Consider the following 56041-nt stretch of genomic DNA (forward strand, 5'->3'; position numbering starts at 1 on the left):
GGCTCGGAATCACGCTCGCCGTGCTGATCGCGCTGGGCTCGGTGGTGACCATCCGCGGGCTGCGGATCACCGGTTGGGTGGCGGCGGTGTTCGCGTGGCGGCGCAGGCACCGCGACGTTCCGCAGCGTCCGTCGGAACCCGCGGTGGGCGCGACTGTGATGCCGGGCGATCACGTCGCCGTGCGATGGCAGGACGAGTACTTGACCGCGGCGATCGAACTGGTGCCGCGTCCGTTCACCCCGACGGTGATCGTCAACGGCGCGGCGTTCACCGACGACGTCGTCGACACCCGGCTCGTCGAACAACTCGTGGCCGCGCACTGCCCGGACGTCGAGGCCGACGTGGTGTCGTCGGGGTATCGCGTCGGCAAAACCGCTCCCGCCACGCTGATTTCGCTGTACGAACAGGTCGTCGGTCCGTATCCGGCTCCGGCGAACCGGCGCACCTGGATCGTGCTGCGCGCCGACCCCGAGTTCACGCGCAAGTCGTCGCAGCGCCGCGAGTCCGGGGTTGCCGGGCTTGCGCGGTACCTGGTGTCCTCGGCCACCCGGATCGCGGATCAGTTGGCCGGCAACGGAATCGACGCTCGCCCTGCGCGCAGTTTCGACGATCTCGACCGGGCCACCGAGATCAGTTTCGAGCGTGAGACGTGGTCGGCGATCAAGGGCCGCAGCACGTTCACCGCGGCCTACACCGCGCCGGGCGGACCTGACGTGTGGTGGTCGGCGCGCGCCGACCATACGATCACCCGGGTCCGCATTCGGCCCGGTGAGGCCCCACGCTCGACGGTGCTGCTGACCACGTTGGCCAATCCCGCCACACCACGCGGCTTTTCGTGTCTGTTCGGCGGGCAGCGGGCGGCTCTGCACGGCATCAGCCCGGTCGGCGACCGCCACTACGAGCTGCCGATCGGGTCGGCGGGGGTGCTGGTCGGTGAGACCGCCGACCGCTACCCCGCCTACATACCGTTCGACGACGTTGACGTGAGCATCAACCTCGGCGACTCCCGGCTGTTCACCCAGTTCATCGTGCGGTCGGCGGCGGCAGGTGCCGTGGTCACCCTGACGCCGCAGTTCAACGAGTTCGCCGGATACGTCAACGCCAGGATCGGGGACGAGGCCAAGGTGGCGTGGCCGCATGCGACGACGTACTTGAGCCCGCACCCCGGCCTCGGCCGGGTGATGTTGCGCAACAACTACATCGAGACGCCCCGTCATCGCCAATTGCCGATAAGGCTGATCAATCCGCGCGAGGAAAGCCGCTACCAGATGGTCCTCGAGGGCTGAGCCGACATGCGGGCGCAGGGGTAGCGATGGGCGAGATCCAGCGGGTCGAACCGGCGGAGCTCACCAAGCAGTCCGCAGAGATGCACGGGACGCAGTGGCACAACCCCGTAACCGAAGCGGTGGTGCCGCCGGATGCGCTGCCGTCCTCGGCCGCCGCGGTCGCCAACCTGAACGCGAACGCGCAGTCGCTGATGGAGTTTCAGCGGTGGGCCGAGACGGAGAACCAGCGCATCGCCGAGATGCTGCAGATCGCCGCCGACGCCTACACCGAGGTCGATGAAACCTGCGGGCGAGCCATCGAGAACCCCAACCGACGGGCAGCGGTCGAGGCGATCGCGGTGCCCGCCCCGGCGACGCCGCCGCCCGCGCTTCCCCATCCGGTCGGCACTCCGCAGCCACTCGATGCGGGCGGCTACAGCGACGTGCACGAGACGCAGGCTGACCTGGTCGCCGGGGACAACGGTGCATCGCTGAAAATGGCCATGCTGCAATGGGGTCTGGCCAGTACCCGGGTCAGGGACGCCGCGCCGCGGCCGCCCAGCGGCGACTGGGAGGGCCGGGCCGCCGACGCCGCGTACGCCAGGATGGCCGAATTCAGCGGCTGGCTGGAACAACTCGCCGAGGGCTGGCACGACCTCGCGGAAGCGGCGGCGAAAATCATTGCGGCACATGACGCCGCGAAGGCCGAGCATGCGGGCATCCACACCGAGTACGTGGAGTTGGAGACCCGGCTGCGTGAGCTCGCGGCGCAGACGACGGTGGGCAACTCCGTCGCGACCTCCAACGAGATGGCCACGATCCAGAAGCGGCTGCAGGAGCTGCAGCAGCGGTCCGACGACGTGCGCCAGGACTATGCGAGCGGCGCGACCTTCTCACCCGTGCGGCCCGCGATGCCGTCCAGCTCCGACGCCGACAGCGCCGCAATCGTCGGTGGCCCCGGTGCGCAAACCGGCGGCGGTCGCGCGGCTATGGCGTCGTACGGCCCGCAGCGGTCCGGGACCGCGGACCGGGCCGAGGGTGCGGCGCGCCCGGGTGGCGCTTCTGCCGGAGGTCGCGCGCCAGCCGGCGGTGGTGCGCCGTCGGGTGGCGGTGCGCCCTCGGGCGGTGGTACGCCGTCGGGCGGCGGTGCGCCGGCTGGGGCTGCGGCATCGGGCCCGAAGTCGACCGATCCGCGAGTGCGCCCCGCTGCTGTCGGCGGTGCCGGAGGGGGCGGCGGAAGAGGCGGTGGCTCCGGCGGCGGTGGCATGCCTGCGACGCCGATGTCGGCCCCGGTAACCGCGGAGACGGTCGCGCCCGCCCCGACCATGCCTGCCGCGGCGGGCGGCGCGCCGGGATCATCGACGGACGGCCGCGCGGGTACGCCCATTGCCGGCGGTATGGCCCCGATGGCGCACGGTGCCGGCGCCCAACAGGGCAAGGAAAAGCGGCGCGATCCCCGAGTCACGCCCGACGAGGACCTCTACACCGAGGAACGGCCGTGGACCGAGGCGGTCGTCGGCAATCGCAGGCGCAGGGCGGTCACCGACGGCGAGAGCCGAGACGACGCGTGAGCGACGATATGCACCCCGACGTCGCCGCCGTGTTGCGGCAGGCGCAGCAGTTGCAGTCGCTCATGGACGACCAGCTGGACCGGATGAACTCTCAAACCTTCACCGGCACTGACGAATTCGACACTGTACGAGTGACGTTGGACGGTCACCACCAGCTGACGGGCGTGGTCATCGAGGACGGTCTGCTCGGTCTGGGTGTCGAGGAGGTCCAGAAGCGGCTCAACGAGGCGCTGGACTCCGCGACGGCCGCGGCCACCGCGTCGCTGGAGGCCGACCGGGACCGGATCGACGCCGCCGTCGCCGACATCACCGACGGGAACGGCTAACGTACACCCTCTTTCGCATACACCACGCGTAACACGTGGGCCACCTCCGGCCCCATCACCGTGTCGGCGAGTTCACAGAAGGTGGCCACGAACTGCGGCCCGTGCGGCGGCGCCGCCTCGCACAGGTGGTGTGCGATCTCGTGCAGCACCACCAATTCGCGCAGCGCCCAACGGGTCCGGACTTCGGGCACCGCGATGACGGCGCCATCGTCATCGAGTTCGTAGTGAGCGGCGCTGGCTCCGCGCCTGGGCCGCACGCCGAGCGGGGCCACCCGTGGCCAGCGTCGCCGCACGGCGGGCATCGCCAGTACCTCGTCGACATAACGCTGCACCGACTCCACCGACGCGAACCGTGCCTCGGGCGGCAGGGTCAACGAGGTCCCGAAGAAGTCGATGGCCCGGTTGCCGTGCTCGGCGGCCCGGTCGAACAACGTCCGGACGAACTCCTCCGCGGCGTACACCTTCGCCCTCTGGGTGTCGCGCGGCGTCACGTCTCCCCGGAGGCGCGGCGCCCATTCCCGGGCAGCGCCGAACGCGCATTGGCGATTTCCGGGCTGGGCCCGAGCCTGGCCTTGCGGCCCGCGCGGTCACCGGCACGGCGGGCGGCCGAGGAGTAGCCGGCCGTCGCGCTGGTCGCCCGCCACGTCCCGCGCGCCTCGGAGGTTTCGCGATAGAAGTCGCGCAACTCGAGGTCCTTGTCCCGCAACGCGATCGCGGTGCCCGGCCGGCTGTCGCGGCTGTTCGTGGCCTCCCGGCGTGCTTCCTCCCGCGCCTCGACCAGTCGCTGGCCGATGCGGGCGCCGAACGCCAACTGGAAGTTGATTCGCGCGGTGATGGTCGGCGTGGGACGGTGGGCGCCCGACTCGATGTAGGCCTGCGAGGCCCTGACCATCTGCATGACCAGGCCCGCGTACAGCGCATGGCTGGCGTCGATGTCCTCGGGAAATCCGTAGGCGTAGACGAATGTCGAGTTCGACGCGACATCGCATTTCACGTCGTTGGCGTGCGCGATCACGGTGAACAACTGCACATACGTCCGCAGCCCTCGGGTGCCCGCGTTGCCGATCGTGATCGTGCGCTGCACCGGCATCTGCGCCTTCGTGCGCTGATCGGAGTGCGACCGCGCCACCGCCAGGTCGATGGAGGTGGCCGTCGCCAACCGCTGCGCCGCGGCCATGAACGCCTCCGCCTCGTGCGCGTTGTCGGTGCCCTCGGCCTGCCGCAGCAGTGCGGCGATGCGGGCCAGCATCTTGTCGTCACTCATGGCGCCAGATTAGGGCTGCTCGGCGACAAAGCGGTCCACCGCTTCGACAACCTGTGAAGAAAGCGGATCTTGGGAGGCGTAGTTGGCGACGTTGTCGCTCGGGTCGTCACGCAGCACGTGGTTGACCCCTTTGAGCTCCACGACCGTCAGCGCGGTGTGCCCAAGCGCGTCCGCGAGGGGTCGGATCGAGTCGCACGACGCCTGCGCGTCGGAGTCCGAACAGGTCAACAGCACCGGTGTGCCCGCAGGCACCTTGGCTGCCAGCGTCAGCGGGTCGATCTTGTCGGCTTCGACGACCGCGTTGACGTTGCCCGGGTTCAGCATCGCGCCCAGGCCCTCGGGCAGGTTCGCAGGCGCCGTCCCCGTGGTCCGGACCTGCTCGACGGCCGCCAGCCACGCGGACAGGGTCTCTGCAGCGCCGCCGGCGCGCACCCGGTTGGTGATCATGTCGAGGTAGCGGCCGGGCAGCGGTTGAAAGAGGCCGAGCGCGTGGATCTTTGGAGCACCGGCGTCGGTGTCGCCGGCCAGCGTCATCGCGTGGATGGTGCCTTCGCCCACCGCATAGACCGAGATGCGGGAGTCGTCGGTCCGCGACTGATCGGCCAGGTAGCGCACCGCGGCCTTCGCGCCCGTGGTGTAGACCGAACTGACCACCTCGGTGGGCCGCTGCGCGTACGGGCCGAGGCCGGTCTGGCCGGTGCCGACCTTGTCGTAACGCAGGCTGGCCACGTCGCGGTCCGACAACAGTTCGGCGAGTTGGCGCATGTTCCCGACCGGCCCGGCGACCTGGTTGTCGCCGTTTCGGTCCGTGGCGCCGCTCTCGGAGATCAGCAGCGCGGCGGGCCCCACCGTGTCGCCGGTCTCGTGCCGGTATGTGCCGTGGATGGTCAGGTCGTCGGCGGTGAAGGTGACGTCCTCGTCGACCCACTGCACGTCGCCCGAGGCCGAACATCCCGACAGTACGACGATCAGTGAAAGCGCCCCCGCGACAACTGCTTTCAAAGCTTGGCCTCGATCCACGAGGTGACGTCGTCGAGCACCAGGTCACGCTCGGGCTCGTTGAACACCTCGTGGTAGAGCTCGGGATAGACCTTCAGGTGCGCATCGGTCGATGCGACACACGCCAGCAGGTGGCGGCTGCCCGCGACAGGAATGAGCTTGTCCTGTTCGCCGTGCACCACCAGCAGCGGCGCGGTGAGCGCGGACGCCCGCTGCGGCATCGTCTCGCCGACCTTGATCAGCGCCTTGGCCACCCCGGCGGGGAGCTTCCCGTGGTGCACCATCGGGTCGGCCATGTACGCGGCCACGACATCGGGGTCCCGCGACACCGCTTCGGTGGGCAGTTGCTCGACGGGGAGGCCCGGCAGGATGCTGCCGACGACCTTGGCGACCGTGATCATGGCCGGTGACACCGCGTCGTGGGCGTAGACGGCGGGCCCCGACAGCACCATCGCGGTGTAGTCGTCGGGGTGCTCGACGCCGTAGGTGAAGACGACGCCGCCGCCCATGCTGTGGCCGAGGACGATGCGCGGCAGCCGGGGGTGCTCGTCGGCGACGATCGTCACCAGGGTTCCGAAGTCGCCGGTGTACTCGCCGATGTTGCGGAGGTAAACCCGTTTGCCATCGGAGCGCCCGTGGCCGCGCAGGTCGAGCGCGTAGGTGAGCAGGCCGGCCTGGCCGAACCGCTGCGCGACGTGGTCATACCGGCGGGCATGCTCGGCGTATCCGTGGCACAGCACGACCGCGCCGCGCGGATCCCCCTCGGGAGTCCACACGTCGTAGACGATGCGCACACCGCCGATACCGTCGAAGCTGCGTTCGCTGCGGGTCGTGGTCACGCAGCGAGACTATCCGTTGTCGGACCCACTGATTAAGCTCGGCGGCGTGACGGTCCTGGCCCACGATGTCGACGACAGCAGCGCCGAGGATGCCTTCCTGGCCGATGCCCAACGGTATCGCCGTGAACTACTCGCGCACTGCTACCGAATGACCGGTTCGCTGCACGATGCCGAGGATCTGGTGCAGGAGACCTATCTGCGGGCGTGGAAGTCGTTCAAAGGCTTCGAGGGCAAATCGTCGGTGCGCACGTGGCTGTACCGGATCGCCACCAACACCTGCCTGACGGCGCTGGAGAGCAGGCAGCGCAGGCCGCTGCCGACGGGCCTCGGGGCCCCGAGTTCCGATCCGCTCGACGACATCGTCGCCCGCGAGGAGGTGCCGTGGCTCGAGCCGCTGCCCGATCAGGCGGTTGACCCGGCCGACCCGTCGGTCATCGTGGGCTCTCGCGAATCCGTGCGGCTGGCATTCGTCGCGGCTCTTCAGCACCTCTCACCGCGGCAGCGCGCTGTTCTGGTGATGCGCGACGTGCTGCAGTGGAAGGCGTCCGAGGTCGCCGCGGCGGTCGGCGCGTCGACGGCAGCGGTGAACAGCCTGCTACAGCGGGCGCGTGCGCAGCTGGACGCCGTCGGCCCGAGGGAGGACGACGAGCTGCGCGCGCCGGAGTCGCCGGAGGCCCAAGACCTGCTGACGCGCTATATCGCAGCGTTCGAGAGCTACGACGTCGACAAGCTCGTCGAGTTGTTCACCGCGGATGCCGTGTGGGAGATGCCGCCGTTCGACGGCTGGTACCAGGGCCCGGAGAACATCGTGGCTCTGTCGAAAACGCACTGCCCTGCCGAAGGGCCCGGGGATATGCGGTTCATCCGGACCACGGCCAACGGTCAGCCGGCCGCGGCGTTGTACCTGCTCAACCGGGAGACCGGGGTTCACGAAGCCTTCCAGCTCCATGTGCTCGAAGTGACGGCCGGCGGCATCGCGCATGTCGTGGCGTTCCACGCCACGACCTTCGCCCCCTTCGGGTTCGCCGACACCGCGTGACCTAGGGCTTGCGGCCCAGCGCGTACTCGTCGATGCTCAGGCCCGCCTTTTCCGCTTCGGCACGCTCATAGGCGATGTCGTGCCGGTAGCCGAGCACGACGCTGGTGATCAACGCGATCGAGATTACCCCCTCGGCGATGAAGAACGCCGCGAAGTCGATGAGCGAGCCGATCGGCGGGCCGCCGGGCACGGCGTTGCGCAGAGGGATCAGCGCGAACAGGATCGCCGCCATCATCGAGCAGGCCGGCAGGACAAGACCTCTGCGCCACCGCAGCGCGTAGTAGGACGCCGTGACGGCGGCCGCGGCCAACCCAAGCATGAGCAGCATCACGAACACGGCGAACACCAGCGTCGGGGCGCTGCGGTGCAGGAAAAGATCCGCGTCGACGCTGTCGCCTTCGACGTCCGGGTCGGGGCCCAGCGCGACCCGGAAGAACGAGTCGTTGTTGAACACGGTGAGCGTCGTGGGCAGCGCGGTGCCGTCGTCGGCCGCGATGTTGAGCCCCAGGAAGGCGCTGTAGCGATCGAAGGGGTAGTCGGTCGGGATCCCGACCATCCCGAACTTCTGCTCGATGACGGGCACGGTCTCTCCGCTCGGCAGGTTCACCGAGGGGTTGGTGAAGGAATTGCTCAGCAGCTTGGTGTCCAGGTTCAGATGGCCGTCTTCATCGGCGTACTTCCCGTTGGCCTCGACGTCGGTGATCGTCGCCGCCACCGTCGTCGTCTCGGTGTCCACCCGGTTCACCCACACGGTGAGGTCGATCCGGTCGGGCTTGTCGAAGTCGCCGAGCTGCAGACCGTCCTCGGCCCAGTGCCTGCTGGACGCGTACAGCGCGAGGTTGCCCGCCATCAGCAGCACCAGCGCCACAGCGAAGACCGCAAATGCCCGCACAGCGCGCCATCGCGGCGAAGGTGTGCTCATCGCGGGCAGCGTATTACGAAGGTGCGCCCCAAAGCGGCTCGACGCGCAGCCAGCCGGCCGACAGCGGTGCCTGCGATGGGCCGAAGCCCTCATCTGCGCAGTTCACAGCGGAGTTGACACCTGTTCTGCAACGTGTTCTATAGTCAGCGGCCATGAAGACCAAGGGCGCGCTGCTGTGGGAGCTCAACTCACCGTTTTCCATCGACGAGATCGAGATCGGTGACCCCGTCGCCGACGAGGTACAGATCCGCCTGCACGCCGCCGGCATGTGCCATTCGGACTACCACCTGACCACCGGCGCCACCCCGATCGGGCTGCCTGCGCTCGGCGGGCACGAGGGCGCCGGCGTCATCACCAAGGTCGGCAAGAACGTCACCGGCCTCGAGGAGGGTGACCACGTCATCCTCGCATTCATCCCGGCGTGCGGACAATGCGCGCCCTGCCTCAAGGGCCACCGCTCGCTGTGCGACCGCGGCGCGGTACTGCTCGGCGGCAAGGCGATCGCCGACGGCACCTCCCGGGTGCATGTGGGTAGCATCGAGGTCTCGCCGATGAACCTGCTCGGCACGTTCGCGCCCCACATGACGGTGCACAAGGACTCCGTCGTCAAGATCGACAAGGACATTCCGTTCGAGTCGGCCGCCCTGCTGGGCTGCGCGGTCCCGACGGGCTTCGGGTCGGCCACCAACGTGGCCGAGGTGAACCCGGGTGAGACCGTCGTGATCGTCGGCGTCGGCGGCATCGGCATGAGCGCACTGCAGGGCGCCGTCATCGCCGGGGCCCGCCACGTCGTCGCGATCGACCCCAACGAGTGGAAGCGCGAACAGGCGATCAAGTTCGGCGCCACCCACGTCTACCCGTCGATGGCCGAGGCGATCGCACCGGTCATCGACCTCACCCATGGCGTGATGGCCGACAAGACGATCATCGCCGTCGGGGACATGAAGGGCGAGTACATCGAAGAGGCACTGACGCTGACCACCAAGACGGGCACCTGCGTCGTGACGGGCATGGGCTCGATGATGGACGTCGACGTCAAGCTCAACCTGTTCCTGTTCACGATGTTGCAGAAGACGTTGAAGGGCAACATCTTCGGCGGCGGCAGCTCGCACATCGAGACCCCGAAGCTGGTCGGCCTGTACAAGTCGGGCTTGCTGAACATCGACGACATGGTCACCAGGACCTACCGCCTCGAGGACATCAACTCCGGCTATGCGGACATGCTCGACGGTAAGAACATCCGCGGCGTCGTCACCTACGACGAGGCGGACTGGTAGCCAGCCGGTCCAGCACCGCGTTCAAAACGTCCTCGAACGCCTGAAGCTGTTGTGGTGTCAACCCCTCGAACACCGTGCTGCGCACGAGTTCTGCGTGCCCCGGAGCAGCCCTCTGCAGCGCTCCGAGCCCACCGTCGGTGATCGATACGCTGGCGCCCCGCCGGTCGTCGTCGCTGCCGTGCCGCTCGAGCAGTGCGCGCCCGCGCATCCTCCGCAGCTGGTGTGACAACCTGCTCTGCTCCCACCCGAGCGCCTCGGCCAGGTCGTTGATGCGCTGCGGACCGCGCTCGGTTAGCGCGACGAGGACCTCGTAGTCCGCCAGCGACAGCTCGCAGTCACGTTGCAGTTGCCGGTGCATGGCCGTCTGCAGACGGCTCGTGACCGTCAGGTACTTCCGCCAGACCTCTTGTTCGCGCCTCGTCAGCCACACGGAATAGATGACACATCATCTATGTTGTCGCGTCCAGTAGCCCCCTTTAGGCTGGGCGCCGAGCGAGAGGTAAGCCATGACCGCCCCCACCGTCGACATCCGCCGGGCAGACAACCGCGCGAAGACCGCGATCTCCTGGCTGGACTCCAAACACTCGTTCTCCTTCGGCAGCCACTACGAGCCGGACAACACCCATCACGGCCTGCTGCTGGTCAACAACGACGACCGGGTAGCACCGGGTACCGGATTTGATACCCATCCGCACCGCGACATGGAGATCGTCACCTGGGTGTTGTGCGGATCGCTGGTGCACCAGGATTCCACCGGCCACTCCGGCGTGATCTATCCCGGTCTGGCACAACGGATGTCGGCCGGTCGCGGCATCCTGCACTCCGAGAAGAACGACTCATGGACCTTGACGGGCACCGAATCCCACAGTGAGCCTGTGCATTTCGTCCAGATGTGGGTGATCCCCGACGAGTCGGGAATCGAGCCCGGCTATCAGCAACTCGAGATCGATGACGAACTGCTGCGCGGCGGTCTGATCACGATCGCCAGCGGTATGCCTGAACACCGGGACCACACCGCAATCTTCATCCACAACAAGTACGCCGCCCTACACGGAGCGCGGATGCGGGCCGGCGACAGCGTCGAGTTGCCGCACGCCCCGTATCTCCACCTGTTCGTGCCTTGCGGCGAGGTCACGCTCGAGGGCGCGGGCCCCTTGGGTGAGGGCGACGCCGTTCGTTTCACGGGTACGGGTGGCCAGCGCGTCACCGCCACGACGTCGGCCGAAATTCTGGTCTGGGAGATGCATGCGAGTTTGGCTGCGGCATAACGCGATCGCCTGCATGGCAGGTGTGCTGCTGGCGACGGGCTGTTCGTCGGATTCCGGGCGAGCGCCGGCGCCGGACCCGCCCCCGAGTGAACCCTCGGCCACCGCGGAAGCGACCTCGGAGCTGTCCGAGGTGACCGTCGCCGTCGACCCTTCCCTGGCGCAGGCGCCGTTCGATGAGCCGCGTCAGGCGCTCGTTCCCGCCGGTTGGTCGATGGCGGTGTGGGCGCGCGTCCCGAAGGCGAGGCTGGCCGCGTGGGCACCTGACGGCGCGCTTCTGGTGTCGCAGCCCAGCACGGGCGAGGTGTTGCGGCTGCAGCCCACCGATGCGCAACCCCGCCAGTCGACCCTGCTCTCAGGACTCGACCAACCGCACGGGCTCGCGTTCGCAGGTGACACGCTCTACGTCGCCGAAAGCGACCAGGTCGACGCCTACACCTACGCCGAAGGCGCGGCCACCGATCGGCGCACCCTGGCGGGGGATCTACCGGACGCGGGAAGTCCGGACCTGCGCGGCGCGTATGCCCACGCCCTCAAATCAGTCGCGATCGGCCCCGACGGCAGCGTTTACTTCTCGATTGGCTCGACGGGCAACATCACTGCCGCCGATCGCGACGCCGATCCGCCGCGCGCCACGATCATGCGGGTCCCGCCGGGCGGTGGCCCCGCCGAGCCGTTCGCGACCGGGGTCCGCAATGGGACCGGCCTGGCGATCGCGCCGGACGGAGCGGTGTGGACCGCCGTCAACAACCGCGACAACATCGCCGACCCGCAGACCGGCGAGGTCCGCCAGGATTACGTAAGCCTGCATCCGCCGGAATCGGTGGCGCGACTGACGCCAGGGCGCGAACTGGGCTGGCCCTTCTGCAATCCCGACGGTGGCCCGGCGCGGCTGCCGTTGATCCGCGACGTACAGACGAACGCCGACGGCAGCCGCCTCGACTGTGCGGCCCTGCCGCCGATCGAACAGAGCCTCGGCGCGCATGCCGCCCCGCTCGGAATGAGCTTCACCGACGGCGTGCTACCGGCCCCGTACTCCAGCGGCACCCTCGTCGGCGTGCACGGGTCGTGGAACCGGGAGCCGCCGTATGCCCCCGAGGTGGCGTTCTTCGGCTGGCGCAACGGCGAACTCGCCGACAAGCAGACGCTGGTCGGCGGGTTCCAGTCCGAAGACGGCTCGCGGTGGGGCCGACCGGTCGCCGCGGTGGTCGGGCCCGACGGCGCCGTCTACATCACCGACGACTACGCCGACGCGGTCTACCGGTTGGCCCCGCCGGGGCGTTAGCGGACCGCCGTGCCGCGCGTGGTCCCCGACCGCCGGCCGGTAATTCCGACGTAGATCGCGATCAGCACGATCGCCACGATGATGCCGACAAGGAACGGGATGACCTCCCAGCCGCCGTTCGCGTTTGTGTAGCCGAGCGAGTAGGTCAGCCAGGACCCGAGGAATGAGCCGAGGGCACCCAGAACGATCGTCATGATCACACCGATGTTCTGCTTGCCCGGCATGATGAGCCGCGCGAGCGCACCCACGATCAGACCGACGATGAGCGCGCTGAGGATGGTTCCGATCATTTCTGCTCCCTGTTCGTTGTCTGCCGCAGGCCGATTACCCGTTAACCCCGGTTTCAACGCGCAGGCACGATGAGACCGGATCGTGATGCCGCTGTGACGCAAGTTGACGGTGTTCACGGTGAGATTGATGATGTCACCGTTCCATCGTCGTATTTGGGAGCCTCACGTGTCGGCGCGAACAGCAAACATCAGACGCTTCGCGACAGCGGCCGCGGCGCTGTTGCTGTGCGCGGTGCTGTCTGCGGTCTTGTCCATGGCCCCCGCCGCCAATGCCGCCGGCGCACGCGAGAAACTCGCCACCGCGATCGCCAACACCCGAGGGTCCTATCTCGTTTACAACTTCGGCGGTGGCCATCCCGCCCCGATGCTCAACGCGGGCGGCGGCTGGTACGAGACCACCAGCGGCGGGCGCCTGATGATCATCAAGGCGGCCTCCACCCGGCTTGCGCCGCGTCTGCTGGTCGACTCGCACCGGGGTTATCAAGCGCGTTGCGAACGCGATCCCCGCGCCCGCACCGGGGAGGGGCTGTTGCAGGCGTCGGAGATCTTCACTCCGTTGCAGGCCTGGCAGGCGCTCGGACAGCCGACGATCGCGATCAACGCCAACTTCTTCGACGTGCGCGGCCAACGAGGCGGCTCGTGGAAGTCCACCGGATGCAGTTCACCGCTGGGCGCCTACGTCGACAACACCCGCGGCCAGGGTAAGGCGAACGTGGCGGTGACCGGCACCGTCGCCTATGCGGGTAAACAGGGGCTGTCCGGCGGCAACGAGCACTGGAAAGCGCTGTCCACCATGATCCTTCCGGTGGGCGGTGCGCCGTATGTGGTGCCGCCCGCCAGCCCTGACGACTACGACGCGGCTTCGCCGGTGGTACAGCGGCTGGTGGACGACGGCGTGCGGTTCGTCGCGGTCGCCGGTATCGGCCTGCTCGCGCCGGGCGACACCGGTCAGCTCAACGACGGCGGACCGAGCGCGGCGCGCACCGCGCTCGCATACTCCAAGGACAAGGACGAGATGTACGTCTTCCAGGGCGGGAGCTACACCCCCGACCAGATCCAGGATCTGTTCCGCGGGTTGGGCAGTGACACGGCGATCCTGCTCGACGGTGGCGGTTCGTCGTCGATCGTGCTGCGTCGAGACACCGGCGGCATGTGGACCGGCGCGGGCGTGCCCCGCGGATCCTGTGACACCCGGCAGGTGCTGTGCGATTCACGCGAACGCGGACTACCGAGCTGGCTCGCGTTCAACTAAACCGTCCACATCAAGCCGCGGCGCTGCTGGACCCCTCACCGGATGTGCCGGAGGTGGTGCCGGACGTGCTGCTGCCGGCGTCTCCGGTGGTCGCGCTCGGAGAGTCGTTGTCCGGCTTGGCATGTCGCGGTGACGATCCCGGTACCGCCTTGACCGGCTCACCGTTGTCGGGCTTGGCGTGCTTCGGCCCGGACTTGGCGCCGGTGTTCGGACTGAACTTGTTGCCCGGCTTGTAGCCCTTCTTCGTGTCATCGTCCTTGTCGCCGGTCGTGGTCTCCCCGGCCTTCGTTTCTCCGGTCTTGGTTTCTCCGGCCTTCGTTTCTCCGGCCTTCGTTTCTCCGACCTTGGTGTCATCGGCGGTGGTCTTATCGGCAGGGGTCTCGGAGGTCTTGGAGTCCTGGATCTTGGTGCCCGTCTCGCTCACCGTGGTTTCGCCGTCGCCCTCGGCGGCCTTCACGTCCTTGGTCGCGGTCTCTTCAATGCCGACCGCTTCCTCTACGGGCTTCTGAACGACCGCCTCGGCTTTGAGCTTGTCTGCGACCTTGTCTTCGGCCTCGTTTGCGACGACGTCGTCGACTGCCTCCTCGCCCGCCGGTTCGTCGGTCACGAGGGTGAGCATCCGCGCGCCGGAATCGGGCAGGTCGGTCGGCGAGGGTAGTTCGCCCTCCTCCTGCGCGGTGTCCGGGAGAAGTTCCTCGGTGGCCTCCTCCAGCGCCTCATCGACGATGTCGGTCAGCACACTGGTTGGCGTTGTACCCCAGAGGGATCCGCCCGTGAGGAACCTGAGCAGACTGGTCAGGACGTTCGGCGTGCCTACGGTCGGGTTGCCGCTGAAGAACTCCTTGAAGATGCCCTGAACCAACTGGTTGAAGATGACGCCCGGCACCTGGGCCCAGTCAACGTTGGGGAACGACATGAACGGCGTCGGGTCGCCGGCCTCGTCCAGTGACCGCTCGTAACCGCCCGTCTGCGGGTTGTAATAGACGTCGGTGTAGCCGAGGTTCACCAGGCTGGTCAACGCCGGCGCAAGCGCGTTGGCCACCATGCTGAACGGGTTGTAGCGCGCGACCCCTCCGAGCGTGACGAGGTTGAGCACGTCGGCGGCAAGATATAGCGGTTCGAGCAGCGGCAGGGTTGCCGAGCGCAGCGTGAGATAGAGGTTGACCGCGAGCGGATCGCCGTTCCGGATGCGCTCCGCGAGATCGTCGAGCTCCAGCAGCTGCTGGGGGTCGAGCGTGACGCCGCGAAGCATGTAGGTCGGAAGCAGGCCCGCAAAGAGGTTGTTGGCCAACGAGAAAGGGTTCGGCCACGCGGCGAAGTCGCTCAGCATGTCGTACTGAACCGTCGCGTCGAGCTTGATCGGGATCAGGTTCGCACCGCCGACGGAGAGGCCGGTGCCGGGCAGCGGGGTGCCCCCGCTGTAGGAGGCTTCGGTCTCTGGGGTCACCGTCTTGATGCCCGCCAGGCCGAACAGAGGATAGAAGCGGGCGAACATTCCGCCGTTGGCGCGCCCGGGATTGCGCAGCAGGATCATCGGGAGGATGGTGATGCTACCCAGGAGCGGATGCTCGGCGGCGTTGTCCCCGCCCGGTTGATTCACCAGGTCGGCGACGATTCGCTCGTATGCCGCCCCGGCGGAGAAGGCGCCGAGCCCCATGCTCAGGACCACCGGCACCCGGACCTCGACGGCGTCGATGTCGGGGATGGGGATGTCGAGCAGGTCCAACACCGGATTCAGGATCTCCAGCTCGCGCAGCACTGACTCGAGGCTGACTTCCACGTCGAGGTACGGGGTCTTGTTGACCTCCTCGGCGATGGCGCGCGGCAGGCCAGGCACCCAACCGAGGTCGACTCCCAACAGCTTGAGCACGGTGAACACCGGGCCCGCGGTGATCACGTTGACCGGTCCGGGCAGGTTGGAGAGGTTGAACGGATCGCTGAGGTCGAGGCCGAGCAGACCGAACAGGCCGCCGATGGTTTCCGGCAGCGAGCCTGCCAGCAGGTTGCTGAGCTGCTGTTCCACGTCGGGGGTGAGTATCCCAAGGGGATCGATGAGTGCGCCCACGACTCCCGGTACGTCGATCGGTATCGCGCCGACAACGTCAGCGAGCAAACCTGGCGGTATCTCACCCAGCACCCCGCCGAGCAGGTTGTTCAGCACCGACTCCGGGTCGGCGCCGGCCGCCTGTGCCAGCACGGCGAGGTTGAAGTTCTCGACTACCAGCCGGATGAGCACCTCTGCGGCGACCTGGCCGAGGTCGTAGACCGCCGGACCGAGGCCGAACGTGAGGTCGGGGATCTCATCGGGTCCGGGCCACTGATTCACCGCCGCGGCCAGGTTGACGTGGGTATCTACGAGAGTCTTCGCGTCGTCGCTCGGCTCGGGCAGGGGTGCGACGCCGACCGTGAGCGCCGTCGCCGTCGCAGTGGCCGCGCCGATCGCCGCGATCTTCTTGGAGGTGCGGCTGCGTTTGCCATGCCTGCCGTGTCTGCCAGCCACTGATCCGGTCCTTTCGAACGAAACAGCAATTTACGTGACCGTAACAGGCAGGCTCTCACGAGACTACAATTTGAGCAAATTTGTTGCCTTGGACAGTAAGCTAACTTATCGAAATTGATAGCCCAGCCAGCGCATTTACTGAATCACCCGGCAAGGGCGCTGCGTGCCGCCGCCGACGTTTGCCGTGCGTAACCGCCTCCGAATAGGACGACGTGGGCTAACAGCGGATAAAGCTGATGCAATCCGACTCGGCCGCGCCATCCCGCCCGCAACTCCCGCACGGATTGGTAGCCGCCGATCACCTCGTCGAAGTGGGGACAGCCGAACAGCGCGAGCATCGCCAGATCGGTCTCACGGTGACCGCCGTGGGCGGCGGGGTCGATCAGCACCACGCCGTCCGGTGTCCACATCACGTTGCCGCTCCACAGGTCGCCGTGCAGGCGGGCCGGTGGATCGTCGTCGTCGAAGGCGCCGTCTTCGCACTTGGCCATCACCGTGTCGATGACCGCGCGGCACTCCGCGTCCAGTCGATCGCCCGCGGCGCGGGCCATCGGCGCCAACCTCTCGCGTGCATAGAAGGCGCCCCATCGCTCATGTCCCGTCAACGACATGGGTAGCGGTGCATGCATCGGCCCGAAGAACCCTGGTCCCTCCCATCCGTCCGGCGCCGCGCCGAACTCCGCGGCGCCTGCGTCGTGCGTGCGCGCGAGTCGGCATCCGAACTCCCGCGCCGCGGATTGGGTCGGGGCTACGGTCTGCAGCTCTTCCAGGGTGAGGCTGGTGTCGTCGTAATCGAGCACGGTCGCACACGGGACACCGTCGTGGGCGGCTGAAAGCCATTGCAGCCCAGCGGCTTCACACGCGAAGAAGCCTGCGGGCGCGGAGGCGTTGCGCTTGACGAACTCCCTCATCGGTCAGGGCTGGCCGGACACCCGGCGCAACACTGCGTCGCGCACCCGGGTCGGCAACCTCGGAACCACGGCAACCTGCAGCTTGGGCCCCAGCCCCACCACATAACGAGGTCGCGGGCGGCGCGCGGTGAGCGCCTCCTCGACCACGGCGGAGACCTTCTCGGTAGGAACGGCCATCCGTTGGGCAACCGGCACCATCTTCTTCATCCCCGCGATGTGTTTGGCGTACAGCGCGCGGTGCTCCGGGGAAAGGGCGGCCTCGGCTTCGAGCACCATGGTGTCGGCGGTACGCCACATGTCGGTGTCGGTCTGCGCCGGTTCGACGACGACGACGGGTATCCGCCACGGCTGCAACTCCATCCGCAGGGCGTCGGCCGCGGCCTCGAGCGCGAACTTGCTCGCGGCATACGCTCCGAGCAACGGCATCGACAGCCTGCCGTTGACGCTGGAGATGAACACGATCCGGCCGCGCGATTCCCGCATCCGCGGCAGTACCGCCCGGGTGACCGCGAGCTGGCCGATCACGTTGATCTCCAACTGCTTTCGCCATTCATCGGACGTCACCGTCTCCATGGGCCCGCTGACGACCACCCCGGCGTTGTTGACCACAGCGTCCAGTCGCGCAGGCAAGACGTCGGCCAAGGCGGCGATCTGGCCGGCGTCGGTGACATCGAGGAGCACCGCCGAGATCCGGTGCGGATCCAGCGCGGTGACCGCCTCGGCATCGCGCTCGGTGCGGACACCGGCGATCACCTGCCATCCGCGGGCAGCCAGGTGCTCGGCGAGGGCCCTGCCGATTCCCCGTGACGCGCCGGTGACAAGTACCGAAGGCATGCGGCAAGACTAGCGGCCGCGCCGGTCCCCGACCCAGAACAAGATCCCGCTGAGCGCCACCAGTGCCGCGGCGAGCCCGATGATCGGCGCGACGGTGAAGCGGGTCATCGTCGCCCCCACGACCGCCCCACCGCACATCGTCAGAACCACGCTGTAGCGCAACTTCTCCCGTTCACCGGTGCCACCGGCCAACCGGCTGTCGAAGCCGATCCGCACGATGGTCGTCGTCAAGACCGTCGTCGACAACTCCTGGATGCCGAACTGCTGGGCGCTGGAATTCTGAACGCCGAACGCCACGGCGAGACCGGCGATGAGAAGCAGTTTCGTGTTGTCCTGATAGTCGAGCACTCCGGTCCCGGCGAGCACCGAAAGGGTCGCGAGCAGGACGACCTCGAAGGTCATCGTGATCGACAGCCAGCGGCGGACATCGGTGCCCAGGTGGCGGGTGAACCGGCCACTGGCCACCGCGCCAGCGACGAAGCCGACGAACGCGACCAGCGCGGCGGTCACGTCCACCCCCGAGTGCGGCACCAGCCAGAAACCCAGGAAGATCACGTTGCCGGTCATGTTCGCCACGAACACGTGGCCGAGTTTGAGCACGCTGACCGCATCCACCAGGCCGGTCGCGAAGGTCAACAGCAGCAGACAGGTGATCGTCAATCGTTGAGAGACAGGGGATTCGACAACCACGCGTCAACGTCCCGACTACAGCTGCGGTGTCAGGTCCAGCGACGTGATGGTCGACATATTCGTGATCAGCCACTTCGCATCGCGGCGTTCCATCGTCAACCGGTAGGACAGGTAGCGCAGCGAAGGGATGTTCTTGCTCATCGGGCTGGTCGCCACCGAGTTGGTGTAGACGATCGCGGTGGCCTCGTCGGGGGTCAGCGTCTCCACCGCCGCGCCCATCACCTGCGTGGTGTTGGTGACCTGCGCCTGTTTGTTCGTCGCGACGATCGCGTCAATGTACTTGCGGTACTCGTAGGCGAAGTCGCCACCGAGGAACGCCGCCGACCGCTCCGGCAACGTCTCCATATTGTCCGGCGTGTAGGTCCACAGCGTGGAGATCGCGCTGGCCGCGGTGCGAGCGACGTCGAGTTTGGTGTTGATCTCGGCTCGCTCCGACAAGTAGGGCTGCAGGGTCGACGCGGCGAACGCGGCAGCACCGACGAACAGGGCCGCGGCAGCGACGATCGCGGCGATGAGCCGCTTGCCCGCGGGCCGGTGCGGAGCGAACCGCACATCCTGCGGCGTGACCTCGGATTCGTCTGGGGCGCCCGGTTCCTCGGCGACGTCATCGGCCGCCGGCGATTCCGGCTCGGTGACTTGCGGTTTCGCCTCCTCGGTCGCGATCTCGGTGCCCCCGTCGTCGACACGCGCCCGGCCGCGGCGTTTCGCCTTGCCGACCGGCCGCGGCGCCGACGGCTCCGCTTCTTGCGCTTCCTCTGTTGCTTCCGTATCCGCCGCGGCGGCAGGGCCTTCCGTCTTGCGACGCCCGAAGAACCACCGACGCCGACGCGGTGCCGGGGTGGATTCCGCTGAGGAGTCGGTGGTCAGATCACCTGAATCAGCTGGCTGATCTTCCACTGCTGTCCTTCCTTGATAGTCGTTGCCACCCAACGACTTCCACTCTCGACCGTCGACTTGCCGTCTGGCGCCTTCTGGGAAACCTTGGTCGCGACCAGGATGTCGGCGCTGCCGTTGTCGTTCCACCGCTGCACGCCTGCGGCCAGCACGGTGCCGCTGGTCGGCTCCGCCTGCGCGACCTGGATCAGGATCTCGTTCTGCTTCTCCTTGAACATCTTCGCGAAATCGCCCGTGCCATTCGTGAGGATCCGTTCCACATAGGCGTTGGCGTTGAAGGGATCCAACGTCGTGTATTCGGTCATGAACTCACTGACGTACACCAGCGCGGCGTGGTCGTCGGCCACCGTGCGGCGGTCGTTCTCGTGGCTGACCAACATCAGCGAACCCGCCGTGATTGCGGCTGCCATGAGAAGCGAGGCGACGGCCGAGATGATCGGCAGCCCCCAGCGGCGGGGCGGCTTGGGCTCCACCTCGAAGAAGTCGCGCTCGTCGGCGTCGACCCTGCGCCGCGGACTCATTGGCCCTGCGCGTTCATCTGCGGCCGCTTCAACACGGTGAGCTTGGCGACGCGCCACTGCCCGTCACGGGACTTCTCGAACTCGACCTGGACGGTCGCCGTGATGAACTTCAACTCCTGGGGATTGTCGCCGCGCTGCCCCTGCATGGCCAGCAGCATCTCGGCCGCGTCCGGCGTCGCCTTCAGCACGGCGCTGCTCACCGCCCAGTATTCGTTCGAGCTGACACCGGCGTCCTGGCCGGCCTTCTGCTGGGCGATCAACTGCTCGCGGTAGCCGTCGGTGGTCAGCGACTGTGCACGCGCGAAATCCTCTGCCATGGTGTCGCGCTTGAAGCTGAGCATCTGTTCCACGATCCGAGGACCCTGTTCGGCGATCTGCTGCTTGGTCTCGTCCACCGCGCGTTCGTGCCGGTACACCACCCAATAGCTCACCCCGACCGCGGCTGCACAAGCCAGCGTCGCGACGGTCAGCACGATCGCGGTCAACTTCCGGATGTTGCGCTCCGGCGGTTGGACCGGACGCACCTCGGTGCGCACCAACAGGTCGGCGAAGGTCCGGCGGCGCCTATCCCACAACGGCCACAACCATCCGACGCACAGGGCGGCGGTGTCCAGGAGGTGAGCGACCTCGCGCAGCAGCAGCCGCCACACTCCCACCGGCGAACCGTCCCGTTTGCGGACCGCGAGCCCGAACAGCGCCCGCCCCAGCGAGAATCCCACCACCGCCGGCAGCACCAGGCGGTTCACCGCCATCGCCAGCACCACCACGCCCATCGCGATCAGGTAGCCCCACCACAACGAGCTACGCTGCGGTGCGGTCAACGACACCACCGCCAGCGTCACCAGCACCGCGAGCCCGGTCAGGATGTCGACGGCGAATGCGCCGGCCCTGGCCGACCACGCGGCCACCGTTTCGTCGACGGCCTCGCCAGCGGCCACCGGATCTACGGGTGCTTCATGCACAGCGGTCAACGACGTCACGAGGTGACCTGGTCCAGTTTGGCGATCTTGTAGGTGCCTTCGTCGTCGGGCGCCATCTTCACGCGAAGCCGATAGCCCTGCTCCTGATCGGCGACATCGGAATTGGTGACCTTCACCCGGACCGCGACGAGGACGTCGAATGTCCCGTCGCCGTTGTGTTTCTCCACCGCGGCTCGCATATCCGACACCTGCACCTGTACGTTCGCGGCCTGGTACGCATCGACCAGCACGCCGGCGTAAAGCGAGGATTGGACGGCGAAGTCGCCGGTCGAGCACTCGATGATCTTGGACTGAGCCGCGGTCATGGCGGCGGTGTCCGGGGCATGCGTCGCCGCCACACAATCCTTGGCCGCCTGCAGTGCGGCGGCCTCCGCACGGTCACCGGCCACCACCTTCTGGTCGTTCTTGAGCAACAGGAATCCCGCGACGCCGCCGGCGGTGGCCAGCACCAGCAGCGCCGCGGAGATGCCGACGGCCAGACCGCGGCCGATCCGCGACGGGCGGCGGGGCTTGGCCGGGGTCCCGTCCTCGGGGCTGTCCGGGTTCTCGGTAGCTTCGCTGTCTGGGGATACTGCTAACGACTCGTCGGGCGTCTCATCAGCATCGGTGGGGTTCAGCTGGCGGGTGCCAGCATCTCCTTCCATCCGTCGTCTCCTGTGCTATTCGAGTTGCTGACGTTGTACCTCACGCCGTCGGGTCCGACCACCTGGCCGCTGGTCGGGCTGTACACCGCTGTGGAGCCGGGTGGCCCTGGAGCGGGAGTGTAGACGCAGGGGTTGGGCTGCTGTCCACTGCAGACAACGTTGCCCTGTCCGGGAGGGCTCAGCGGGTCGCTGACCGGCGCCGACGAATTCGGCGGCGGCAGGTCACTAGCCGGTGCGGGGTTCATGCCACTGTTGACCGACGGCGCCTGGATGACACCACGGCCGGGGTTGACACCTTGGTCGCAGCGGGCGCCCGGAGCCGGGCAGGACAGGATCTGGTTGGGGTCGCCGTACCACGGGTTCGTGCCCAACGGAACATACGGTTCGTTGTTGCGGCATTCCATCGGCGTCGCTGCACGCTTGCCAGGGATGTCAGCGCACGGATAGTTACGCGCACCGCGAACCACGTTACCCTGGTACTCCTGAGGAATCTTGCAGTATGTGCCGCGCGGCAACGGCGCCATGCTGGTGTCGGCGGGCGAGCGCCACTCGGACGCCGGCAGGAAACCCGTGAAGCACGGCGGCGTGTGGTTAATCCCTCCGAGAGTCAAGGGCAGGAGGCCGTAACCCTCGAATATCGTGCCGGCCTGCGCCACCGCAGTGCCCTGAGGTAAGAGAACCAACGACTGTTCGACGCCCTTGTGATAGCGCTTAAGCATGTCGATCACGATCGTGAGGTTCGCCAACGTCTGAGGCAACGCCTCCTGAACACCACCGAATACCGCATTCGCCTGATCCAGCGTCGGGGCGGCCTGCTGCAGTCCGCTGCGCAGCGCAGCATCCTGCTCGGCAGACTGCGCTGCCAGGATGTTGAGGTTACGCGACCACTGCTCGATGTTGTCGCCCGACTGGACCTGGCTGTCCAGGATCGGTGCTGCGTTCTCGATGATGTCGTTGACCTGCGGCAAATTCTGCTGGAACCCCTGCGCGATATTGGTCGTCGAGTCGACCAACCGCTGGAGCGCCGGGCCTAAACCCCCGACGGCCTGCGAGGTCTCGGTCAGCAGCGTGTCGATCTTCTCTTTCGGTAATACCGCCAGGCCCCGGTTGGCCGCATCGAGTGCCGGACCCACTTCACTGGGCACGGTGCTGTCGGTGATGGTCGAACCAGGCGACAGGTACTGACCCGGGTTGCCGGTTGACACCAGGTCCAGGTATTGCTCTCCAATTGCTGACACGGAGTGGACGTTGGCGGTCGCATCAGCCGGGATCTTGAATCGGTTGTCGATGCTCATCACGGCTATCGCACCGGTCTGGGTGGGCTCGACCGACGTCACCTTGCCGATCTGGGTTCCGCGGTACGTGACGTTGGCGGTCGCGTAGAGCCCGCCCGAGCGCGGGAGTTCGGCTTTCAACTCGTACTGCGAGATACCCATAATGCTTGGAACCCGCAGGTAATACCAACCCAGTACCACGATGGCGACAATCGTCAGGATGGAGAACAGCGTCAGCTGGAATTTGATGAACCGGGTCAGCACCGCTTACTCACCCCTTTCGACCAGCGGGCCGTTCGGCGCATTGTGCGGATTCGGCACGAACCTCACATCTGGGATCATCGTCGCCGGATCGCGACCCCAGGACTGTTCAAGTGCACGCAGCATGCCCGATATGCCGGTGCCCGACAGGACAGCGTTATCGAGCGCTGAGAGTGTCAAGTCGACCGTGAGTGACGCGTTGACGTAATCACCGCGAATTGCCTTCGGGACGTTCTCGATCGAGAAGGGTGCAGTGAGCAGGAGCTTGAGCGCACCGATGACATACGGCGCAGCACGGCCCAGTTGCTTGAGCGGCCGCTGAAGGTTGACGAGGTTGGTATTCAGATCTTCGCTGGCCGGCGCCACCGCGTTGTCGGCCGCGACGCTGATCCGGCCGATCGCCTCGACCGCGTCGGCGAACAGATCGCGGGTATCCGCGAAATGTTTGATCAGTGGCGGGAACTCGGTGAGCACCCGGTCCAGCGTGTTGTTGCGCTGGGCAACGATCGACAGCAGTCGGTCTGTCGACTCGATCGCGCGGGTGATGTCCTGACGCTGCTGATTCAGCTCGTCGGTGAACGTATCCAGCTTGCTGAGGAAATCGCGGATCTGATCGGCTCGGCCGTTGAGCACATTGTAGATCTCGGTTTGGATGACCTCGAGGTTCTGCACCCCGCCGCCCTGCAGGATGGAGGCGATGCTCGCCAGCACCCGCTCGGTGGTCGGAAAAGCCGACGCGTTCTGCAGTGGGATCGTGTCACCGTCACGCAGCGGTTGGGGTGATGGATCCGGCGGTAATTCGAGCTCTACATGCTGCGAGCCGAGAAGGCTCGTCTGCCCGATTCGTGCCAGCGCATTCTTCGGCAACTCCACTGTGGGCTCGACATCGAGGGTCAAGGTCGCGACCCAGTTCTTGAGTTCGATGGCACGTACTCGACCGACGTAGACGTCGGCCACTCGCACGCGGCTGTTGACATTGAGTGCCAGAGTGTCCGGCATCTGCACGTAAATCGTCGTCGCATTCGAACCGGTACCCGGGCCCCCGGGCAGCGGCACGTTGGCAATGCCCTTCCAGGAACCGCAGGAACTCAGCACCAGAGCGACCGCCCCGAGCGCGAGAGCGCGTTGCGCGAGCCTTCTCCATTTGAGCGCGATCATCATCGACCTGCCTCTGCTGGAAGCGGGGGGCCCGCGGGTGCGGGGGCGCCGGCGGCGGGAGCCGGTACCGGGCCGGCCATCGCCGCTCCACCCGGGTCGCCTGGAATAACGCCCGGCGCCGGCGGCGGTGGTGGTCCGGGCTGCGGGTACCACGGCGGCGGCAGCGGGTTGTTCTGGTCGAACGCGTTCGGCGGACCGGGCAGGTTGCCGTCGCGCGTCGTCCCGAACGCAGGCGGCGCGGCGGGGATCGGGCAGTCGGGTCCGCCCAACAATTCCGCTAGGCATTCCGGGGTCATCATGCTCGCCGTGAACGGCTGCACGTCGATGCCCTGCATGCCCGGTGCGGCGACCCAGCCCGGCTCATGGTTGCCGTGAGAGAACAGCGTGTCCCGCGACCAGATGCCCGGCACCGTCGTGTCCTTGTAACCGGCCGGCGGCTTTAGCCGTGGCTCGGAGTACGCAACCTGCTTCGGCAGCGTCATCGCGGAGCTGAACTGGTTGACACCGAACGGCAGGTAGTTGAATTTGATCGCGTCCAGGATCGGCGCCAGGTACTGCGCGCACATCTCTGCCGACTCCTGGTATCCGAGCCGGCTACCGGCCTGAACGGCACTACAGATGAACTGCAGCGGATTAGCGAAGTTGTTGATCACGGCATAACTGTTAATGCCGCCGGTGACCGGTGAGACGATGTTGACCAAGTTCGCGCCGAGGTTGGGGAACACGTGCAACGCGGTTTCCAGTCCGTCGCGCGGCTCCTGCTGAAGAATCGCAGTTGTCACCTCGGCGAGATTGTTCACGTCGTGGGTCAACACCTCCGCGTTCTGGTCGAAGAACTGACGGGTCGTCGTCAGCAGCTCGTTCAGATCCTGAAGGGCGTTGGCCAACTCGCGGTCGGTGTTGGTGAATGCGTTGGTGAATGTAGCTAGGTCGTCGTTGAGCGCCACGAATTGCTGATCGCTGCGATACAGGGCGTTGACGAACAGTGCCAGGCTCTTGACCACGCTGAAGAAGTCGTCGCGCCCCTCGTTGAGCGCGAAGAGCGCCTCTGACAGGTTGTTGAGCGTCCTGTTGAGCTGCTCACCCTTGCCCGCGAATCCATCGGCGGCCGAATCGATGATGTCGCCGAACGGGCCTCGAGGCTGTTCGGGAGTTGGGCCCAGGTCCGTCAAGATCCGATTGATGGAGTCCCGCAGCTCGTCGTACTCGACAGGTACCTGGGTGCGGTCGATCGGGATGACGGCACCATCTTCCATCACCGGGCCGCCCGTGTAGGCCGGCGCTAACTGGATGTTGCGCGACGCCACCAGGCTCGGGTTGAGGATGGACGCAGTGGCGTTGGCCGGCACCTTGTAGGAGTTCGCGTAATTGAAGGTGACCTTCATCCGGTCGCCGGCCGGTTCGATCGTTTCGATCTCGCCGACCCGCACGCCCATTATCGTCACCTTATCGCCCGGATACAGCGCCAGAGTGTCGCTGAAGTAGGCCACCACCGTGTTCGTCGTCAGCTTCTTGTACAGGCTGTACCCGACGAAGGCGGCCACCAACGCGAGAACCACGATCAGCGCACCGATGACGATCGTCGCCCGGGACAGCGCGGGCAACTTCATGTTTCGGACGTTGAAAATTGTCGACATCTGCTATCCCCTAACCCTGCTGCGAACCCGGCGGGAGGAACGGCGGGTTTCCCGGTAAGGGCGGTTGTCCGGCGGGCGCCAGTTGCTGACCAGGTCCCGGGACCGCGGGCGCTGGCAGCGCGGGTGGCAGCGGGGCGATGCCGGGCGTGAAGTCCGCGGGCAATGGGGGCTGCGAAGGGTCCTGCCCGACGGGCACGGTGCGGGCCCCCGGCGGTGCGGGCGGAAGCTGGCCGTGCGCCCCAGGCACACTCGGCGGAATCTGACCGGGGATCGCGGCGGCGGGCACGCCCGGCGACGGTTGCGGGCCGTGCATGTTCGGGTCGGAGGTGGCCACATTGGGCGGCCCATATGCGGGACCGCCGAACGGTCCCACCGAAAGGTCGGCGCACGGCAGCGGGTCGCCGGGCCGCGGCAGCCCGTCGGCCGGTGGCGTGTACGAGCACGGCGAACCCTTCAGCACACCGGGTCCGGGGTTCTCCGGGGTGCCCTCGATCACTGCGGGGCTCGGCGGCGGCGCGCCGTTTTCGAAACCCTGGGCGTTCGGGTCCGGGAAACGCCAGGCGGGCAGGCCAGCGTCGCGCCAGAACTTCTCTGGATCGATACCGCGCTTCTTGAAGGCGGCGTCAATGAACGGTTGTAGGATCTGGCCCGGTAGCAGGTTCACCAGCATGACCTTGAAGTAGGGACCGGAGGCCAACGCTTCGCCTAACGACGCCGCGAAACTCGCCACCGTGATCAGCGTTTCCTGTAAGTCGAACTGGCGCTCGCGCAGCACGTCGCTGACTACCCGTAGCTGTTCGAGGACGCGGTTCAGGTTGGGGTTGTCGTCGATCAGACCCTTGACCTGTTCGGAGAACGAACCGACCCGCTCCAACAGCATGCTGACCGCGTAGTTGCGCTCGTTGATGGCGCCGAGCAGCGTTTGCGCGTTTACCAATAGGTTCTTGATCTGCTCGCTGCGGCTGCCAAGGATGCCGGCGATCTTATTGGCGTTGGCCAGCAGTTGCTTGATGTCCTCGTCGCGCTTACCGATGGTGTCAGAGAAGCGGGCAACCCCGTCGAGCGCGGCGCTCAGATGGGGTGAGGTCTGATCAATCGTTTCCGACAACACATTGAGCGAGCGTTTGACGGTCTGAGTGTCCCAATCCGAGGCCGCCTTCGTCACGTCGAAGAATGCGTCATAGATCTGGTACGGCGTGGTGGTCTGCCCGAGCGGCAGCACCTGGTTTGCGCGCAGAGGTTCGGTGCCGCGCGGTTCGATCTCGATGTTGCGACGGCCCAGAATCGTGTCAGTGCGAATGGCGGCCCGGCTGTCCTTCCCGATTTGGGTGCCGCCCAGCGAATAACCGATGACAACCTTATCGCCGTCGATCCGCATGCTTTTGACGAGGCCCACGTCGACACCGGCGATGCGCACCTTATCGCCCTCGCCGATACCACCGGTGTCGGAGAACTGCGCATAGTAGGTGGGTTGCGCGAACAACATCGGTACGCTGGCAAAGCTCTGTCCCACGCCGATCACCAAAATCACGATGATGATCCCCATCAGTCCGTTCCGGACCCGATCCGACCCTTCGAGCGTCCTCATTGTGGCGTGCACCTACCCGATGGCTGGCTGAACAGCTTGACCGTGCGGACCGGCCCGCCGGGCTGCAACCCGTTGATTCTCAACGAGATGTCGCAAGAGTAGAAGTTGAAGAAGTCGCCGTAGATACCGCCACTGCGTCCGATGATCTTGAATGCGGTTGGCAGTCTGACGAGGATGTTGTTGAGTTCGTCACGCTGCTCTACCAGGGGCTGCTGAACCGCCTCCAGATAGCTGATCGTGCTCTGCAACAGCGGGCGATTGTCGGCGAGCAAATCGGCGACCGTCCCGGCCGCGTCGCTGATTCCGGCCACCGAAGTGGCAATCGGATCGGCGCGGTTCTTCAGCCCGGTGATCAATGTTTCGAAGTTCTGCACGGTCTCGTCGAACTGCCGTTGATGGCGCACGGTCGTGTCAAGCACGGTGTTGAGATTGCGGATCACCTCTCCGATAGCTTGGTCCCGGTCGGCCAACGCGGATGTCAGCGACGCGGTCTGGTCGAGGATGTCGTTGAGCGTGCCGCCCTGCCCCTGGAAGACGGTGATGATCGACTGGGCGATGCTGTTGACCTTTTCGGGATCGAGGGCTCGGAACACCGGCCGGAATCCGCCGATCAACGCGTCGAGATCGAGCGCGGGTTCGGTGCGCTCGATCGGTATGGTGGCACCGCCGGGCATCCGCCTGTCGCTGTCTCCCCGCTTGAGCTCCAGGTAGCGGTCGCCGATCAGGTTGAGATACCGCACCGACGCGGTCGTCCCCTCGAAAAGCGGCAGCGAGCGGTCGACGGCGAAGTCCACCTTCGCTTTCGATCCCCCGTCGATCAGCTCGACCCCGGAAACCTTGCCAACCTCGACGCCCGAGGCACGGACGAACTGCCCGGCACGCAGGCCACTCGCGTTGGAGAATATCGCCGTGTACCCGGTGGTGCGGTCGAAGCGCATCTGACCGAACACCACGACGATCATCGCCGTGAAGAGCAGCAGCACCAGAGAGAAGGCCCCGAGCTTGATGGCAGTACCGGTGATTTTCATGGGTTGATCGTGTACTCCCCCACCTGACGTCCCCAGACGTATTCGATCAGCAGCGGCTGGCCCAGTTCGAAATGGTTGTACGGCGCGTTCGACGCACCGGTATCCGCGACGAGGAGCGGCGCAGGGAACAGCTCGGGCGTGATGGGTTGCCAGCAGCCCGGCCGGCCCTCCGGGCCGCCCCGGGCGTTCACCCGCGGGAGGTTGTCCGGATAAACATATGGGTTACCGGCGCCCGCGATTGTGGACAGCGTTCTCAGGGAGTACCCGTTCCCGCCCAGTGAGGCTGCGAACCTGGGTTCGACGTCGTGGAAGTTTCGAATTGTGCAGAACAGCGCGGGACTGTACTCGTCGAGCAACTCCGATGTGATGACGAGATCCTCGGCGCCGCGGATCAGATACGGCCCGCTGCGCTCGAAGATATCGGCCCCAGTGTTGCCGAAACCGATCGACGCCATCAGCGCCTGGTCGATGTTGGCTTGCTGCTCGTTGAGCGTCTGGGCTGTGGTCACCGCGTTCTCCAACCCGTCGAATAGGTCGGGTGCCGCGTCGGCATAGACCTCGCCGAGGTCGGCGAGCAGCCGGGTGTCGCGGCGGAGCTCGGGCATCCGGGCGTTCACGTCGGTGAGGATCTCGTTGCCGTTGATGATCGACTGCCCGAACCGGTCGCCCAGCCCGTCGAGGGCCTCGGCTGTCGCGGCCAGCGTCTGGTTCAGCTTGATCGGGTCGACCTGCTCCGAGACAGAGACGACGGTTTCGAACAACGTGTTGAACTCGGTGGTGACTGACGTCACATCGATCACGTCCGACGACGTGATGCGTTGCTCGGTGGGGTTTTTCGGGCTCGAGAAGTTGACATATTTGTTGCCGAACACCGTCGTGGCGTCGATGCTGGCATCGACGTTCTTCGGAATCAGCTCGAGGTACCTGGGGTCGACTTCGAGGAGAATCTTCGCTCTCGGCTCACCACCGACGTCGACCACGTCGACAGCGCCGACTCTGCCGATCTCCACGCCGTTGTAGGTCACCTTCGCGCCGGGGTCCATCGACAGGCCGGCACGCCCCGACAACAGCGTGAGTTTCTCGCGCGGCAGCCACGGAACCTCCCCGCGGAACTGGAAATACACGAAGATCAACGCGCCGATCGCGAAGATGGTCAGGACGATCCCGGCCAGCTTGTAGGGCGGTGTGCGCGGATTGTTCAGGGGTGCGGTCATGGCGCTATACCGTCAGGTTGAAGTTGGGGTCGACGCCGTAAAGCGCCAACGAGGCGAACAGGACCACACAAACGATGGCCACCAGCGAAGCACGCATCGAGCGACCGACGGCCTCACCCACACCGACCGGACCGCCGCTGGCGAAGTAGCCGTAGTAGCAGTGGTTTAGCATCACGATGATCGAGATGATGACCGCCTGGATGAACGACCAGAACACGTCATCCGGACGCAGGAACGTGCGGAAGTAGTGGTCGTAGGTGCCGGTCGACTGGCCGTAGAACAACGTAGTAGTGACCTGCGCTGACAAGAAGCTCATGATGATCGCCATCGCGTACAGCGGGATGATGACGATGAACCCGGCCATGATTCGGGTCGAGACAAGATAAGAGATGGACTTGATTCCCATCACCTCGAGAGCGTCAATCTCCTCGCTGATGCGCATGGCGCCCAGCTCCGCGGTGGCACCGGCGCCGACCGTGGCGGCCAGCGCCTGACCCGCGACGACCGGTGCCGCGATACGCACGTTGATCAACGCGGCGAAGAAGCCGGTGAAGGCCTCGACACCGATGTTGCCGAGCGAGGCGAAGCCCTGGATCGCGACCAGCGACGAACCGGACAAGGTCACGAAGCCGACGATCGCGACCGTCCCGCCGATCACGGCCATCGCGCCCGTGCCCATGCCGATCTCGGCGATCAGACGCAGCGTCTCCCTGCGGTAGTAGCGCAGTGCGTGGCCGATCGACCCGACAGAGGTGATGACGAACCACGCGACGTGCCCGACGCTGTCGAGGAACCGCGCGGGTGCACTCGCGACGCTTTGGGCACGGCTGAACCCCCGCGGAAACCGAGAACGCAGGACCGTTGTCGTAGACACCTCAACTGCTCCCTGTTCCGAACCGGACGCCGATCGTGGTCAGGACCACGTTCACCGCGAACAGCGCAATGACGCAGAGCACCAGGGTCTCGTTCACCGCGGTGCCGACGCCCTTCGCGCCGCCGGCGACGGTCAGACCGCGATAACAGCCGACCAGACCGGCGATCAGGCCGAACGTCATGGCCTTGATGATCGAGATGAGGACCTCGGGCAGCCCGGTGATCAGCGTCAGAGTCGAGACGTAGGCACCGGCCGAGACGTTCTGAAGGTACACGCCGAAGATGAAGCCACCGACCAGGCCGACGGTGATCACCGCGCCGTTGAGCAGCAGGGCGACGAAGGTGGAGGCGACGACGCGGGGCACCACCAGGCGGTGGATCGGGTCGATGCCGAGGACCTCGAGCGCGTCGATCTCCTCGCGGATGGTTCGAGCCCCGAGGTCGGCGCAGATGGCGGTCGAGCCCGCCCCGGCGACGACGAGCACTGTCACCAGGGGACCGAGCTGGGTAACCGCGCCGATGGCCGCGCCGGCGCCGGACACGTCGGCGGCGCCGAACTCGGCCAGCAGGATGTTCAGCGTGAAGATCAGGAGCACGGTCAGCGGGATGGAGACCGCGAGCGTCGGCAGGAACGCGACGCGCATCAGAAACCAGCTCTGCAGGATGAACTCGCGCCATTGGAACGGCGGCTTGAACAGGGCTTTGCCGACGAGCACGCACATGCGCACGAATCCGCCGACCGCTTCCAGACCCGGTCGGACCTGGTCACGTACGTAACCGACGACCCCGGTCGACGCCGTCACCAGTGTGCTCCCGCGGCGCAACGGCGACTGTCGTGGTGCCCCGGCAGCCCCTGTCGCACGACCCCTCCTTGCCCCGACCTGATTGTTGTTATCCCCGTCTCGCTACCAGTCGGTAGTAAGACAGACCACAGGAATGTACCCGATGCGATTCCTGCCGTGCAGGGCATCGGGCGGATTGTGCCCGTAACCGTTAGCAAACCCGATTCCGTTCTCTAATTCGGCTGTGGTGCAGCAGAAACCGCTCCCTCGGAGCTACTTTCAGCGGCGTCAACCGGCTTGTCGGCTCCAAACCGTGCACGCAGTTCGGTTTTCAGGACTTTGCCGGCGGGGTTGCGCGGCAACGCATCAACGACCTCGACGGCCTTCGGATGCTTGTACCGGGCGAGCCGTTCGTCGAGGAACGCGTCGAGCTCGCGCAGGTCAAGATCGGTCTGATCGGGCGCGCCGAGGGCGACGACAGCGACGGGAACCTCGCCCCATTTATCGTCGGGACGTCCGATGACGGCGACCTCCGCGATGGCCGGGTGGGCGGCGAGTGCGTTCTCGACCTCGGCGCAGTAGATGTTCTCTCCGCCGGAGATGATCATGTCCTTCTTGCGGTCGACCACCCAGACGTAGCCCTCCTCGTCCTGGCGGACGAGATCACCGGAGTGGAACCAGCCGCCGGCAAACGCTTCCGCGGTGGCCTGGGGGTTGTTCCAGTAACCGGCCATGAGAGTCGGTGCGCGGTAGACGATCTCGCCGACCTGCCCGATCGGGACGTCGTTCATGTCCTCGTCGACCACCCGCGCCGCGACGGTGGGGATCACCTTGCCGACCGATCCCAGTTTGCGGATCGCGTCCTCGCCCAACAGCATGCAGGTCACCGGCGACATCTCCGTCTGGCCGAAGGCGGCCAGGATCTGGGTGCCGGGGAAGGTCTCGGCCATCTGGCGCAGCAGGGTGTCCGACGCCGGCGCGGCGCCCCAGGACAGCACCCGCAGCCGCAGCTGACGCGGCCGTGCCTTCTGCGCGGCGCACACCGCCTGCCACTGTGCGGGCACGAGGAAGATCCCGGTCACCTGCTCGGCTTCGAGGACGTCGAGCAGCTCATCGGGATTGAAGGCGCCCAGCGGATAGATGACCGTCGGCCGGCCCAGCAGCAGGCCGGGGATCATGTTGCCGATGCCGGCGATGTGGAACATGGGCACGCCGATGAACCCGACGTCGTTGTTGATGTCGGCGCCGTTGGTGAACAGGAACGTCAGCGCCTGGCCGGCGATGTTGGTGTGGGTGAGCACCGCGCCTTTGGGCCGGCCCGTGGTGCCGGAGGTGTACATGATCAGCGCAGGGGAGTCGTTGGGGATGTCGACGACCGTCGCCGGCTCACCGGGCTCGGCGATCAGGTCGTCGTAGCCGATCACGTCGTTTTCGGTGGCGCCGCCGGCCACGATGACGGTGGTCAGCGTCGAGTCGATGTCGCGGACCGCGGTGGCGACGGTGGCCAGTACCGCCTCGGTGATGACGACCGTGGCTTGGCAGTCACTGACCAGGTACGCGATCTCGGGCGGGGTCATGCGGAAGTTGACCGGTACCGCAACCGCTCCGAGCTTGTTGACCGCGAGGAACGCCTCGACGTACTCGGTGCGGTTGAGCATCAGGATCAGCACCCGGTCGCCGAAGCTCACCCCGCGGCGGCTCAATGCGCCGGCCAGGGCGTTCACCCGCTCGTCTAGCTCACGCCAGGTCGTGGTCTTGCCGAGGTGGCGCAAAGCGGTGGCGTCGGGCTGCATCAGCGCATGGCGGGCCAGCTGGTTCGTCCAGTTCTGCCTGCGGGCGAGGTACGGCTGTGCAGTGGGGTCGGGGTCCGGCGGGGGAAGGGAACTCACCTGCTGCTGCTCCATCGGATCTCGGGGTTGCGCGCGTTTGACATTTGATCAAACATGGTGTTGCCCCGGTCACACTATGGCCTCGGCCGCTCGGGTACAAGCCCCCGTCATTTCCTCGTCGTTGATGGCCAGAACGCACCGGAGAACACAGTGAACGCACCGACCGCCCGGCTTCCCAGGCCGCCGCGGGGAGTGCGGCGTGAACAACTGTCCGACGAGGTCGCGGCGCGTCTGCGCGCCGACATCATGACCGGTGTGCTGCGGCCGGGCACCTTCATCAGGCTCGACGAGACCGCCGCCACGCTCGGGGTGAGCATCACCCCGGTGCGCGAGGCGCTGCGCACGCTGCGCGGTGAGGGCATGGTGCAGCTCGAGCCGCACCGCGGCCACGTGGTGGTGCCGCTGTCCCGCGCCGACGTCGAGGACATCTTCTGGCTGCAGGCGACGATCGCGCGGGAGCTCGCGGCCACCGCCACCGAACGCATCACCACCGACGAGATCGACGAGTTGGACCGGCTCAACGACGAGCTCGAAGCCACGGTCACCCGCCACGACATCGCCGAGATCGCCGCCGCGGAGTTCGCGTTCCACCGCGCGTTCAACCGGTCGACCGGCCGGATCAAGCTGGCCTGGTTCCTTCTGCACGTCGCGCGCTATCTGCCCGGGCAGATCTACGCGGGCGACCCGCAGTGGGGGGGTTCGGCGGTGGCGACCCACCGCGAGCTCATCGCGGCGCTGCGTCGACGCGACGTCGACACCGCCATCGCGCTGACTGCCGGCGAGTTCACCGACGGGGCCCAGCGGCTGATCGCGCGCCTCGACGAGACGGGGTTGTGGAGCTGAGGCTGGCGGCGCTTCGCGCCGGCACCCGTTTGAAACCGACCCGCTGCCCGACCACCTGGACCGGTGCCCGGCTATCAGCGAATAATTCGCTGCCAGCGACTTTTTCGCTGCAAGGTGGGCACCTTCACGAATGGTCGGCAGCGACGCCTGGGGCCGCCTGGGGATCGCGTGGGGCCGCCTGTGGACGATGTGACGCGGTGGACGGGAACTGTCGGATGCCCGCGGCACATTCGTCGCCATGACCAGGAAGCGACACATCTACGGCGTCGAACTGCGGTACGTGCTGACGTTCCATCTGTCCCAGCACGGCCCCACGACGATTCCCGACTTGATCGACGCACTCGACTACTACAACTTCGCTCTCCCCGGACCGGCCCCCAAGTGGGTCTCCGACGCCTTGCGCTGGGAGATCGCACACGGCCGGGTGCGGCGGCTGCGGCGCGGACTTTACGGCCCGGGTGACACCCCGCGCTCAACCGCAGACCGGATTCGCAAGCGGGCGCTCGACCTGCGTGCCGAAGCCGACATGCTCGCGGGCCGCGACTTCGAGAAGTGGCTGGATGCGCTGCCCGATTGACGAACCGGCCCTACTTGGAGGCCAGCTGTTCGGCGCGAGCCTTGAGGTTGTCGGCCAGGTAGTCCAGCGTTTCCCCGATCGCCTTCTTCACCATCTGCTTCGGGATGGGCAGCTTGGTCTCGACGTCGAGGTCGACGGTCAGCAGCGAGGTGGGGCCCATCGGAACCACCGAGAACTTCTGCTCCTGCTTGTCGAAATGATCGCCCTGCTGCAGCACCGTGAAGATCTGGTTCTCGCCCGGGTAGTAGACCGCGGTGATGAACGTGCCCGCCTGCCCCTGCACGACGACGTCGAGACGTAACTGGCTGGGCCGCCCGTCGTCGTACCGGGCCAGCACCCAGCACCCTTTGATTTCTTCGTTCCACAGGGGGTAGGCCTCGAAGTCGGCGACGATCCCCATGATCGCCTCGGCGGAGGCCGCCACCTCGACGGTTTTGCTCACGAGCGGCATCCGACGAGCATATCGACTACTCCTGATGGTCGAAGCGCGCCTTTTCCAGCAGCTCGCGGATCGACGCCGGGATCGGCACCGGCCGCCGGCCGTCCCGGTCCACATAGACGTGCACCCAGTGCCCGACCGCCGCGGTCGGGCCGTCGTGTTGCCAGAGCCCCAACCGGTAGGTGACGCTGCTGGTGCCCAGCCGGGTGACCGCCAGGCCGACCGTGAGCGGATCGGGGAACCGCAGCTCGGCCAGGTACCGGCATCCCGACTCGGCCACCACACCCAACCAGGGCACGGTCAGCGGGTCGATCCCGAGGCTGGTGTTGATCCAGCCGTTGATCGCCGAGTCGAACAGCTCGTAGTACACCGCGTTGTTGAGGTGTCCGAACATGTCGTTGTCGGCCCACCTGGTGGTCACCGGCCAGTGCACGGGGAAGTCTGCTGCGGTCGGCACCTGCGCGCGGTCGGTCATGACGGGAGTGTCTCAGTCAAGCTGGAGCCCGGCCTCGGCTGCGCACCCCAGCAGCGTAGTTCCAACCGGCTCATCGGATTGTCGGCTCAGCAGAGGTGACGGCAAGCTGTAGAGATGAGAATCCGCGGCGCCGTACTCGAACAGATCGGCCTGCCGAGGCCGTACGCGGAGTCGAAACCCTTGGCGGTCGGCGAACTCGACCTCGCCACGCCCGGCCCTGGGGAACTGCTGGTGCGGGTGGAGGCCGCGGGTCTGTGTCACTCCGACCTGTCGGTGGTCGACGGCAACCGTGTGCGGCCGGTGCCCATGCTTCTCGGCCATGAGGCGGCCGGGGTCGTCGAGGAGATCGGCGCAGGCGGCTCCGACCTGGAGGTCGGCGCCCGCGTGGTGATGACGTTCCTGCCTCGGTGCGGCCAGTGTCCGGCGTGCGCGACGGACGGTCTCACGCCCTGTGAGCCGGGTTCGGCGGCCAACGGGGCGGGCACGCTGATGACCGGTGGGCGCCGGTTGTCGCAAGACGGCGCACCGGTCCATCACCATCTCGGCGTCTCCGGTTTCGCAACCCACGCAGTCGTCGACCGCCGTTCGGTCGTGCCGGTGCCCGACGACGTGCCCGCGGCGGTGGCGTCGCTACTGGGCTGCGCGGTGCTGACCGGGGGCGGTGCGGTGATCAACGCCGGCCGACCGCGAGCTGGCGACACCGTGGCCGTCGTCGGCCTCGGCGGTGTCGGGATGGCCGCGGTGCTCACCGCACTGGCTGCCGACGACGTCCGCGTGGTGGGAATCGACCAGCTACCCGACAAACTCGAACGGGCCCGCGGCCTCGGAGCCCACGACGCCTACACCCCGGAGGAAGCTCGTGAGAGCGGGTTCAAAGCCGCCGTCGTGATCGAGGCGGTCGGTCATCCGAGCGCCCTGGAAACCGCGGTGGACCTCACCGCGGCAGGGGGTCGCACGGTGACGGTCGGCCTGCCTCCACCCGATGCGCGTATATCCTTGTCGCCGTTGGGTTTTGTCGCCCAGGGGCGCTCGCTGATCGGCAGCTACCTCGGTTCGGCGGTGCCTTCGCGCGAGATCCCCCACTTCGTCGGCCTGTGGCGTGCGGGACGGTTGCCGGTCGAGTCGCTGGTGTCGTCGACGATCACGCTCGACGAAATCAATTCCGGCATGGACGAACTGGCCGATGGCCGGGCCGTACGCCAGGTCATCCGGTTCGACTAGGCGTCAGAACCAGCCGTCGCGCATCTCCAGCGTCGTGCGGTCGAGGCTGGCGAGCAGGTCGAGCTGCGGTGCGGTCTTGGGCAGTTCGTACCGGAAGAAGTAGCGGGCGGCTTGGCGCTTGCCGTCATAGAACTCCCCGCTGCGGCCGTGCGCGGCGATCTCCTGCTGCAGCCACATCCAGGCCACGACGATGTGCCCGAACGCCTCGAGGTAGATCACGCTGTTGGCCATCGCAGCCTCGACGTCACCGGAGCCGAACATGTCGGCAGTGACCGCGGTGAGTCGCTGCCATGCGGCGTCCAACAGGCTTGCGTGTTCGGCGATCTGGCCGCCGAGTTGACCGGCCTCGGTCACCGTCACCCCGATGGCCGCACCCAGCGCCGCCAGCCCGGCACCCCCGCGCGCAGGGACCTTGCGGCCAAGCAGGTCCAGGCTCTGAATGCCGTGTGTCCCCTCGTGGATCGGGTTGAGCCGGTTGTCGCGGTAGTGCTGCTCGACGTCGTATTCGCGGGTGTAGCCGTAGCCGCCGTGCACCTGGATCGCCAGGCTGTTGGCCTCCAGACACCATTGCGAGGGCCAGCTCTTGCCGACCGGCGTCAGCATCTCGAGAAGCAACGTGGTGCTGTCGCGCTCCTCATCGGAGGCCGCGCTGTGCTGCAGGTCCACGAGCTTGGCGCAGTACAGCAGCAACGCCAGCCCACCTTCGGCATAGGCCTTCTGGGCCAACAGCATTCGCTTGACATCGGCGTGCTCGATGATCGGCACCTGGGGCGTCGACGGGTCCTTGTCGCTGACCGGTCGCCCCTGTGGGCGCTCGCGGGCGTACTGCACCGACTTGAGATAGCCGGTGTAACCGAGCGCGACCGCACCCATCCCGACGCCGAGGCGCGCCTCGTTCATCATCGTGAACATGTAGGCGATCCCGCGGTGCGGCTCACCGACGAGGTATCCGACCGCACCCGGCTTCCCGTCGGGTGTGTACGCGCCCTCGCCGAGGTTGAGCACCGTGTTCGTGATGCCACGTTGACCCATCTTGTGGTTCAGCCCGGCCAGGACGACGTCGTTGCGCTCGCCGATCGCGCCGTCGCCGTCGGTCAGGTACTTGGGCACGATGAACAGCGAGATGCCCTTGGTTCCCGGTGGGCCGCCGGGGATCTTGGCGAGCACCAGGTTGACGATGTTGTCGGTGAGTTCGTGTTCGGCGCCCGAGATCCACATCTTCGATCCGAACAGCCGGTAGGTGCCGTCGTCGGCCGGTTCGGCGCGGGTGACGATGTCGGCCAGCGACGAACCCGCCTGGGTCTCCGACAACGCCATGGTGCCCGAGAACCGCCCGGCCAGCATCGGTTTGACGAACTCCTCGACCTGCTCGTCGGTGCCGAAGCGGGCCAGCAGGTTGGCGTTGGCCATCGTCAGCATCAGATAGCCCGTCGTGCTCAGGTTGGCCGCCGAAAACCAGGCGAAGGCGGCCTGCGCCACGGTCGCGGGCAGCTGCGCGCCGCCGAGACGGTGTTCCATCGACATCGCGATGAGGTCGGCCTCGGCGAACGCATCCCAGGCCTCCTTGACCTCGGGGATGACGGTCACCTTCTCACCGTCGAAGGTCGGCTCGTTGGCATCGCTCTTCTTGTTGTGCGGCGCGAAGTACCGCGTCGCCAATTGCTCGCAGAGCTCCAGCACCGCGTCGAAGGTCTCGCGCGAGTGTTCGCCGAACCGCTCGCGCTCGGTCAACTCCTCGACCGTCAACCACTCATACAGCAGGAAGCCGAGGTCGCGGCGCGACAGCAGCAGCGACTTCACGGTGCGGTCGCGGTGTCGGGTTCCCCGGGCAGGGCGTCGACAGGCACGCCCAGCGGCGACTCGGTGCGCACGGTCTCGTCACGGATCAGACCGCGCAGCAGCGCCGTGCTGAACTCGACCGCGATCTCCTGTGCGGTGCGTCGGCCGTGCGGCCGCAGCCAGCGGTAGGCGCCCAGTGTCATGCCGATGTAGCCGAGCGCGAGGACATGCGAATCGCAGTCGTAGAACTCGCCGCTGGCGATGCCGCGATCGATGACGTCGCGCACGTGTTCGTAGACCTGCGTTTCCTTCTCCCGGATGTAGGCCACCTGGTCTTCGGTGAACCACTCGCCGATGTAGGGGCCCTCCTGGAAGTAGACGGCGGCGCGTTCGATGTCGCTGGCGATGCCGACGAGCAGCCGGCGGGTGAAGTGGTAGATCGTTTCGCGCGCGGACGCCGACGGATCGTCGTGCAGCGCGTCGACGGTGAAGTCGGCGGCACCCTTGTAGATGTCGTAGAGGATCAGCGACTTGCTGGCGTAGTAGTGGTAGACGGTCGCCTTGTTCAGGCCGACCGCGTCGGCGACGTCGTCCATCCGGGTGCCGTGGTAGCCGCGGGCGGCGAAGAGCTTGGTCGCGACGGCCAACAACTCGTCGCGCCGGGTCCTCCCGTTCGGGGTGGCGGCGTCCGCAGAGGGCATGGCGACTCACTATATGCAGGCCGGAACCTCGTCCGGGTGTCAATCAACTGGTTGGAAGTGTAGGTGTTGGGGGTGTCGCCGGCCGCACGGCGGGTCTAGACTTCCCTCATAACCGGCCCGTACTCGAGAGGTGACCCCATGGATCCGAATCCGGACTATGACGCGAGCGACGAGCTGGAGTACGGCGTGAATTGGTTCGCGTGGATTCTTCGCGGGGTTTACCCGCCGCCGGCTTATCCGCCGGTTTAACCCGTCAACTGCCAGCGGTGCACACCCGCGCCCTGAGCGTAGGACAGATGCCCGCCGAGCGCGCCGCCCACTGAGACCGCGGTCAACCCGAGCACGCTGAACGTGCGCGCCGCACCCACCTTGCCGCGCTTGTACTTCCGATAAGCCACCCAGAACGACACTGCCGCGACCGTGTTGCCCGCCGCGTGCAGCAGGCCGACCCGCCTCTGCCGCGTCCCCAGCGTGGGGAACTCCGCCAGCCCGGCCAGCACGGCGGGCGGTGTCGCGGCCAACCCGATCGCGATCAGCTGCCGCGCGGCATCGCGGTCCTTGAACACCAGATCCAGCACCATCGACGACATCCACGCGCCGATCGGCAGGGTGATCATCAGCGGATGGGTGGGGTGACCCAGCCACGAGCCGCGCAGTCCCCGTGCCAACGCGCCGTCACCGAGCACCCGGTCGACGGCGTCGGCTGTCGCGTCCGCGACGACATCGAGAGAGTCGGCAGATTCGGGCATCTGAAGGAGGGCGTGCATGTCCATGCCGTCCGGTTACCCGACCGGCGCCGGATGAATCGCCCGGCGTCAGGCGGCGCGCGGCAGCGTGCGCAGCGCCGTGCGGATCGCGAGGTAGATCACCGACGAGGTGATCACGAATATCGGCCACCCCATCGCGACACGGGCCACCGCGAGCAGTCCCTCCCGGTCGGTGTCGTAGAGGTGGTACTGCACCAGAAAGCGCGACCACGACGACGTGGCCATCACTGCGGTGGCGATGTCGAAAGCCAGGCGCACCCGTGGGACCTGCCGCCAGGCACTGTCGCGTCCGGTGATCCACGCCCACACGACTCCGACCAGCGGACGCCGCACCACCAACGACGTGGTGAACGCGATCGCCAGACCGAGGTACATCCAGATCCCCGGCAGATAGAAGTCCTTGGTGCGGCCGGTGATCAAGGCCACGACCGCGCAGGCCGCCACCCCGGCGAAGCCGAACAGGGCCGGCCGAATCGAACCGCGTTGCAGCAGTTGCGCAATCGCCACGAGGGCCGCGGCGCCCACGGCGGCTCCGGTGGCCACCAGCAGGCCCAGCGTCGGCGACGATACCGCGAACACCGCGACCGGCAGCGCGGAGTAGACCAGTCCGCGCACGCCGCCCGCACGGGCCAGCAGCACCTCGACCGGCGAACGTCGCTCCGTCACCCGCTTGAGCTTACGGCTCGCAGGTAGCGCTAGAGCGCCTTAAGTTCCTCGATCACCGAGGTGACCGACTTCTTGGCGTCGCCGAACAGCATCGAGGTCTGGTCGAGGAAGAACAGCGGGTTCTCGATACCCGCGTAGCCCGCGTTCATCGACCGCTTGAGCACGATCACCGACCGCGACTCGTCGACGTTGAGGATCGGCATACCGTGAATCGGGCTCGACGGGTCGTTACGCGCGGCCGGATTGGTGACGTCGTTGGCGCCGATGACCAAAGTGACGTCGGTGCGGCCGAATTCGCCGTTGACGTCGTCCATCTCCTTCATCGAGTCGTACTCGACATCGGCCTCGGCCAGCAGCACGTTCATGTGCCCGGGCATACGGCCCGCGACGGGATGGATGGCGTACTTCACCTCGACGCCTTTGCTTTCCAACAGGTCGGCCATCTCTTTGACGGTGTGCTGGGCCTGCGCGACGGCCAGGCCGTAACCCGGGACGACGATCACCTGGTTGGCGTAGGCCATCTGGATCGCGGCGTCCGCGGCCGAGGTGGCCTTGACCGTGCCTTGGTCGCCGCCCGGCCCGGCCACCGCCTCGGCGCCGCCGCCGAAGGAGCCGAACACGATCGCCGGGATCGACCGGTTCATCGCCACGGCCATCAGGTTGGTCAGGATCGAACCCGATGCGCCGACGATCATGCCCGCGACGATCATCGCGGTGTTGTCCAGCGCCAGACCCGCTGCGGCCGCGGACAATCCAGTCAGCGCGTTGAGCAACGAGATGACGACCGGCATGTCCGCACCGCCGATCGGGAACACCACGAACAGGCCCATCAGGCCGGCGAACACCAGGACCAACGCGATTGCCCACCCGGGGCTACCCGTGCCGGCGTTGAGCCCGATGTAGATCGCGGCGGCGGTCGCACCGAGCAGCAGCACCACATTGGCGGCCTGGAACACCTTCGCGGAAGCGACAAGTCGCTTCTCGACGTTTTTGGGGATCGACTCCTGCAGTTTGAGGAACGCCACCAGCGAACCCCAGAACGACACCGATCCGATGATCGCGGCCAGCAGCGACCCCGCCACCAACGCCACCGTCGGATGCTGGTCGGGCGTGAAATGCGCAAAGCCGTCGGTCTCGATGAACTCCGCCCACGCGATCAACGCGACCGTGCCGCCGCCGACGCCGTTGAACAGCGCCACCAACTGCGGCATCGCGGTCATCTTGGTCTTCTTGGCCGGTGGCACACCGAGAATCACACCGAGCGCCAATCCGGCCGCGATCAGCACCCAGTTGATCGGCGCGGTGTCGCGCACCTTGATCAGCGTGGCGATCACGGCGATCGCCATACCGGTCGCGGCGATCCAGTTGCCCCGCACCGCGGTCTTGGGCCCGGTCAGCCCGGACAGGCCGAGGATGAACAGCGAGAACGCGACGATATAGAGGACGGTGACGAGATAGTTCACTTGTCAGCCGCCTCAACAGCTTTGGGCTCGGTGTTCTGGGCGGGCCTCCGCCCTTTGAACATCCCCAGCATCCGGTCGGTGACCAGGAAGCCGCCGATCACGTTGAGGGTGCCGAAGATCAGCGCCACGAACGCGATCGTCCGCACACCCCATGGCGCGTCTGCGGGCAGATCACCCAGCACGATCAGCGCACCGAGCACCACGATGCCGTGGATGGCGTTGGTGCCCGACATCAGCGGTGTGTGCAAGGTGTTGGGCACCTTGGAGATCACGGCGAACCCGACGAACCCGGCGAGCACCAGGATCGCGAGATTGGCCAGCAGGTTGTCGTACATCAGTTTTCTCCCCGGGTGACGCAGGAGGCCGCCACCACCTCGTCATCGAAATCGGGCATGAGCTTGCCGTCGCTGATCAGGAGCTCCAGCAGCGAGGTCAGGTTCTTCGAGTACAGCTCGCTGGCGTGTTCGGGCATGGTGGCCGGAAGGTTCAGCGGTGAGGCGATCGTGACGCCGTGGCGGACCACGGTCTGCCCCGGCTCGGTGAGCTCGCAGTTGCCGCCCGTCTCGCCGGCGAGGTCGACGACCACGCTGCCCGGCTTCATCCCCTCGACCGCAGTGGCGGTCACCAGTCGGGGCGCCGGCCTGCCGGGCACCAGCGCGGTGGTGATCACGACGTCGAAGCCGGTGATCGCCTGCTCCAGTTCCTTCTGCTGTTGCGCGCGTTCCTCGTCGGACAGCTCGCGGGCGTAGCCGCCCTCCCCGGCCGCCTCGATGCCGAGCTCGAGCCACTGCGCGCCGACCGAGCGGACCTGATCGGCCACCTCGGGACGCACGTCGTAGCCGGTGGTGCGCGCGCCGAGCCGCTTGGCGGTGGCCAGCGCCTGCAGACCCGCCACGCCGACGCCGAGCACCAGCACCGAGGCCGGTTTCACGGTGCCTGCGGCCGTGGTGAGCATCGGGAAGAACCGGGTCGACTCCGAAGCCGCCAGCAGCACGGCCTTGTACCCCGCGACGTTGGCCTGTGACGACAGCGCGTCCATCACCTGGGCGCGCGAGATGCGCGGGATCGCCTCGACGGCGAAGGCCTGCACACCTGCGGCCTTCAGGGCGGCGATCTGGTTGTCGTCGTTGCGTGGGGCGAGGAAACCGATCAGCGTCTGCCCGCTCGTGAGCTTGGCGACCTCTTCGGCGGTCGGCGGCGCAACTTTGACCACGACGTCGGTGCTCCATGCGTCACCGATCGTCGCGCCCGCTGCGATGTAGAGGTCGTCGGGCAGAAGGGCCCGCTCGCCCGCGCCGGATTCCACGACGACGGCCACACCACTCTTCACCAGCGACGCGACGGCCTTCGGCACCAGTGCGACGCGGCGCTCGTCGGCTTCTGATTCGCGTACCACCCCGACCGTCGGGGCTGCCCCGCCGGCGACATCAGCATGCGTCTGCTCTGTCATGACGGAACACCTTAACCGCTACCGCTGGTCACATCTAAATCGGTACGGCCAGTCGCGGATTTCCACCGGCACGGCGCACCGGAAACGGTGCCCGCGCGAACTAGCATCCCGAAGGTGCCGGAAGACTCGTCGCCGAAGTCCCGCAATCGCCGACGCGCACGGCTGGCCGACATCGCCACGGTGCTGATCATCCTGGTCGTCTACATCGCGTCGCTCGTGGGTTATCACTATCTCTCCGGCGAGCCGGTCTCCTTGGGTCCTCCCGACCTCGGCGACAGCGGCGACAACATCGTCCAGGTCACCCTGTCGGAACTGCACACGGTCGCCAACCAGATCGACGTCAAGGTCGTGGTCTTCCCGTCGGACAACCACATGAACGACGACCTCAACGTGGTCAACACCGATATCGCGGTGCGGCTGTTCATCAACGAGATCAACATCGACATCGAAGACCTGCAGACGCCGAAGGGGCAGTTGCCTGCCCAGATCAACGCCACGCTGTCCGCGAAGGGCGACCCGGACAAGTGGCCCTTCGACTCGTACACGGTCGGCGCTCTGGGGGCCGACATCATCGTCGGAAGCGGTGACGACCGCACGTTCGAGCCCGCCCGGGTGGTGGTGACCGGCGGACTCGACGGGTGGGACATCACCAGCACGCGAAGCGGGCCGGCCACCCAGTCGGCTGACGACGGCGACTACGAGACGCTGACGTTGAAGCGGGCGAAGGGACCGCTCGCCTTCGATGTGGGCCTGTGCCTGGTGTTGATCACCCTGCCCGCGCTGGCTCTCTTCGTATCGATCGAGATGCTGCGTGGGCGGCGCAACTTCCTCCCGCCCTTCGGCACGTGGTACGCCGCATCGCTGTTCGCGATCATCCCCATCCGCAACTTCATGCCCGGCGCGCCGCCGCCGGGCGCGTGGATCGACCAGATCCTCGTGCTGTGGGTGCTGCTCGCGTTGACCGGGGCGATGGTGCTGTACTTCGCCGCCTGGTGGCGACGCAGCGACTGACGGCGCGGTGGCCGCCGGCCGGGCCCGCCTATGGTGGTCTCGACCAGTACAACCACGGGAGGCCATCGGATGGCTGTCGACCGGCTGCTGCCAACCCCGGACGCCGATGATCTGATCGCGCTGACGCGCGACATCGCCGACAAGGTGCTCGACCCGATCGTCGACGACCACGAGAAGGCCGAACGCTATCCCGAAGGCGTGATGGCGCAACTGGGTGCGGCCGGACTGCTGAGCCTGCCCCAGCCCGAAGAGTGGGGCGGTGGTGGGGTTCCTTACGAGGTCTACCTGCAGGTCCTCGAGGAGCTGGCGGCCCGGTGGGCGGCTGTCGCGGTGGCGGTCAGCGTGCACAGCCTGTCGTCACATCCGCTGTTGATGTTCGGCTCCCACGAGCAGAAGCGGCGGTGGCTGCCCGGCATGCTGTCCGGTGGGCAGATCGGCGCCTACAGCCTGTCGGAGCCACAGGCCGGTTCGGATGCCGCGGCGCTGCGCTGCGCGGCGGCCAAAGCCGAAGACGGCTATGTCATCAACGGCTCCAAGTCCTGGATCACCCACGGCGGGCGTGCCGATTTCTACACGTTGTTCGCGCGCACGGGCGAAGGCTCGAAGGGCATTTCGTGCTTCCTGGTACCCGGCGACCTGCCCGGGCTGAGCTTCGGAAAGCCCGAGGAGAAGATGGGCCTGCACGCGATCCCGACCACGTCGGCGTTCTACTCCGACGCCCACATCGACGCCGACCGGCTGATCGGAGCCGAGGGCCAAGGCCTGCAGATCGCTTTCTCCGCACTGGATTCCGGGCGGTTGGGCATCGCCGCGGTCGCCACCGGGCTGGCCCAGGCCGCGCTCGACGAGGCCGTCGCCTACGCCAACGAGCGAACGACGTTCGGGCGCAAGATCATCGACCATCAGGGGCTCGGCTTCCTGGTGGCCGACATGGCCGCCGCGGTCGCCAGTGCGCGGGCTACGTACCTGGACGCGGCGCGTCGACGCGATCAGGGCCGGCAGTACTCACAGCAAGCCAGCGTCGCCAAGCTGATCGCCACCGACGCCGCGATGAAGGTGACCACCGACGCGGTGCAGGTGTTCGGCGGCGCCGGCTACACGCGCGACTACCGCGTAGAGCGCTACATGCGCGAGGCCAAGATCACCCAGATCTTCGAGGGCACCAACCAGATTCAGCGTCTCGTCATCGCCCGCGGCCTCACGTCCTGATCTCGGCGGGTTCACCGAGCGACGGTTCGGGCGGCGAGGTGACCGTGACCTGTGTGCCGTGCCCTTCCTCCGAAATCACCTCCAGCGACCCGCCCATCGCGTCGAACCGGGCCAGCAGTGAGCCCAGGCCGATATGGCCGTCGGCGACGTACTGCTCGATGATCGCCGGGTCGAATCCCTTGCCGTCGTCGGAGACCGTCAAAACGACCCGGTCGTCTCGGCGCGTCAGCCCCACCCGCACCGTCGTCGCGTCGGCGTGCTTGTGGATGTTGGCCAGCAGTTCGCGGGCCGCCCGGTGGAGCAACTGCTGCGATTCGGGCTTGCCGACGTCGTCGAGGTCCGCCTCGATCTCATAGTGAGTCCGAGATTCAAACTGGCGCAACAGCTCTCGTAGCGCCGGGGTGAGGCCCAGTTGAGCCAGCACCTGTGGATGCAGTTGGGTCACCGTCGAACGCAGCGCCGCGGCGGTCTGCTGCAACGCGTCGCGAAGCGCCTCCAGCGCGGGATCGTCGTTGTTCTCCTGAAGTTCGTCGAGGTCCAGGCGCGCCGCGAGCAGTGTCTGCAGCGGTCCGTCGTGCAGATTCTCGGCGACCTCTCGGTTGTGCCGCTCGTCGGCCTGCATCGCCTCGGAAACCAGTTGGCGCCGCACCGCCTGCAGCTTCGCCACCCGCGCCTGGCGACGGACCAGCACGACGCACAGTGCGGTCATCGCCACCGCACCCCACAGCAGGAAGCCGAAGTGGGTGTAGACGACATTCGGCAACCCGACCGAGTCGTCGCGTTTCGAGTACACCACCCACGCCCCGAGATAGGCCGTCGCCGTGCCGGTTCCGAGCAGCGCGGTCAGCATGGGCCGGTCCTGGAACGCGACCGCGATGGGCAGCAGGAAAAAGACGGGGAGCAGCGCGGCGGTGGCGCCACCGGAGACCAGGCACAGCACCAGGATCATCAGGACGTCCACGCCGGTGGACGCCCAGCCTGCCCACCAGGGCACCGGGCCGCGCAACACCGCGACGAGCCACAGCACGGCCGCGACCGCCCATATCCCGAGCACCACCGCGTACAGCCCGGGAAGCCAGTGGTCGACCTCCCAGATCACCACCAGCACCCCGATCAGCGCGAGCAGCGGTAGCCGCAGGACCGCGGAAACGCGCACGGGCTCCGCGGCGAAGAAGCTCGCGATCCGGTTCAGCACGACGGTGTCAGTCCAGCAGCTTGCGGCGCATCGCCTCGGCGACCGCCGCGCCGCGGTCGTTGACGCCGAGCTTCTCATAGAGCCGCTGCACGTGGGTCTTCACCGTCGATGGCGCCAGGAACAGCTGCTTTGCCATCGCCGGGATGCTGGTCCCGGACGCGATCAGTCGGAGCACCTCGCGTTCCCTCGGGCTCAGCGTCGGACCGTTGGATTCAGAGCGCTTGCGGATCTCACCAGCCAGGCCGGCGGCCAGGCTCGGTGCGACGACATCTCGGCCCTTGGCGCAATCGAGCACCGCATTGACAAGCTCCGCCCGAGTGGACTCCTTGGGCAGGAATCCCGCTGCACCGTTCTGCAGTGCCTGATAGACGATCGCGGACTCGTCGTGCGCGGAGATGAGCAACACCCGCGTGGGCAGTTCGTCCCGTATGACAGCGGCCGCCACCTCGGACCCGTCCATGCCGGGCATCCGGTAGTCCAGCAGGGCCACCTGCGGGGAATGTGAGCGGATCGCTTCGAGAGCGGTCGCGCCGTCGTCGGCCTCCGCCACCACCTCGATCTGGCCGCTGGACACCAGCGCTCGGACCACTCCGTCGCGAAACATCGGATGGTCGTCTCCCACCACCACCCGGACCTTGTCACCGGTCGTACCGCTCGCCACGGGTGTCAGCTTGGCATAGCGGGGCGTCCGCTTCCCCTATTTGGGGGACACGAGATTCATCCCGATCGCCCACCGGTTTCCCGACATACAGCGCGATTGTGTTGCAGCACTCTTGAGTCATCGCCGGAACAAGCCGGTGGTCAGAACAAGAACAGCAAGGATCAAAGGAGATTCGAAATGACCACCAACACCAATCGCCGCCTCGCCCGCTTCGTCGCGCTGCCGGTCCTCGGGGCCGGAATCCTCGCCGGGGCACTCGGTTTCGCCGGAGCCGCCAGCGCGGGTACCTACTCCCCCGACAACACGCCGCGGCCGGGCATCGTCGCGACGCCCAGCGTCCACGCTCCGTCGGTTCAGAACGGAACGCACGGCCACCGGATCGACCACATCCAGGTCGAGGAGCCGGGCTACTACCGTTGAGGCGAGACACCAGAGCGGGGGCACCGAGATTCGGTGCCCCCGCTTTAATGTGTTCGATCAGACCGAGGTCAGCACCTCGGCGGTCTGCAGCGCCTGGCCCACGCCGGAGACGATCGAGGCCAACCGGATCGCCTCGAAGATGACCGTGCGGGAGACGTCAGCGTCGCGCAGGGTCTTCTCGTGCGCTGCGACGCAATGGCCGCATCCGTTCATCGCCGACACCGCCAGCGACCACAGCTCGAAGTCCTCCTTGGCCACACCGGGATTGCCGATGATGTTCATCCGCAGCCCGGCCCGCAGGTCGTCATAGGCGCCGTCGAGCTGGCCCTTGGTGCGGTAGAAGACGTTGTTCATCCCCATGATCGCGGCCGCACCGAGGGCGGCGTTGTAGGCCTCCTGGCTCAGGATGTCCAGCGCGTCCTCGGCGATCTCACGCAGCAGTCGCTCGTTCTTGGTCGCCGCGGCGGTCGCCACCAGGGCGCCCCACAACTGCTCCTCGGACAGCTCGGTCGTCTTGACGATGCTGCCGAAGTTGAGCTTCAGGTCCTTGGCGTACTCCGGAAGCGCTTCCTTGATGTTGTCGATGCTCATGGTTACACCGCCTCTGCCAGCAGCTCAGCCGGCTTGATCGTGGGATCACCCTTCTTCCAGTTGCAGGCGCACAGCTCGTCGGACTGCAGCGCATCGAGCACGCGCAGCACCTCGTCGACGTTGCGGCCCACGGACCCGGCCGTCACCGACACGAACTGGATCTCGTTGTTCGGGTCGATGATGAACGTCGCCCGGTCGGCCACGCCGTCGGCGTTGAGCACACCGGTCGCCAGCGACAACTCGCGCTTGAGGTCCGAAGCCATCGGGAACGGCAGCTTCTTGAGGTCCTCGTGCTGGGCGCGCCACTGGAAGTGGACGAACTCGTTGTCGACGGACACGCCGATGACCTTCGCGTCGCGGTCCTCGAAGTCGTCGTTGAGCTTGCCGAACGTGGCGATCTCCGTCGGGCACACGAAGGTGAAGTCCTTCGGCCAGAAGAAGACGATCCGCCACTTGCCCTCGTGGTCCTCGCTGGTCACGCGGGTGAAATAGTCGTCGGGCTGCTTGGCATCGACCTCGGAGAGGTCACCGCCGACCACCGCCGCCATGTCGTACCTGGGGAACTGGTCACCGATTGTCAACAATGCCATTCGCGAGCACCATCCTTATCGCTTAGTTTGGATTCAGTCCAGATTACGTATTCGATCCTCGGCCTTTCTCAGTGCGAAGGCAAGCTAAACGAACGTGATTGTGGCCACACCGGCGCCGTGAAATAGGTTCGCTGTCAGCATATTTCGGGGTCCAACCAGACGGAGGCATCGGAGAGTGCGCGAACCGTCGCGCCCGCGGCGTTGCTACGGTCGTCAGATGTCGAACATCTCCGAGAACGACCGCATCGAGGACGTCACGCCCGGCGACATCGTCCTCGTCGACCGCGGCGCTGAACCCGTCCCATCCAAGGTGGTGCACAAGGACGTCAACGACGGCACGGCCGTCATCACCTACGAGCTCGACGACGGTACGACCTTCCAGGTCGAATACGCCGCGGGCGCCCGGGTGACCCGCAGCCTGCAGGCCAAGTGGGAGTCCGGGCAAAGCCCGACACAGCACAAACCCGTCTGAGGAGGTGACATATCGTGGCGGGCATGGACTTCGCGATGTCGGCCAAGGCCCAGGACTATCACCAGCGCCTGGGCGACTTCATGACGGAATTCGTCTTCCCCGCCGAAGCCGAGTACGACCGCTGCCGCGAAGAGGCGGGACCCAAGGACCACACCGTCCCGCCGATCGTCGAGGACCTCAAAAAGCTCGCGAAGGAACGCGGGCTGTGGAACCTGTTTCTGCCCGCCGAGTCGGGTCTGAGCAACCTCGAGTACGCGCAGCTGGCCGAGCTGACCGGTTGGAGCATGGAGATCGCGCCCGAGGTCACCAACTGCGCGGCCCCCGACACCGGCAACATGGAGACGCTGCACCTGTTCGCCAATGAGCAGCAGCGCAAGCAATGGCTCGAACCGCTGCTGGCCGGCGAGATCCGCAGCGCCTTCGCGATGACCGAACCCGCCGTCGCCTCCAGCGACGCCCGCAACATCGAGACCACGATGCTGCGCGACGGGGACGACTACGTCATCAACGGTCGCAAGTGGTGGATCACCGGCGCGGCCGACCCGCGCTGCAAGATCATGATCGTGATGGGCCGCACGAATCCGGATGCGGCCAGCCACCAGCAGCAGTCGATGATCCTCGTGCCGACCGACACTCCGGGCGTCGACATCCAGCGTTCGCTTCCGGTGTTCGGCTACCAAGACCAGCACGGGCATTGCGAGATCGTCTTCGACAACGCGCGGGTGCCGGCCGGGAACCTGCTCCACGAAGAGGGCAGCGGGTTCGCGATCGCCCAGGCCCGCCTTGGTCCCGGCCGTATCCACCACTGCATGCGCGCGATCGGCGCCGCCGAGCGGGCGCTGGCGTTGATGATCGACCGCGTGCAGAAGCGCGTGGCGTTCGGCAAGCCGCTGTCCGAGCAGGGTGTGGTGCGCGAGTCGATCGCCAAGTCGCGCAACCAGATCGACCAGGCCCGCCTGCTGTGCCACAAGGCGGCGTGGACCATCGACGAGCAGGGCAACAAGAGCAAGGACGCTCAGGTCCTGGTCGCTCAGATCAAGGCGGTCGCCCCGCAGATGGCGTGCGACGTCATCGACCGCGCCATCCAGGTGCACGGCGGCATGGGCGTATCCGACGACGTGCCGCTGGCGCGCCTGTACGCCTGGCACCGGGCGATGCGGCTGTTCGACGGGCCGGATGAGGTGCACATGCGGACCATCGCCCGCGCCGAACTCGGCAGGGAGAAAAGCCCTTTCGCCACCGCGGCGACCCAAGGCGCGGCTGTGGCCGGAGGGGCCGGATAGGTGGCGGGCAACCCCGACGCCCTGTCAGGCGCGTGGAACTTCCGCGACATCGCCGAGGAGACCGGCATCAGACCTGGGCAGTTCTTCCGGTCCAGCGAGCTGAGCGGTCTGGACGAGGCCGGCCGGGAGCTGTTGCGCCGCTTGAATATCACCGACGTCGCCGATCTGCGCTCGGATCGTGAGGTCGAGCGGCGCGGACCGGGGCGGGTGCCCGACGGCATCGCGATACACCGGCTGCCGTTTCACGAGTTGGCCAAGCCCGGCGCGGAGGCCCCGCATGAGCAGAGTTTCCAGCGCATGATGACCGAGAAACCCGAGGACGAGGACGTCGCGGTGGCCGCGGGTCGCTTCATGACCGAGGAGTACCAGAAGTTCCCCACGCTGCCCGGTGCACATCTGGCCGTGCGCCAGGTGATTTCGATGCTCGCCGGCCAGCGCCCGGTCATCGCCCACTGCTTCGCGGGTAAGGACCGCACGGGGTTCACGGTCGCGACGGTGCTCGAGGCGGTCGGTGTGCAGCGCGACGCCATCGTGGCCGACTTCCTGCGCAGCAATGAGGCGGTGTCACAGCTGCGCGAAAGCATCCTCGAGTCGATCCGCAACCGGTCGGAGGACACCACCGACGAGATCGTCACCTTCGCCGAGGCGCGGCTCACCGAGGAGGTGCTCGGCGTGCGCGAGGACTACCTCGAGACCGCGCGACGTTCGATTGTCGAGAATTATGGCTCGCTTCGGGGCTACCTCGATGCCGCCGGCGTCACCGACGATCAGGTTGCGCAGTTGCGCGCCGTCCTGCTCGGCTGAAACCCCGTCAGGCCCCGCCTTTTTCGGCCTCATACTTCTGCGTCATGTGCTCGATCGCGGACAGCTGCGTCTGGGCCAGGTTGTCGCGCACATCGCGGGCCCGTGCCGCGGCGTCGAGCGTCGGCTGGGCCTGACCCTGGAAGTGCGGGATGACCTCGGCGGCGAACAGTTCCGCCGAGCGCTTGGTGGCGGCGGGATTGGCCCATTCGTGGCCCATCTGCAGCATGCAGCCGAAGCCGCCGGATTGGTCCCACAGCCGCTGCACCTGCGCGCGTGCCTGGTCGGGTGTGCCGATCACTCCGGCGCCGGCGCCGTTGATGATGTCGACGACCTCATCGAGGTTCTCGCCGGGCACCTCCATTTGCGGGAACGCCGCGACCTTCTGGAAGTAGCGGTACCAGTGCTCGAGGCCGAAGCGCACGTCCGCGCGGGCCTGCTCCTCGGTTTCGGCGATGTGCATGGGGCACACCAGCGACCAGTTGCGGCGGTCGACTGTGGTGCCGAACGCGGCCGCGCGTTCCTCGGCGATCCCCCAGTGGTGGGCGAGCGCGTCGAATCCCTCGACGACGAGCGTCGCACCGATCGACAGCAGGCCGATCCCGTGCTTGCCTGCCAGCCGCGCTCCGGTCGGCGAGGCCACCGCGGCGACGGCCAGCGGGATCCCGTCTTCCGCATAAGGCGCCAGTTGCAGTCTGGCGTCGTGGAGTTCGTGGGTGGCGGTCTTGGCCGAGACCGTCTCACCCTTGAGCAACCGCACGACGATGTCGAGGTTGGTCTCGAGCAGTTCGCGGGTGTCGGTGGGCGTCAAGCCGATCATCGCCGAGTCGGTGGGAAGCGACCCGGGCCCCATGCCGCCAATGATCCGCCCATGGGTGAGGTGGTCGAGCAGCATCAGCCGGTCGGCCGCCCACAGCGGGTTGTGATACGCCAGCGAGATGACGCCGGTGCCGAACCGGATCCGCTTGGCGCGCTGCGCGGCCGCCGCGATGAACACCTCGGGTGAGCTGATGATCTCGCTTCCCGCCGAATGGTGTTCGCCGATCCACGCCTCGTCGTAGCCGACCGCGTCGAGGTGCTCGATGAGCTCCAGATCGCGCTGCAGCGCGAGCGTCGGGTTGGTGCCGGCGCGGTGGAACGGTGCGATGAAGTATCCGAAACGCAGCTTGGCCATGCCTGCAAGCTACTGCGTCAGGTACACCCCGATGACCCAAACGACGGTGGCGAGCAACGCGCCGGCCATTTCGACCCCGACGGACAAGGCGACGCCCTTGAGCGCATGCTTCGTCGATACCCACGCCAGGCGACGGTCGTGCCGGTTGGTCAGTTCAGCGAGATAGATGCCGAGCACGAAGCCGATCGGGAGTCCGAGCACGGGGATCGCGAAGAAGCCGACCACGCCGAGCACTCCGCCCGCGACCAGGCTCAGGGTGCGCACATCGGCCTCCCGCATCCGTCGCACCGGCCACGTGTACTTGATCAGCGCCGCAGCACCGAGCAGCACGGTCGCCACGGCCAACGTCACCCATGCGGCTGGTTCCTGCTCGACGACGGCCCACACCGCGATCGCCCCGAAGACCAGCAGGGTGCCGGGAAGCACCGGCACCACGATGCCGACGATGCCGACCGCGATGGCCAACGCGACAAGCACGATCCCGCCGGTGGTCATGTGTTGAATCTACGGGCGCTGCGCCCGCACCCACTGGATGTTGCCGATGGACTTGGTGCGCACGCTGACGAATCCGCGTTGCTCGAACATGTCGCCCAGTTCGTCTTCGGTGAAGAAGCGCGCCCCTCCGCTCGACAACCATCGCAGCGGCGGGGGGACGTGACCGACCGTGGGCACCATGATCGCGATCCGGCCGCCCGGCTTCAGCACGCGGTACATCTCGGCCACCGCCGACGACGGTTCGGGGATCAGCTGCACCACCGCCAGCGACGTCACCGCGTCGAAGGTCTCGTCCTGGAACGGCAACCGCTGCGCGTCGGCCCGCAGGAATCCGACGTTGGGCCCGGCCTGCGCGCTGACCGCCCGCGCCAGCATCGGTCTCGAGATGTCGATGCCCAGCGCCAACCCGCCCGGTCCCGCCGCGCGGGCCAGCGAGGCGGTGACGTTGCCCGGCCCGCTTCCGATGTCGAGCGCGACACCGCCCTTCGGAATGGTGAGCCAGTCGATCGGCAGCTGCCATGCGCCCACGAATCTGCGGGCGAAGCCCTGCGCGTAGTCGTAGAACATCGACCCCGGACCCGATGCCCACACGGCCTGGATCAGACCGCGGTTCTCCGGCGGTGCCTGCTGCGGTGATGCCGCGTCGTCGAGCAGGTCCAGGTAGCCGTCGCGGACCTCGAGACGCGCCGGTGGATCGGAGAACAGCTCGACCGCCCTGCGCAGCGCGGCCGGAAACGAAGACGTATCGGTCACGCTCCCACGCTACCCCCGCGATTTGTGAGTGGTTTCGATCGCTTCAGCGATCGTTTTCACGCACAAGTCGCTGCGGTTCAGGCCCCGAGCTGGTCGGCCAGGTCGGCGAAATCGGTTGCCATGACGTTGAACTCGCCGACTTCGATCTTCGACGGACGGCGTCTGCCGGTCCCGTACTCCAGCGGTCGGTCGACGTAGGCGGTCATCAGACCTGCGCGTTTGGCGCCGCGCAGGTCGCTGGCGTGCGCGGCCACCAGCATCAGCTCACCGGGCGCGACGTCGAGCAGCTCGGCGCACCCGAGATAGGCCTCGGGATCGGGTTTGTAGTGGCGGAAAAGCTCGGCCGAGATCACACAGTCCCACGGCAGGCCCGCACGCTTGGCCATATTCGTCAGCAGCGAGACGTTCCCGTTGGACAGCGTCGTGATGAGGTAGCGCGCCTTCAACCGGGTGAGGCCGTCCACGGCGTCCGGCCACGGGTCGAGGCGGTGCCAGGCCCGGTTGAGATGGTCGACGGCCGCGGCATCGACGCCCGTGACCCCCGCCGTGTCGATCAGCTCGACGAGGATCATGCGGTGCAGGTCGTCGATCTTGGTCCACGGCAGCTCACCGCGGCGCACCCGGTCCATCGCGGGCGGGTAGCCGGCCCGCCAGTCGTCGGCGAAGGCCGCCCAATCCCGTTGCACGCCAAAGGCGCGGCCGAATTCCTCGAGCTCGCGGATGATGCTGGAGCGCCAGTCGACGACGGTGCCGAACGTGTCGAACGCCAGCGCCTTCGGCATCTACGGCTCCAGTACGACCTTGCCGAGCACGCCGCCGTCGGCGAGTGCCTGCAACGCGTCGGCGCCCTTCGACAGTGGGTAGCGCATGGGCGGCGGCGGGCGAAGACCGGCCTCGATGAGCTGGGCGACGCCGAACTCGAACACCGACTGCGATCCCGGCGTGCGGTTCACGTATTCGCCGTAGCCCACACCGATCACCGCCACATTGCGCAGCAGTAGCCGGTTCACCTTCACCGTCGGAATCCCGCCCGCCGCAAAGCCGATCACCAGCAGCCGGCCCTCCACGGCAAGCGCGCGGATCGCATCGTCGAACGCCTCGCCGCCGATCGGGTCGACCACCAGATCGACGCCGCGGCCGTCGGTCGCGTCCTTGACCGCTCGCAGCCACCCGTCGGTCAACGGCAGCACGACGTCGGCGCCCAGCGACTCGACGAACTCGATCGCGTGCGGCCGGTGCACCATCGCGATAACCTTGGCGCCCAACGCCTTCGCGATCTGCACCGCCGCGGTGCCCACACCGCCCGCCGACCCGAGCACCAGCACCGTCTCGCCGGGCCGCAGCGCGCCCCGCTTGGCCAGCGCGAAGTACATCGTCTGGTAGTTGCCCAGCAGCGCAACGGCTTCCGCGTCGTCGAGGCCCTCAGGCGTCGGTGTCAGGCTCTCAGGCGACACCGCCACCCGCTCAGCCCACCCGCCGAGCATCGACAGCGCGGTCACCCGCTGCCCGGGTTTGAACTCCGACTCGTACGGCGCCGATCGCACCACCCCGGCGACCTCCATGCCGGGGACGAACGGCGGTTCGAGCCGCAGCTGGTACTCCCCGCGCAGCAGCAACAGGTCCGGAAAGCTGACCCCGGCCGCACCGACGTCGACAACGACGACGTCCTCGCCGCCGACATCGTCGACGTCGGTGTACGCAAGTCCAGCCGGTCCGGTGAGTTCCTGCGCGAC

General features: G+C 67.0%; 59 protein-coding genes and 1 pseudogene (2 of these 60 running past the window's edge). 18 read left to right on the plus strand and 42 right to left on the minus strand.

Going from position 1 to position 56041, the window contains the following annotated elements; translation table 11 throughout:
* The 3 genes in view from eccE to CEX87_RS10245 are tightly spaced (at most 26 nt apart) and all read left to right on the plus strand, a layout consistent with a single transcriptional unit that may run on beyond the window.
* Positions 1 to 1286, plus strand: the 3' portion of a protein-coding gene (gene eccE / locus CEX87_RS10235) for a type VII secretion protein EccE (protein ID WP_064418159.1). The gene continues 112 nt to the left of window position 1, outside the view; only the last 1286 of its 1398 coding nucleotides appear in the window; its start codon lies beyond the left edge, outside the window; the stop codon is at positions 1284 to 1286.
* A 26-nt stretch (positions 1287 to 1312) separates the two neighbouring features.
* The gene (locus CEX87_RS27205; protein ID WP_068196577.1) at positions 1313 to 2836 is read left to right on the plus strand and encodes a PPE domain-containing protein; all 1524 of its coding nucleotides are present in this window, start codon (positions 1313 to 1315) and stop codon (positions 2834 to 2836) included.
* On the plus strand, positions 2833 to 3162 hold the full coding sequence (locus CEX87_RS10245; protein WP_094287038.1) for a YbaB/EbfC family nucleoid-associated protein: 330 nt from the start codon (positions 2833 to 2835) through the stop codon (positions 3160 to 3162). Before CEX87_RS27205 ends, CEX87_RS10245 begins: the two co-directional genes overlap by 4 nt.
* Here CEX87_RS10245 and CEX87_RS10250 read toward each other — a convergent pair.
* From CEX87_RS10250 to CEX87_RS10265, 4 genes are read right to left on the minus strand one after another with little or no spacing between them, the layout of a single operon-like run.
* Positions 3159 to 3653 carry a TIGR04338 family metallohydrolase gene (locus CEX87_RS10250; protein WP_064395031.1) on the minus strand — a complete coding sequence of 165 codons (495 nt, stop codon included), beginning with the start codon at positions 3651 to 3653 and terminating at the stop codon, positions 3159 to 3161. The two genes, CEX87_RS10245 and CEX87_RS10250, sit on opposite strands and share 4 nt — an antisense overlap.
* Positions 3650 to 4426 carry a DUF2786 domain-containing protein gene (locus CEX87_RS10255; protein ID WP_064395030.1) on the minus strand — a complete coding sequence of 259 codons (777 nt, stop codon included), beginning with the start codon at positions 4424 to 4426 and terminating at the stop codon, positions 3650 to 3652. The genes CEX87_RS10250 and CEX87_RS10255 overlap by 4 nt, the downstream gene beginning before the upstream one ends.
* Positions 4427 to 4435: 9 nt before the next feature.
* Positions 4436 to 5398 carry an alpha/beta hydrolase family protein gene (locus CEX87_RS10260; RefSeq protein WP_369816182.1) on the minus strand — a complete coding sequence of 321 codons (963 nt, stop codon included), beginning with the start codon at positions 5396 to 5398 and terminating at the stop codon, positions 4436 to 4438.
* Positions 5399 to 5424: 26 nt separating this feature from the next.
* Entirely contained in the window at positions 5425 to 6264 is an 840-nt protein-coding gene (locus CEX87_RS10265; protein WP_068196569.1) for an alpha/beta hydrolase, read from the minus strand.
* Positions 6265 to 6280: 16 nt separating this feature from the next.
* On the opposite strand from CEX87_RS10265, the gene CEX87_RS10270 reads away from it, so the two are divergent.
* Positions 6281 to 7303: a sigma-70 family RNA polymerase sigma factor gene (locus CEX87_RS10270; RefSeq protein ID WP_068196566.1), complete on the plus strand. Its 1023-nt coding sequence runs from the start codon at positions 6281 to 6283 to the stop codon at positions 7301 to 7303.
* A gap of 1 nt (position 7304) precedes the next feature.
* On the opposite strand, the gene CEX87_RS10275 is transcribed toward CEX87_RS10270, so the two are convergent.
* Positions 7305 to 8225 (minus strand): DUF4436 family protein, encoded by a 921-nt coding sequence (locus tag CEX87_RS10275; RefSeq protein WP_082962058.1) that lies wholly within the window; start codon positions 8223 to 8225, stop codon positions 7305 to 7307.
* Positions 8226 to 8377: 152 nt separating this feature from the next.
* Between CEX87_RS10275 and CEX87_RS10280 the strand changes: the two genes are divergently transcribed.
* Entirely contained in the window at positions 8378 to 9502 is a 1125-nt protein-coding gene (locus CEX87_RS10280) for an NDMA-dependent alcohol dehydrogenase (protein WP_068196559.1), read from the plus strand.
* Here the strand turns inward: CEX87_RS10280 and CEX87_RS10285 are convergent.
* Positions 9477 to 9941 carry a MarR family winged helix-turn-helix transcriptional regulator gene (locus CEX87_RS10285; RefSeq protein WP_068196554.1) on the minus strand — a complete coding sequence of 155 codons (465 nt, stop codon included), beginning with the start codon at positions 9939 to 9941 and terminating at the stop codon, positions 9477 to 9479. The genes CEX87_RS10280 and CEX87_RS10285 overlap by 26 nt on opposite strands.
* Before the next feature lie 67 nt (positions 9942 to 10008).
* Between CEX87_RS10285 and CEX87_RS10290 the strand changes: the two genes are divergently transcribed.
* Positions 10009 to 10770 carry a pirin family protein gene (locus tag CEX87_RS10290; RefSeq protein WP_068196551.1) on the plus strand — a complete coding sequence of 254 codons (762 nt, stop codon included), beginning with the start codon at positions 10009 to 10011 and terminating at the stop codon, positions 10768 to 10770.
* Positions 10748 to 12052: a PQQ-dependent sugar dehydrogenase gene (locus tag CEX87_RS10295; RefSeq protein ID WP_068196546.1), complete on the plus strand. Its 1305-nt coding sequence runs from the start codon at positions 10748 to 10750 to the stop codon at positions 12050 to 12052. Before CEX87_RS10290 ends, CEX87_RS10295 begins: the two co-directional genes overlap by 23 nt.
* On the opposite strand, the gene CEX87_RS10300 is transcribed toward CEX87_RS10295, so the two are convergent.
* Complete coding sequence (locus CEX87_RS10300; protein WP_064395021.1) at positions 12049 to 12342, minus strand: GlsB/YeaQ/YmgE family stress response membrane protein; 294 nt, start codon at positions 12340 to 12342, stop codon at positions 12049 to 12051. The genes CEX87_RS10295 and CEX87_RS10300 overlap by 4 nt on opposite strands.
* A 130-nt stretch (positions 12343 to 12472) precedes the next feature.
* Here CEX87_RS10300 and CEX87_RS10305 point away from each other — a divergent pair, with 130 nt between their 5' ends.
* Entirely contained in the window at positions 12473 to 13594 is a 1122-nt protein-coding gene (locus tag CEX87_RS10305; RefSeq protein ID WP_094287098.1) for a phosphodiester glycosidase family protein, read from the plus strand.
* Between the two features lie 10 nt (positions 13595 to 13604).
* Here CEX87_RS10305 and CEX87_RS10310 read toward each other — a convergent pair whose 3' ends face one another.
* The 17 genes from CEX87_RS10310 to fadD5 form a co-directional block, all read right to left on the minus strand.
* Positions 13605 to 16094, minus strand: a complete 2490-nt coding sequence (locus tag CEX87_RS10310) for a hypothetical protein (protein WP_094287040.1) — start codon at positions 16092 to 16094, stop codon at positions 13605 to 13607.
* Between the two features lie 143 nt (positions 16095 to 16237).
* Positions 16238 to 17005, minus strand: a complete 768-nt coding sequence (locus CEX87_RS10315) for a fructosamine kinase family protein (RefSeq protein WP_068196538.1) — start codon at positions 17003 to 17005, stop codon at positions 16238 to 16240.
* 3 nt (positions 17006 to 17008) lie between these two features.
* A complete protein-coding gene (locus CEX87_RS10320; RefSeq protein ID WP_068196536.1) occupies positions 17009 to 17839 on the minus strand; it encodes an SDR family NAD(P)-dependent oxidoreductase in 831 nt (276 codons plus the stop codon).
* Between the two features lie 9 nt (positions 17840 to 17848).
* Positions 17849 to 18529 (minus strand): YoaK family protein, encoded by a 681-nt coding sequence (locus CEX87_RS10325; RefSeq protein WP_068196534.1) that lies wholly within the window; start codon positions 18527 to 18529, stop codon positions 17849 to 17851.
* A gap of 15 nt (positions 18530 to 18544) precedes the next feature.
* Positions 18545 to 19426: a mammalian cell entry protein gene (locus CEX87_RS10330; protein ID WP_068196531.1), complete on the minus strand. Its 882-nt coding sequence runs from the start codon at positions 19424 to 19426 to the stop codon at positions 18545 to 18547.
* Entirely contained in the window at positions 19393 to 19944 is a 552-nt protein-coding gene (locus tag CEX87_RS10335) for a mammalian cell entry protein (protein WP_066841964.1), read from the minus strand. The genes CEX87_RS10330 and CEX87_RS10335 overlap by 34 nt, the downstream gene beginning before the upstream one ends.
* A complete protein-coding gene (locus CEX87_RS10340) occupies positions 19941 to 20915 on the minus strand; it encodes an RDD family protein (protein WP_066842049.1) in 975 nt (324 codons plus the stop codon). The genes CEX87_RS10335 and CEX87_RS10340 overlap by 4 nt, the downstream gene beginning before the upstream one ends.
* Positions 20916 to 20920: 5 nt before the next feature.
* Complete coding sequence (locus tag CEX87_RS10345) at positions 20921 to 21568, minus strand: hypothetical protein (protein ID WP_064418141.1); 648 nt, start codon at positions 21566 to 21568, stop codon at positions 20921 to 20923.
* Positions 21538 to 23106, minus strand: coding sequence for an MCE family protein (locus tag CEX87_RS10350; protein WP_064418140.1), 1569 nt, complete (start codon positions 23104 to 23106; stop codon positions 21538 to 21540). Before CEX87_RS10350 ends, CEX87_RS10345 begins: the two co-directional genes overlap by 31 nt.
* Positions 23107 to 23109: 3 nt before the next feature.
* Entirely contained in the window at positions 23110 to 24261 is a 1152-nt protein-coding gene (locus tag CEX87_RS10355) for a virulence factor Mce family protein (RefSeq protein WP_369816181.1), read from the minus strand.
* On the minus strand, positions 24261 to 25898 hold the full coding sequence (locus CEX87_RS10360; RefSeq protein WP_068196456.1) for a virulence factor Mce family protein: 1638 nt from the start codon (positions 25896 to 25898) through the stop codon (positions 24261 to 24263). Before CEX87_RS10360 ends, CEX87_RS10355 begins: the two co-directional genes overlap by 1 nt.
* A gap of 10 nt (positions 25899 to 25908) precedes the next feature.
* Positions 25909 to 27486 (minus strand): MCE family protein, encoded by a 1578-nt coding sequence (locus CEX87_RS10365; protein ID WP_064418137.1) that lies wholly within the window; start codon positions 27484 to 27486, stop codon positions 25909 to 25911.
* Entirely contained in the window at positions 27483 to 28514 is a 1032-nt protein-coding gene (locus tag CEX87_RS10370; protein ID WP_064418136.1) for a virulence factor Mce family protein, read from the minus strand. The genes CEX87_RS10365 and CEX87_RS10370 overlap by 4 nt, the downstream gene beginning before the upstream one ends.
* Positions 28511 to 29728, minus strand: a complete 1218-nt coding sequence (locus CEX87_RS10375) for an MCE family protein (RefSeq protein ID WP_064418135.1) — start codon at positions 29726 to 29728, stop codon at positions 28511 to 28513. The genes CEX87_RS10370 and CEX87_RS10375 overlap by 4 nt, the downstream gene beginning before the upstream one ends.
* 4 nt (positions 29729 to 29732) lie before the next feature.
* Positions 29733 to 30602, minus strand: coding sequence for an MlaE family ABC transporter permease (locus CEX87_RS10380; protein WP_066841968.1), 870 nt, complete (start codon positions 30600 to 30602; stop codon positions 29733 to 29735).
* A gap of 1 nt (position 30603) precedes the next feature.
* Positions 30604 to 31404: an MlaE family ABC transporter permease gene (locus CEX87_RS10385; protein ID WP_064418133.1), complete on the minus strand. Its 801-nt coding sequence runs from the start codon at positions 31402 to 31404 to the stop codon at positions 30604 to 30606.
* A gap of 212 nt (positions 31405 to 31616) precedes the next feature.
* Positions 31617 to 33272 (minus strand): fatty-acid--CoA ligase FadD5, encoded by a 1656-nt coding sequence (fadD5, locus tag CEX87_RS10390; RefSeq protein WP_416171899.1) that lies wholly within the window; start codon positions 33270 to 33272, stop codon positions 31617 to 31619.
* A gap of 150 nt (positions 33273 to 33422) precedes the next feature.
* Here fadD5 and CEX87_RS10395 point away from each other — a divergent pair, with 150 nt between their 5' ends.
* Entirely contained in the window at positions 33423 to 34115 is a 693-nt protein-coding gene (locus CEX87_RS10395; RefSeq protein ID WP_064418131.1) for a GntR family transcriptional regulator, read from the plus strand.
* Positions 34116 to 34353: 238 nt separating this feature from the next.
* A complete protein-coding gene (locus CEX87_RS10400) occupies positions 34354 to 34692 on the plus strand; it encodes a hypothetical protein (protein WP_064418130.1) in 339 nt (112 codons plus the stop codon).
* Between the two features lie 10 nt (positions 34693 to 34702).
* Here the strand turns inward: CEX87_RS10400 and CEX87_RS10405 are convergent, their stop codons facing one another.
* Positions 34703 to 35143 (minus strand): SRPBCC family protein, encoded by a 441-nt coding sequence (locus tag CEX87_RS10405; RefSeq protein ID WP_064418129.1) that lies wholly within the window; start codon positions 35141 to 35143, stop codon positions 34703 to 34705.
* A 16-nt stretch (positions 35144 to 35159) separates the two neighbouring features.
* Positions 35160 to 35606 carry an acyl-CoA thioesterase gene (locus CEX87_RS10410; protein WP_064418128.1) on the minus strand — a complete coding sequence of 149 codons (447 nt, stop codon included), beginning with the start codon at positions 35604 to 35606 and terminating at the stop codon, positions 35160 to 35162.
* Between the two features lie 114 nt (positions 35607 to 35720).
* Between CEX87_RS10410 and CEX87_RS10415 the strand changes: the two genes are divergently transcribed.
* Complete coding sequence (locus tag CEX87_RS10415) at positions 35721 to 36827, plus strand: alcohol dehydrogenase catalytic domain-containing protein (protein ID WP_094287044.1); 1107 nt, start codon at positions 35721 to 35723, stop codon at positions 36825 to 36827.
* A gap of 3 nt (positions 36828 to 36830) precedes the next feature.
* Here CEX87_RS10415 and CEX87_RS10420 read toward each other — a convergent pair whose 3' ends face one another.
* Both CEX87_RS10420 and CEX87_RS10425 read right to left on the minus strand, forming a co-directional pair.
* Positions 36831 to 38627: an acyl-CoA dehydrogenase gene (locus CEX87_RS10420; protein ID WP_094287046.1), complete on the minus strand. Its 1797-nt coding sequence runs from the start codon at positions 38625 to 38627 to the stop codon at positions 36831 to 36833.
* Positions 38624 to 39307 carry a TetR/AcrR family transcriptional regulator gene (locus tag CEX87_RS10425; protein WP_064427986.1) on the minus strand — a complete coding sequence of 228 codons (684 nt, stop codon included), beginning with the start codon at positions 39305 to 39307 and terminating at the stop codon, positions 38624 to 38626. Before CEX87_RS10425 ends, CEX87_RS10420 begins: the two co-directional genes overlap by 4 nt.
* A 135-nt stretch (positions 39308 to 39442) precedes the next feature.
* Here CEX87_RS10425 and CEX87_RS27360 point away from each other — a divergent pair.
* Positions 39443 to 39556: pseudogene (locus CEX87_RS27360) on the plus strand (CAP domain-containing protein); the annotation flags it as partial.
* Here CEX87_RS27360 and CEX87_RS10435 read toward each other — a convergent pair.
* The 5 genes from CEX87_RS10435 to CEX87_RS10455 all read right to left on the minus strand — a co-directional run bounded on the left by CEX87_RS10435 (position 39553) and on the right by CEX87_RS10455 (position 43653).
* Positions 39553 to 40056: a DUF2231 domain-containing protein gene (locus CEX87_RS10435; RefSeq protein ID WP_233151336.1), complete on the minus strand. Its 504-nt coding sequence runs from the start codon at positions 40054 to 40056 to the stop codon at positions 39553 to 39555. The pseudogene CEX87_RS27360 and the gene CEX87_RS10435 overlap by 4 nt on opposite strands.
* A 66-nt stretch (positions 40057 to 40122) precedes the next feature.
* Positions 40123 to 40740, minus strand: coding sequence for a DUF3159 domain-containing protein (locus CEX87_RS10440; RefSeq protein ID WP_094287048.1), 618 nt, complete (start codon positions 40738 to 40740; stop codon positions 40123 to 40125).
* Between the two features lie 29 nt (positions 40741 to 40769).
* On the minus strand, positions 40770 to 42203 hold the full coding sequence (locus CEX87_RS10445; RefSeq protein ID WP_064427985.1) for an NAD(P)(+) transhydrogenase (Re/Si-specific) subunit beta: 1434 nt from the start codon (positions 42201 to 42203) through the stop codon (positions 40770 to 40772).
* Complete coding sequence (locus CEX87_RS10450) at positions 42200 to 42538, minus strand: NAD(P) transhydrogenase subunit alpha part 2 (RefSeq protein WP_064394622.1); 339 nt, start codon at positions 42536 to 42538, stop codon at positions 42200 to 42202. The genes CEX87_RS10445 and CEX87_RS10450 overlap by 4 nt, the downstream gene beginning before the upstream one ends.
* Complete coding sequence (locus tag CEX87_RS10455; RefSeq protein ID WP_064427984.1) at positions 42538 to 43653, minus strand: Re/Si-specific NAD(P)(+) transhydrogenase subunit alpha; 1116 nt, start codon at positions 43651 to 43653, stop codon at positions 42538 to 42540. Before CEX87_RS10455 ends, CEX87_RS10450 begins: the two co-directional genes overlap by 1 nt.
* 114 nt (positions 43654 to 43767) lie before the next feature.
* Between CEX87_RS10455 and CEX87_RS10460 the strand changes: the two genes are divergently transcribed.
* Positions 43768 to 44664: a DUF4436 domain-containing protein gene (locus CEX87_RS10460; RefSeq protein WP_198957199.1), complete on the plus strand. Its 897-nt coding sequence runs from the start codon at positions 43768 to 43770 to the stop codon at positions 44662 to 44664.
* Positions 44665 to 44733: 69 nt separating this feature from the next.
* The gene (locus CEX87_RS10465) at positions 44734 to 45873 is read left to right on the plus strand and encodes an acyl-CoA dehydrogenase family protein (protein WP_064427983.1); all 1140 of its coding nucleotides are present in this window, start codon (positions 44734 to 44736) and stop codon (positions 45871 to 45873) included.
* Here the strand turns inward: CEX87_RS10465 and CEX87_RS10470 are convergent.
* A complete protein-coding gene (locus tag CEX87_RS10470) occupies positions 45863 to 47068 on the minus strand; it encodes a sensor histidine kinase (RefSeq protein WP_064418117.1) in 1206 nt (401 codons plus the stop codon). The genes CEX87_RS10465 and CEX87_RS10470 overlap by 11 nt on opposite strands.
* Before the next feature lie 7 nt (positions 47069 to 47075).
* Complete coding sequence (locus tag CEX87_RS10475) at positions 47076 to 47729, minus strand: response regulator (protein ID WP_082693599.1); 654 nt, start codon at positions 47727 to 47729, stop codon at positions 47076 to 47078.
* A gap of 177 nt (positions 47730 to 47906) precedes the next feature.
* Here CEX87_RS10475 and CEX87_RS10480 point away from each other — a divergent pair, with 177 nt between their 5' ends.
* Positions 47907 to 48149 (plus strand): hypothetical protein, encoded by a 243-nt coding sequence (locus CEX87_RS10480; RefSeq protein WP_064394627.1) that lies wholly within the window; start codon positions 47907 to 47909, stop codon positions 48147 to 48149.
* 57 nt (positions 48150 to 48206) lie between these two features.
* On the opposite strand, the gene ahpD is transcribed toward CEX87_RS10480, so the two are convergent.
* Positions 48207 to 48740: an alkyl hydroperoxide reductase AhpD gene (gene ahpD / locus CEX87_RS10485; RefSeq protein ID WP_064394628.1), complete on the minus strand. Its 534-nt coding sequence runs from the start codon at positions 48738 to 48740 to the stop codon at positions 48207 to 48209.
* 2 nt (positions 48741 to 48742) lie between these two features.
* On the minus strand, positions 48743 to 49330 hold the full coding sequence (locus tag CEX87_RS10490; RefSeq protein WP_064394629.1) for a peroxiredoxin: 588 nt from the start codon (positions 49328 to 49330) through the stop codon (positions 48743 to 48745).
* A 217-nt stretch (positions 49331 to 49547) separates the two neighbouring features.
* On the opposite strand from CEX87_RS10490, the gene CEX87_RS10495 reads away from it, so the two are divergent.
* The 3 genes from CEX87_RS10495 to CEX87_RS10505 are packed head-to-tail and all read left to right on the plus strand — an operon-like array spanning position 49548 to position 51889.
* The gene (locus tag CEX87_RS10495) at positions 49548 to 49802 is read left to right on the plus strand and encodes a hypothetical protein (protein WP_064394630.1); all 255 of its coding nucleotides are present in this window, start codon (positions 49548 to 49550) and stop codon (positions 49800 to 49802) included.
* Positions 49803 to 49837: 35 nt separating this feature from the next.
* Complete coding sequence (locus tag CEX87_RS10500; protein WP_198957202.1) at positions 49838 to 51085, plus strand: acyl-CoA dehydrogenase family protein; 1248 nt, start codon at positions 49838 to 49840, stop codon at positions 51083 to 51085.
* A complete protein-coding gene (locus CEX87_RS10505; RefSeq protein WP_064427981.1) occupies positions 51086 to 51889 on the plus strand; it encodes a tyrosine-protein phosphatase in 804 nt (267 codons plus the stop codon).
* A gap of 7 nt (positions 51890 to 51896) precedes the next feature.
* On the opposite strand, the gene CEX87_RS10510 is transcribed toward CEX87_RS10505, so the two are convergent.
* The 5 genes from CEX87_RS10510 to CEX87_RS10530 all read right to left on the minus strand — a co-directional run.
* Entirely contained in the window at positions 51897 to 53060 is a 1164-nt protein-coding gene (locus CEX87_RS10510) for an LLM class flavin-dependent oxidoreductase (protein ID WP_064427980.1), read from the minus strand.
* A 9-nt stretch (positions 53061 to 53069) separates the two neighbouring features.
* Positions 53070 to 53555 (minus strand): DUF456 domain-containing protein, encoded by a 486-nt coding sequence (locus tag CEX87_RS10515; protein WP_064427979.1) that lies wholly within the window; start codon positions 53553 to 53555, stop codon positions 53070 to 53072.
* Positions 53556 to 53564: 9 nt separating this feature from the next.
* Positions 53565 to 54308 carry a methyltransferase domain-containing protein gene (locus CEX87_RS10520; protein WP_094287051.1) on the minus strand — a complete coding sequence of 248 codons (744 nt, stop codon included), beginning with the start codon at positions 54306 to 54308 and terminating at the stop codon, positions 53565 to 53567.
* A 77-nt stretch (positions 54309 to 54385) separates the two neighbouring features.
* Positions 54386 to 55090, minus strand: coding sequence for a haloacid dehalogenase type II (locus CEX87_RS10525; protein ID WP_064417690.1), 705 nt, complete (start codon positions 55088 to 55090; stop codon positions 54386 to 54388).
* Positions 55091 to 56041: the 3' portion of an NADPH:quinone oxidoreductase family protein gene (locus tag CEX87_RS10530; RefSeq protein ID WP_094287052.1), read on the minus strand. It continues 12 nt past the right edge of the window; the window shows 951 of its 963 coding nt (coding positions 13-963); its start codon lies off the right edge, out of view; the stop codon is at positions 55091 to 55093. It abuts the gene before it with no gap.

Source organism: Mycobacterium lehmannii, assembly GCF_002245535.1.
GTDB classification, from domain to species: domain Bacteria; phylum Actinomycetota; class Actinomycetes; order Mycobacteriales; family Mycobacteriaceae; genus Mycobacterium; species Mycobacterium lehmannii.

What these genes read in the sequence shown, in the direction of transcription:
- CEX87_RS10495 (WP_064394630.1), top strand. Translation starts at nt 49,548, where the DNA reads ATGTCGAACATCTCCGAGAACGACCGCATCGAGGACGTCACGCCCGGC.
- CEX87_RS10435 (WP_233151336.1), bottom strand. Translation starts at nt 40,056, where the DNA reads ATGCCCGAATCTGCCGACTCTCTCGATGTCGTCGCGGACGCGACAGCC.
- CEX87_RS10275 (WP_082962058.1), bottom strand. Translation starts at nt 8,225, where the DNA reads ATGAGCACACCTTCGCCGCGATGGCGCGCTGTGCGGGCATTTGCGGTC.
- CEX87_RS10255 (WP_064395030.1), bottom strand. Translation starts at nt 4,426, where the DNA reads ATGAGTGACGACAAGATGCTGGCCCGCATCGCCGCACTGCTGCGGCAG.
- CEX87_RS10355 (WP_369816181.1), bottom strand. Translation starts at nt 24,261, where the DNA reads ATGATCGCGCTCAAATGGAGAAGGCTCGCGCAACGCGCTCTCGCGCTC.
- CEX87_RS10415 (WP_094287044.1), top strand. Translation starts at nt 35,721, where the DNA reads ATGAGAATCCGCGGCGCCGTACTCGAACAGATCGGCCTGCCGAGGCCG.
- CEX87_RS10515 (WP_064427979.1), bottom strand. Translation starts at nt 53,555, where the DNA reads ATGACCACCGGCGGGATCGTGCTTGTCGCGTTGGCCATCGCGGTCGGC.
- CEX87_RS10305 (WP_094287098.1), top strand. Translation starts at nt 12,473, where the DNA reads ATGTCACCGTTCCATCGTCGTATTTGGGAGCCTCACGTGTCGGCGCGA.
- CEX87_RS10400 (WP_064418130.1), top strand. Translation starts at nt 34,354, where the DNA reads ATGACCAGGAAGCGACACATCTACGGCGTCGAACTGCGGTACGTGCTG.
- CEX87_RS10375 (WP_064418135.1), bottom strand. Translation starts at nt 29,728, where the DNA reads ATGACCGCACCCCTGAACAATCCGCGCACACCGCCCTACAAGCTGGCC.
- CEX87_RS10510 (WP_064427980.1), bottom strand. Translation starts at nt 53,060, where the DNA reads ATGGCCAAGCTGCGTTTCGGATACTTCATCGCACCGTTCCACCGCGCC.
- CEX87_RS10450 (WP_064394622.1), bottom strand. Translation starts at nt 42,538, where the DNA reads ATGTACGACAACCTGCTGGCCAATCTCGCGATCCTGGTGCTCGCCGGG.
- CEX87_RS10320 (WP_068196536.1), bottom strand. Translation starts at nt 17,839, where the DNA reads ATGCCTTCGGTACTTGTCACCGGCGCGTCACGGGGAATCGGCAGGGCC.
- CEX87_RS10455 (WP_064427984.1), bottom strand. Translation starts at nt 43,653, where the DNA reads ATGACAGAGCAGACGCATGCTGATGTCGCCGGCGGGGCAGCCCCGACG.
- CEX87_RS10465 (WP_064427983.1), top strand. Translation starts at nt 44,734, where the DNA reads ATGGCTGTCGACCGGCTGCTGCCAACCCCGGACGCCGATGATCTGATC.
- CEX87_RS10365 (WP_064418137.1), bottom strand. Translation starts at nt 27,486, where the DNA reads ATGAGGACGCTCGAAGGGTCGGATCGGGTCCGGAACGGACTGATGGGG.
- CEX87_RS10410 (WP_064418128.1), bottom strand. Translation starts at nt 35,606, where the DNA reads ATGACCGACCGCGCGCAGGTGCCGACCGCAGCAGACTTCCCCGTGCAC.
- ahpD (WP_064394628.1), bottom strand. Translation starts at nt 48,740, where the DNA reads ATGAGCATCGACAACATCAAGGAAGCGCTTCCGGAGTACGCCAAGGAC.
- CEX87_RS27205 (WP_068196577.1), top strand. Translation starts at nt 1,313, where the DNA reads ATGGGCGAGATCCAGCGGGTCGAACCGGCGGAGCTCACCAAGCAGTCC.
- CEX87_RS10290 (WP_068196551.1), top strand. Translation starts at nt 10,009, where the DNA reads ATGACCGCCCCCACCGTCGACATCCGCCGGGCAGACAACCGCGCGAAG.
- CEX87_RS10360 (WP_068196456.1), bottom strand. Translation starts at nt 25,898, where the DNA reads ATGTCGACAATTTTCAACGTCCGAAACATGAAGTTGCCCGCGCTGTCC.
- CEX87_RS10500 (WP_198957202.1), top strand. Translation starts at nt 49,838, where the DNA reads ATGTCGGCCAAGGCCCAGGACTATCACCAGCGCCTGGGCGACTTCATG.
- CEX87_RS10425 (WP_064427986.1), bottom strand. Translation starts at nt 39,307, where the DNA reads ATGCCCTCTGCGGACGCCGCCACCCCGAACGGGAGGACCCGGCGCGAC.
- CEX87_RS10480 (WP_064394627.1), top strand. Translation starts at nt 47,907, where the DNA reads ATGACCACCAACACCAATCGCCGCCTCGCCCGCTTCGTCGCGCTGCCG.
- CEX87_RS10280 (WP_068196559.1), top strand. Translation starts at nt 8,378, where the DNA reads ATGAAGACCAAGGGCGCGCTGCTGTGGGAGCTCAACTCACCGTTTTCC.
- CEX87_RS10315 (WP_068196538.1), bottom strand. Translation starts at nt 17,005, where the DNA reads ATGAGGGAGTTCGTCAAGCGCAACGCCTCCGCGCCCGCAGGCTTCTTC.
- CEX87_RS10490 (WP_064394629.1), bottom strand. Translation starts at nt 49,330, where the DNA reads ATGGCATTGTTGACAATCGGTGACCAGTTCCCCAGGTACGACATGGCG.
- CEX87_RS10525 (WP_064417690.1), bottom strand. Translation starts at nt 55,090, where the DNA reads ATGCCGAAGGCGCTGGCGTTCGACACGTTCGGCACCGTCGTCGACTGG.
- CEX87_RS10370 (WP_064418136.1), bottom strand. Translation starts at nt 28,514, where the DNA reads ATGAAAATCACCGGTACTGCCATCAAGCTCGGGGCCTTCTCTCTGGTG.
- CEX87_RS10335 (WP_066841964.1), bottom strand. Translation starts at nt 19,944, where the DNA reads ATGAGTCCGCGGCGCAGGGTCGACGCCGACGAGCGCGACTTCTTCGAG.
- CEX87_RS10300 (WP_064395021.1), bottom strand. Translation starts at nt 12,342, where the DNA reads ATGATCGGAACCATCCTCAGCGCGCTCATCGTCGGTCTGATCGTGGGT.
- CEX87_RS10345 (WP_064418141.1), bottom strand. Translation starts at nt 21,568, where the DNA reads ATGGAAGGAGATGCTGGCACCCGCCAGCTGAACCCCACCGATGCTGAT.
- CEX87_RS10405 (WP_064418129.1), bottom strand. Translation starts at nt 35,143, where the DNA reads ATGCCGCTCGTGAGCAAAACCGTCGAGGTGGCGGCCTCCGCCGAGGCG.
- CEX87_RS10295 (WP_068196546.1), top strand. Translation starts at nt 10,748, where the DNA reads ATGCGAGTTTGGCTGCGGCATAACGCGATCGCCTGCATGGCAGGTGTG.